Source organism: Paraburkholderia lycopersici, assembly GCF_900096975.1.
Lineage (GTDB): Bacteria > Pseudomonadota > Gammaproteobacteria > Burkholderiales > Burkholderiaceae > Paraburkholderia > Paraburkholderia lycopersici.
Map to the genome: position 1 here is coordinate 1 of NZ_FMYQ01000042.1, position 47,404 is coordinate 47,404.

At 67.3% G+C, this 47,404-nt stretch carries 47 protein-coding genes and 4 pseudogenes; 23 read left to right on the forward strand and 28 right to left on the reverse strand.

Translation table 11 applies throughout. The features are described 5' to 3' along the window. The first annotated feature begins 702 nt into the window (after positions 1–702). Together BLU17_RS29810 and BLU17_RS29815 are read left to right on the forward strand one after the other, a co-directional pair. The gene (locus BLU17_RS29810; protein ID WP_092005582.1) at positions 703–1,935 is read left to right on the forward strand and encodes an NAD(P)/FAD-dependent oxidoreductase; all 1,233 of its coding nucleotides are present in this window, start codon (positions 703–705) and stop codon (positions 1,933–1,935) included. A 282-nt stretch (positions 1,936–2,217) separates the two neighbouring features. Further along, the gene (locus tag BLU17_RS29815; protein ID WP_092005585.1) at positions 2,218–2,685 is read left to right on the forward strand and encodes a hypothetical protein; all 468 of its coding nucleotides are present in this window, start codon (positions 2,218–2,220) and stop codon (positions 2,683–2,685) included. A 77-nt stretch (positions 2,686–2,762) separates the two neighbouring features. Here the strand turns inward: BLU17_RS29815 and BLU17_RS29820 are convergent, their stop codons facing one another. The 6 genes and pseudogenes from BLU17_RS29820 to BLU17_RS29845 all read right to left on the reverse strand — a co-directional run bounded on the left by BLU17_RS29820 (position 2,763) and on the right by BLU17_RS29845 (position 8,352). Next, positions 2,763–3,068: a hypothetical protein gene (locus tag BLU17_RS29820; RefSeq protein WP_092005588.1), complete on the reverse strand. Its 306-nt coding sequence runs from the start codon at positions 3,066–3,068 to the stop codon at positions 2,763–2,765. 114 nt (positions 3,069–3,182) lie between these two features. Then, positions 3,183–5,309 carry a D-(-)-3-hydroxybutyrate oligomer hydrolase gene (locus BLU17_RS29825; RefSeq protein ID WP_092005591.1) on the reverse strand — a complete coding sequence of 709 codons (2,127 nt, stop codon included), beginning with the start codon at positions 5,307–5,309 and terminating at the stop codon, positions 3,183–3,185. A 214-nt stretch (positions 5,310–5,523) separates the two neighbouring features. After that, positions 5,524–5,921, reverse strand: a pseudogene (locus BLU17_RS29830) (ABC transporter substrate-binding protein); the annotation flags it as partial. Positions 5,922–6,065: 144 nt separating this feature from the next. Then, positions 6,066–6,452 (reverse strand): ester cyclase, encoded by a 387-nt coding sequence (locus tag BLU17_RS29835; protein ID WP_092005593.1) that lies wholly within the window; start codon positions 6,450–6,452, stop codon positions 6,066–6,068. Between the two features lie 126 nt (positions 6,453–6,578). Continuing rightward, on the reverse strand, positions 6,579–7,916 hold the full coding sequence (locus BLU17_RS29840; protein ID WP_092005596.1) for a PQQ-dependent sugar dehydrogenase: 1,338 nt from the start codon (positions 7,914–7,916) through the stop codon (positions 6,579–6,581). After that, entirely contained in the window at positions 7,909–8,352 is a 444-nt protein-coding gene (locus tag BLU17_RS29845; protein WP_092005598.1) for a DUF2231 domain-containing protein, read from the reverse strand. Before BLU17_RS29845 ends, BLU17_RS29840 begins: the two co-directional genes overlap by 8 nt. Positions 8,353–8,542: 190 nt before the next feature. On the opposite strand from BLU17_RS29845, the gene BLU17_RS29850 reads away from it, so the two are divergent. The 3 genes from BLU17_RS29850 to BLU17_RS29860 all read left to right on the forward strand — a co-directional run bounded on the left by BLU17_RS29850 (position 8,543) and on the right by BLU17_RS29860 (position 12,337). Next, a complete protein-coding gene (locus BLU17_RS29850; RefSeq protein ID WP_092005601.1) occupies positions 8,543–8,758 on the forward strand; it encodes a hypothetical protein in 216 nt (71 codons plus the stop codon). Between the two features lie 239 nt (positions 8,759–8,997). After that, positions 8,998–11,343, forward strand: coding sequence for an FdhF/YdeP family oxidoreductase (locus tag BLU17_RS29855; RefSeq protein ID WP_092005705.1), 2,346 nt, complete (start codon positions 8,998–9,000; stop codon positions 11,341–11,343). Positions 11,344–11,653: 310 nt separating this feature from the next. Next, positions 11,654–12,337, forward strand: coding sequence for a glycosyltransferase family 2 protein (locus BLU17_RS29860; protein ID WP_092005604.1), 684 nt, complete (start codon positions 11,654–11,656; stop codon positions 12,335–12,337). A gap of 12 nt (positions 12,338–12,349) precedes the next feature. Here BLU17_RS29860 and BLU17_RS29865 read toward each other — a convergent pair whose 3' ends face one another. The 3 genes from BLU17_RS29865 to BLU17_RS29875 all read right to left on the reverse strand — a co-directional run bounded on the left by BLU17_RS29865 (position 12,350) and on the right by BLU17_RS29875 (position 14,649). Continuing rightward, positions 12,350–12,967, reverse strand: coding sequence for an SAM-dependent methyltransferase (locus tag BLU17_RS29865; RefSeq protein WP_092005607.1), 618 nt, complete (start codon positions 12,965–12,967; stop codon positions 12,350–12,352). A gap of 24 nt (positions 12,968–12,991) precedes the next feature. After that, positions 12,992–14,047: an acyl-CoA dehydrogenase family protein gene (locus BLU17_RS29870; protein ID WP_245747077.1), complete on the reverse strand. Its 1,056-nt coding sequence runs from the start codon at positions 14,045–14,047 to the stop codon at positions 12,992–12,994. A gap of 149 nt (positions 14,048–14,196) precedes the next feature. Continuing rightward, positions 14,197–14,649, reverse strand: a complete 453-nt coding sequence (locus BLU17_RS29875; protein WP_342713882.1) for a PRC-barrel domain-containing protein — start codon at positions 14,647–14,649, stop codon at positions 14,197–14,199. 83 nt (positions 14,650–14,732) lie between these two features. Here BLU17_RS29875 and BLU17_RS29880 point away from each other — a divergent pair, with 83 nt between their 5' ends. Beyond that, entirely contained in the window at positions 14,733–15,317 is a 585-nt protein-coding gene (locus tag BLU17_RS29880; RefSeq protein WP_176929232.1) for a GNAT family N-acetyltransferase, read from the forward strand. A gap of 37 nt (positions 15,318–15,354) precedes the next feature. Here BLU17_RS29880 and BLU17_RS29885 read toward each other — a convergent pair whose 3' ends face one another. Both BLU17_RS29885 and BLU17_RS29890 read right to left on the reverse strand, forming a co-directional pair. Beyond that, on the reverse strand, positions 15,355–16,023 hold the full coding sequence (locus tag BLU17_RS29885; RefSeq protein WP_092005612.1) for a UdgX family uracil-DNA binding protein: 669 nt from the start codon (positions 16,021–16,023) through the stop codon (positions 15,355–15,357). Continuing rightward, positions 16,020–16,391: a BON domain-containing protein gene (locus BLU17_RS29890; protein WP_176929233.1), complete on the reverse strand. Its 372-nt coding sequence runs from the start codon at positions 16,389–16,391 to the stop codon at positions 16,020–16,022. The genes BLU17_RS29885 and BLU17_RS29890 overlap by 4 nt, the downstream gene beginning before the upstream one ends. 206 nt (positions 16,392–16,597) lie before the next feature. Between BLU17_RS29890 and BLU17_RS29895 the strand changes: the two genes are divergently transcribed. The 4 genes and pseudogenes from BLU17_RS29895 to BLU17_RS29910 all read left to right on the forward strand — a co-directional run bounded on the left by BLU17_RS29895 (position 16,598) and on the right by BLU17_RS29910 (position 19,761). Then, complete coding sequence (locus tag BLU17_RS29895) at positions 16,598–17,947, forward strand: cation:proton antiporter domain-containing protein (protein WP_092005617.1); 1,350 nt, start codon at positions 16,598–16,600, stop codon at positions 17,945–17,947. Between the two features lie 23 nt (positions 17,948–17,970). Next, positions 17,971–18,629: pseudogene (locus BLU17_RS29900) on the forward strand (flavodoxin family protein); the annotation flags it as partial. A 65-nt stretch (positions 18,630–18,694) separates the two neighbouring features. Continuing rightward, positions 18,695–19,486, forward strand: coding sequence for a PIG-L deacetylase family protein (locus tag BLU17_RS29905; RefSeq protein WP_092005620.1), 792 nt, complete (start codon positions 18,695–18,697; stop codon positions 19,484–19,486). A 38-nt stretch (positions 19,487–19,524) separates the two neighbouring features. Further along, entirely contained in the window at positions 19,525–19,761 is a 237-nt protein-coding gene (locus BLU17_RS29910; RefSeq protein ID WP_245747078.1) for a DUF1488 family protein, read from the forward strand. 4 nt (positions 19,762–19,765) lie between these two features. On the opposite strand, the gene tkt is transcribed toward BLU17_RS29910, so the two are convergent. Next, positions 19,766–21,883, reverse strand: coding sequence for a transketolase (gene tkt / locus BLU17_RS29915; protein WP_092005623.1), 2,118 nt, complete (start codon positions 21,881–21,883; stop codon positions 19,766–19,768). Positions 21,884–22,425: 542 nt separating this feature from the next. On the opposite strand from tkt, the pseudogene BLU17_RS34330 reads away from it, so the two are divergent. The 4 genes and pseudogenes from BLU17_RS34330 to BLU17_RS34685 form a co-directional block, all read left to right on the forward strand. Continuing rightward, positions 22,426–22,587, forward strand: a pseudogene (locus tag BLU17_RS34330) (SDR family oxidoreductase); the annotation flags it as partial. A gap of 104 nt (positions 22,588–22,691) precedes the next feature. Continuing rightward, on the forward strand, positions 22,692–23,000 hold the full coding sequence (locus BLU17_RS29925; RefSeq protein ID WP_092005626.1) for a chemotaxis protein: 309 nt from the start codon (positions 22,692–22,694) through the stop codon (positions 22,998–23,000). Positions 23,001–23,206: 206 nt separating this feature from the next. Next, positions 23,207–23,650 (forward strand): annotated as a pseudogene (locus tag BLU17_RS29930) (trehalase family glycosidase); the annotation flags it as partial. A gap of 35 nt (positions 23,651–23,685) precedes the next feature. Next, the gene (locus BLU17_RS34685) at positions 23,686–23,817 is read left to right on the forward strand and encodes a trehalase family glycosidase (RefSeq protein WP_425434159.1); all 132 of its coding nucleotides are present in this window, start codon (positions 23,686–23,688) and stop codon (positions 23,815–23,817) included. 298 nt (positions 23,818–24,115) lie between these two features. On the opposite strand, the gene BLU17_RS29935 is transcribed toward BLU17_RS34685, so the two are convergent. Beyond that, positions 24,116–25,048, reverse strand: a complete 933-nt coding sequence (locus BLU17_RS29935) for a LysR family transcriptional regulator (RefSeq protein ID WP_092005629.1) — start codon at positions 25,046–25,048, stop codon at positions 24,116–24,118. Positions 25,049–25,173: 125 nt separating this feature from the next. On the opposite strand from BLU17_RS29935, the gene BLU17_RS29940 reads away from it, so the two are divergent. The 4 genes from BLU17_RS29940 (at position 25,174) to BLU17_RS29955 (ending at position 30,159) form a co-directional block, all read left to right on the forward strand. Further along, on the forward strand, positions 25,174–26,085 hold the full coding sequence (locus BLU17_RS29940) for a DMT family transporter (protein ID WP_092005632.1): 912 nt from the start codon (positions 25,174–25,176) through the stop codon (positions 26,083–26,085). Positions 26,086–26,270: 185 nt separating this feature from the next. Beyond that, complete coding sequence (locus BLU17_RS29945) at positions 26,271–27,527, forward strand: SfnB family sulfur acquisition oxidoreductase (RefSeq protein WP_092005635.1); 1,257 nt, start codon at positions 26,271–26,273, stop codon at positions 27,525–27,527. Positions 27,528–27,532: 5 nt separating this feature from the next. After that, positions 27,533–28,786 (forward strand): SfnB family sulfur acquisition oxidoreductase, encoded by a 1,254-nt coding sequence (locus BLU17_RS29950; RefSeq protein WP_092005638.1) that lies wholly within the window; start codon positions 27,533–27,535, stop codon positions 28,784–28,786. Further along, entirely contained in the window at positions 28,786–30,159 is a 1,374-nt protein-coding gene (locus BLU17_RS29955; protein WP_092005640.1) for an LLM class flavin-dependent oxidoreductase, read from the forward strand. Before BLU17_RS29950 ends, BLU17_RS29955 begins: the two co-directional genes overlap by 1 nt. A 67-nt stretch (positions 30,160–30,226) precedes the next feature. Here BLU17_RS29955 and BLU17_RS29960 read toward each other — a convergent pair whose 3' ends face one another. Then, positions 30,227–31,021 (reverse strand): MetQ/NlpA family lipoprotein, encoded by a 795-nt coding sequence (locus BLU17_RS29960; protein ID WP_245747080.1) that lies wholly within the window; start codon positions 31,019–31,021, stop codon positions 30,227–30,229. Between the two features lie 188 nt (positions 31,022–31,209). On the opposite strand from BLU17_RS29960, the gene BLU17_RS29965 reads away from it, so the two are divergent. Then, positions 31,210–32,703 (forward strand): MFS transporter, encoded by a 1,494-nt coding sequence (locus BLU17_RS29965; protein ID WP_092005646.1) that lies wholly within the window; start codon positions 31,210–31,212, stop codon positions 32,701–32,703. Positions 32,704–32,747: 44 nt separating this feature from the next. Here the strand turns inward: BLU17_RS29965 and BLU17_RS29970 are convergent, their stop codons facing one another. After that, on the reverse strand, positions 32,748–33,572 hold the full coding sequence (locus BLU17_RS29970; protein ID WP_176929234.1) for a phosphate/phosphite/phosphonate ABC transporter substrate-binding protein: 825 nt from the start codon (positions 33,570–33,572) through the stop codon (positions 32,748–32,750). A gap of 166 nt (positions 33,573–33,738) precedes the next feature. On the opposite strand from BLU17_RS29970, the gene BLU17_RS29975 reads away from it, so the two are divergent. Beyond that, entirely contained in the window at positions 33,739–34,701 is a 963-nt protein-coding gene (locus BLU17_RS29975; RefSeq protein ID WP_092005652.1) for a fatty acid desaturase, read from the forward strand. Between the two features lie 13 nt (positions 34,702–34,714). Here BLU17_RS29975 and BLU17_RS29980 read toward each other — a convergent pair whose 3' ends face one another. From BLU17_RS29980 to BLU17_RS30005, 6 genes are all read right to left on the reverse strand, one after another. Then, positions 34,715–35,869, reverse strand: a complete 1,155-nt coding sequence (locus BLU17_RS29980; RefSeq protein WP_092005655.1) for an epoxide hydrolase family protein — start codon at positions 35,867–35,869, stop codon at positions 34,715–34,717. A 269-nt stretch (positions 35,870–36,138) separates the two neighbouring features. After that, positions 36,139–36,630, reverse strand: coding sequence for a lytic transglycosylase domain-containing protein (locus BLU17_RS29985; RefSeq protein WP_092005658.1), 492 nt, complete (start codon positions 36,628–36,630; stop codon positions 36,139–36,141). A 49-nt stretch (positions 36,631–36,679) separates the two neighbouring features. Continuing rightward, positions 36,680–37,030, reverse strand: a complete 351-nt coding sequence (locus tag BLU17_RS29990) for a hypothetical protein (RefSeq protein WP_092005662.1) — start codon at positions 37,028–37,030, stop codon at positions 36,680–36,682. Between the two features lie 4 nt (positions 37,031–37,034). Then, a complete protein-coding gene (locus tag BLU17_RS29995; RefSeq protein WP_092005665.1) occupies positions 37,035–37,409 on the reverse strand; it encodes a hypothetical protein in 375 nt (124 codons plus the stop codon). A gap of 276 nt (positions 37,410–37,685) precedes the next feature. Beyond that, positions 37,686–37,979, reverse strand: a complete 294-nt coding sequence (locus BLU17_RS30000; protein WP_092005668.1) for a GYD domain-containing protein — start codon at positions 37,977–37,979, stop codon at positions 37,686–37,688. A gap of 34 nt (positions 37,980–38,013) precedes the next feature. Continuing rightward, the gene (locus BLU17_RS30005; protein ID WP_092005671.1) at positions 38,014–39,420 is read right to left on the reverse strand and encodes an FAD-binding oxidoreductase; all 1,407 of its coding nucleotides are present in this window, start codon (positions 39,418–39,420) and stop codon (positions 38,014–38,016) included. Positions 39,421–39,837: 417 nt separating this feature from the next. Here BLU17_RS30005 and BLU17_RS30010 point away from each other — a divergent pair, with 417 nt between their 5' ends. After that, positions 39,838–40,050, forward strand: a complete 213-nt coding sequence (locus tag BLU17_RS30010; protein WP_092005674.1) for a DUF1059 domain-containing protein — start codon at positions 39,838–39,840, stop codon at positions 40,048–40,050. A gap of 123 nt (positions 40,051–40,173) precedes the next feature. Further along, complete coding sequence (locus tag BLU17_RS30015) at positions 40,174–41,196, forward strand: DNA-binding protein (RefSeq protein ID WP_092005678.1); 1,023 nt, start codon at positions 40,174–40,176, stop codon at positions 41,194–41,196. Positions 41,197–41,363: 167 nt separating this feature from the next. On the opposite strand, the gene BLU17_RS30020 is transcribed toward BLU17_RS30015, so the two are convergent. The 7 genes from BLU17_RS30020 to BLU17_RS30050 form a co-directional block, all read right to left on the reverse strand. Then, a complete protein-coding gene (locus BLU17_RS30020) occupies positions 41,364–41,588 on the reverse strand; it encodes a YXWGXW repeat-containing protein (protein ID WP_092005681.1) in 225 nt (74 codons plus the stop codon). Positions 41,589–41,673: 85 nt separating this feature from the next. Further along, positions 41,674–42,822: a DUF1501 domain-containing protein gene (locus BLU17_RS30025; protein ID WP_092005685.1), complete on the reverse strand. Its 1,149-nt coding sequence runs from the start codon at positions 42,820–42,822 to the stop codon at positions 41,674–41,676. Between the two features lie 4 nt (positions 42,823–42,826). Next, on the reverse strand, positions 42,827–44,278 hold the full coding sequence (locus BLU17_RS30030; RefSeq protein ID WP_092005688.1) for a DUF1800 domain-containing protein: 1,452 nt from the start codon (positions 44,276–44,278) through the stop codon (positions 42,827–42,829). 77 nt (positions 44,279–44,355) lie between these two features. Beyond that, positions 44,356–44,856: a periplasmic heavy metal sensor gene (locus tag BLU17_RS30035; RefSeq protein ID WP_092005691.1), complete on the reverse strand. Its 501-nt coding sequence runs from the start codon at positions 44,854–44,856 to the stop codon at positions 44,356–44,358. Continuing rightward, the gene (locus BLU17_RS30040; protein ID WP_092005694.1) at positions 44,853–45,305 is read right to left on the reverse strand and encodes a hypothetical protein; all 453 of its coding nucleotides are present in this window, start codon (positions 45,303–45,305) and stop codon (positions 44,853–44,855) included. The genes BLU17_RS30035 and BLU17_RS30040 overlap by 4 nt, the downstream gene beginning before the upstream one ends. Continuing rightward, positions 45,302–45,949, reverse strand: a complete 648-nt coding sequence (locus BLU17_RS30045) for an RNA polymerase sigma factor (RefSeq protein ID WP_092005697.1) — start codon at positions 45,947–45,949, stop codon at positions 45,302–45,304. Before BLU17_RS30045 ends, BLU17_RS30040 begins: the two co-directional genes overlap by 4 nt. Before the next feature lie 14 nt (positions 45,950–45,963). After that, positions 45,964–46,263 (reverse strand): YXWGXW repeat-containing protein, encoded by a 300-nt coding sequence (locus tag BLU17_RS30050; RefSeq protein WP_092005700.1) that lies wholly within the window; start codon positions 46,261–46,263, stop codon positions 45,964–45,966. A gap of 350 nt (positions 46,264–46,613) precedes the next feature. Here BLU17_RS30050 and phaP point away from each other — a divergent pair, with 350 nt between their 5' ends. Continuing rightward, positions 46,614–47,180, forward strand: coding sequence for a TIGR01841 family phasin (gene phaP, locus BLU17_RS30055; RefSeq protein ID WP_092005703.1), 567 nt, complete (start codon positions 46,614–46,616; stop codon positions 47,178–47,180). The last annotated feature ends 224 nt before the right edge of the window (positions 47,181–47,404 follow it).

The following is a 47,404-nucleotide window of genomic DNA, read 5'->3' on the forward strand; positions in this document are numbered from 1 at the left end:
CGGGGGTGATGCGTCACGCGGACGCCGGCTACGAGCTGGCGCAGCACACCGCGCGCGAGGCGGGCCTCAAGCTGCCGATGCTCGGCCGATGAACGTGCGACGCCGCCGTACGGATACGGCGGCGTCGCGAGCGTGTCCGCTTGCTCGAAGCGTTTCGGGAAGCCGGTGGGGGATCGTTGTTTGCGCAACGTAGCTACCCACGGCACGACCGAAGTTCGGGCTGTCGCCCAGCGACAGCCCGAAAACGGCGTCGTTCAAAAAGCGCGTAGTCCCTGTTTTCCGCGCGGCCAATGCGTTTCGCGGCTTCCTGCCGCGGTCTTTGCCATAGAATGACGGTTCCCGGTGGCGGGCTTCATCGTAGAGGAGAATTTACCTTTCTCCCGCGACGACCTGAATACGCCGACGAGTCGCCCGAGCCCCGATCTCGCGCGGCTCGCGCAACCGGATCCGGCGCTGACTTCCATCGTCACCGCGCCTCCATCGACAATCCGGCCGGCAGCGGCGCTTCCGGTCTTTCGGCGGTGTGAACATGAGCAAAGAGATTCAAGAACTGCGATGCGGCGTGCGCATGAGCCGGGTCGTGATCGCCAGTGGCGTTGCGTATCTCGCGGCTCGAATGCCCGATACGGCGGGCGCGCCGGTCAACGTCGAAGCGGCCTCACGGCGCTCGCCACGGCGTAATCTGGCGAGGGACATTGCGTGATGAAATACGATTCGGTCGTGCTTGGCGCGGGTATCGTCGGCGTATCGGTGGCTTTGCAGTTGCAGCGGCGCGGCTTGACGGTCGCGCTCGTCGACCGCAGGGCGCCCGGCATGGAAACTTCGCACGGCAACGGCGGGCTGATTCAGCGCGAGGGCGTCTACCCCTATGCCTTTCCGCGCGATCTTTCCACGCTCCTGCGCTACGCGGGCAATCGCTCGACGGACGTGCGCTATCACCCGGCGGCCATGCCAAAGCTGCTGCCGTTTCTTTATCGCTACTGGCACCATTCGCGCGCCGACCGGCACGCAGCCATCGCGCGCGATTATTCGACGCTCATCGAGCATTGTGTCGCCGAGCATCGCGCGCTGATCGAGGCGTCGGGGGCGCAGGCGCTGTTGCGCACCAACGGCTGGACGAAGGTGTTTCGCAGCGCTGCCGCCATGGATGCGGCCATTGCCGATGCGCAGCGCTGGCAGCGCGAGTACGGCGTGAGCCACGAAGCGCTGGACGTCGCGGCGCTGCGCGCCGCCGAGCCTGCGCTGAGTCATGCGCTGATCGGCGGCGTGCGCTATACCGATTCCGATTCGGTTAGCGATCCGAACGGACTCGTCGTGGCCTACGCGAAGCTGTTCGAGCAGCTCGGCGGACGCGTGCTGATCGGCGACGCTTCGACGCTCGAGCCGTCGTGGCGTGTCGCGACGCAGGACGGCCCCGTGCTGGCAAAATCGGCGGTCATTGCCATGGGGCCATGGTCAGGCGATCTCACGGCGAGGCTGGGCTACGACTTGCCGCTTGCGGTGAAGCGCGGCTATCACATGCACTATGCGGCGGCGAATGGTGCGCAGCTGAACCAGCCCGTTCTCGACGCGGAAGTCGGCTTCCTCATTACGCCGATGCTGCGCGGCATCCGCCTCACGACAGGCGTCGAACTGGGTTTGCGCGATACGGCCAAAACGCCCGTTCAACTCGAGGCCGTCGAGCCGCTCGCCCGCGGCATCTTTCCGCTTGGCGCGCGACTCGATGCCGAACCGTGGCTCGGCCGCCGTCCCTGCACGCCCGACATGATGCCGGTCATCGGTCCCGCGCCCAGGCACGACGACCTCTGGTTCGCATTCGGCCACGCGCATCATGGCCTCACGCTCGGGCCGGTCACGGGGCGGCTGATCGCGGAAATGATGACAGGCGCGCCGACGGTGGTGGACCCGCGGCCGTTTCGGGTCGAGCGGTTCTGACGCGGCGTGGCTGATCGGAGCCGGCGGTCGTGCGCCGCGAACGTCGCGGGTTTTCGTAAAGGGCATGAACATATTGCCGGCGATGCGGGGATAAGCCGAACCAGGTTTTTTTGGCGCCAGGTTGCTCACGTGCGACCCACGCGCTCAGGCGGCGATGGTTCGCCGTCGGCGGGCGAGGGAAACTCCTGATTGGTCATACCGGTGGTTGCTCTAGACTCCAGGTGCGGGCGCCGCACGCCATCCGTGCGCGGCCCCCGCTTCCCACTTGTCGATTTCGTTTCCATGAAGCATCCGATCAGCGGATGGCTCCTCGCCGTCTTTCTCCTGACGCTCGCCGGGGTTTCGTCGGGCGAGCCCGTCAAGGCGAAGCACACGCGGAAGGCCGCCCACAGTCACGCTGCCGCGGCCGTACCTGGGCAGTCCACGCCACCGCTCGCATTGCCTGCGATCTCGACGCGGTACGAATACCAGTCGCCGTTCGAAAAGGAGTACGGCGCGCATCTGGCGAAAACGACTGCCGCGACGCCAGGCACTCCAGATGAGACCGCCGACGCACACGAGGTCGCGCCTGGCGAGGCGCGAACGCCGGGCGCGCAAGGCAATGGTTCCGGCGTGCCGTATCAGGCCCTCCACCCGCAGATGCCTCCGCTCGTCACCGTTGGCGACTGGGACCTATCGGCCGATGCGCACCTTCCGTTGACGCATACGCACGACACGGGCGCGGCCATCAGCGCGAGGCACGGTTTTTAGGTCCGGTGCGATTTCGCGAGCCGTTGCTCCGGAACCGCACAACACCCGAGCGGACTCGACGGAAAGCGGTCCCCTGATCAATAGCCCCAGCGGTCGCGATCATGCCACTCGCGCTCGCGCCATTGATGCTCACGCCGCTCGTGTTCGCGCCATTCGTGTTCGCGCCACTGGCGTGCGCGCCAGTCATCGTCGTCGCGCCAGTCCGTCGCGACCAGAGCGGCCGCGTACGCAGCGGGCGGCGCAGCCGTGTAAGCCGGCTGAACCGGCGCGTAGCCCGGACCAGGCACATCGAAACCCATGGCTACGTCCACGTGCGCAGACGCCGCTGCCGACACCGCCAATGCCGCCACGCCCAATACGACGCCGGGAATCATCCTGTTCATCTCGCGACTCCTTCGCACCTTGCGTGCGTTTCCGGTGACTACGGTCCGGAGTGTAGGCGGCGAGCGCTGACACAGGTGCAACGGTGCTGCGACATTGGTAACAACGGGTTGGCGTCAATGCGGCACGTTCACGGTCCCGTCGTTCGCACGAATCGCATTGCTGCCGGGATTCGCGACGATGGCCGGCAGATTGGCCACGCTCAGCGGCGGCGCCGCGCCAGGGCTGCCGCCGCGCGGTATCGTGCGGATCACCTGCGACGGCGGCAGCGGCGTGCCGTCCTTCAGGTGACTCCACATCAGGTTGAGCGCCTGGAGGTTGTAGTAGTGCACGGGCACGAAGCGGGTATCGAAGCCTGGCACGCCGAGAAACGCATCGAAGTGCTGTCCGTTCATCACCTCGTAAAGCGACACCTGGCTGCGCGAGCGTTCTCTTTCGCTGTTTGCTGCCAGATACGCTCGCGACGCATGATTGATCGGCACGAGCGCATCGCTGCGGCCCTGAACGATGATCGTGGGCTTGCCATGCAGATTCGCATTCACGCTGATCGCCTGAACGCTCCTGCGCATGCGCGGGTCGCCGTTCGTCCAGAGCGCCCGCACGCATGCCGCGCCCGCGAAGCTGGCATCGGGTGTCGCGAGGCGGTGGTCGGCCCCGTTTTGCGGCGTAACGTTATAGACGAGATTGACACCATTGGTCGGCGGCACGCCGTTACCCAAACCGAAAACGGTCGGCATCGGCGAGACGGCGGGCGCCACGCCCGCTGCGCCCGTCGACGGATCTGTCGTGCCGAAGCTGAATCCGCACAGATTGTCGAGCACACTGGCGCGCGTGTATGCGTCGGCGTATGTCACCGCGACGGCCGGCACGGCCTGCGAGTCCCACATTGGCGCGTGCAGAAGATCGGAATCGGCTTCGTAGCCGGCGGCGTGAAGACGGGCGAGCGCGTCGTTCGCCTGCGCCTGCGTGTCGCTGCCGCGAATGTCCCCCGCTGCCGCCAGCGAGGCGCAACGGCCCTGGCGGATGGCCGTTGTCGCCGCAACGGGCAGCGCCGTGAGATAAGGCGCGCCGGCGGCGGCATCGGCGAGCGCGGCGCACGGCTGGAGCAGGTTGGCGAGCGTCATGTAGTCGGCGAGCGGTTTGCCGGCCGCCGCGATGCGCTGGCCGCCTTCCTTGACCTGCGCGTCGGCGGGCATTCGTACGTTGATTTGCGGCTCGCCGACCACCACCGCCGTGATCCACTTTCCCGTATCCTGCTCGGCCGCCGCGAGCGCCGCGCCGCCGCCGTTGCTCACGGACGCCGCGATCGTCGTGATGTCGCCCGGCGCGTAGCGTACGCCATGATTGGCCGCGTCGACGCGTCGCGCGAACTGCTGGTTCAGCACCCAGTACGCGAACTGGACGGCCTCGAGCGTGTCCTTGCCCCAGTCCGCTTCCGGGTTTTGCTGCGAATGCGCGTGCTTGAACGCATAGCGATCGGGGTACTTCTGGTTATACGCGGCCAGGGCGCCGGCCGGCACGTTCGCGGTGAACAGACTGGCGCGTCCGGCCGTTGCGGCGTCGGCGAGACGGCCGTCGATGAGCGTGACGAGGCCGGTCATCAGTTCGTGCGCCCCGTTGCCCGAGCCCTTGTCGGTATAGGCGACCGCGCAGCCGCGCTTGAGTCCCCATTCGCCGGCCGCCGAGATGGCGCCATAGACGCCGCGCGAGCCCGACGACGTTGCCGTCACGATGCATGGGTTCGCCGGATCGAAGCTCGCCGGCACCTGGACGAGAAGGCTGACGTTTTGCCGGCCGGCGCCGTCGTCGGCATACGCGAGATATTCGGCGCCCGCGATCTTCCCTTCGCCAAGCGTGTCGTTGCCGTAGAGATCGACGTTGGGCCCCCAGAAGCGGCCATAGCCGCCGTTCGCGGTGATATCGACGAGCGCGCGATAGTTCGACCAGATGGCAAGCCTGCGCAACTCGGATGCGGTTGGCGCCGCGGCGTTCGCGATGGCGGGCTGCGGTCCGGCGAGACCGGTTTTTCCGAGGCCGGCGGTCAGCAGATCGTCGTCGACGCCGTCGTAGCTCGTGGTTTGCAGGCTGCCCGGCACGACGAACGCCGGCAGTCCGTTCGGCTGCGCGTGGCCGCCGTTGTAATCGCCGGCACGTGCGCCAGGCACGAGCGCAACGCAGGCTATCGCCATCGCGGCGCTGAGCAGCGCCTGCTTGCGTCGGACTACGAAACGGGTATCTCTCATCGGTGTCTCCTGGATTGTTGTTCGGACAACACGCATGGCATCGGGAATACCGTTCTGACATGCCGGGTCGCGGCATCACTGGACATTAGGACATCCTGATCGCGGATACCAGGAAAGATTGACGACTGCACGATCGCGCCCTTTGCGGCGCAATCGTGCAGCGACGAGGGGCGCTACTGCGAAGTGGCCGCGCGGGACAAATGGCTCGCGGGCCGATGGGCTCCTCGCCGAAGCGCGCCTTGTAGCGCGCGGCGTAGCTGGAGAAGCCCGGCATCTTTTCCTTGGGCAGACCGCCCATGTAGACGATCGCACCTTCGGCCGCACCGCCGCCCACCTTCAGGAACGTGGGCGAGCGTGACATCTCGCCGGTCACGAACGCCGTCTTGATGCCGAGCTGGCGCATCTTGCGGATCATCGGTGACGATTGCGCATCGCCCCGTCGTAGAATGTCGCGTCTGGACGGAGGTCTTTCGGATTAGTGAGGATTGCGGAGAAATCGAGGGCATTGTCGTTCGTGTAGTCGCGCTTGACGACGGTGCCGCCAGCCGCTTCAACCGACTTCGCGAATTCGTCGGCAATGCCCCGAGCGTAAGCGGTGCGGTCGTCGATCAGGCGTTGCGCGGGGGGGCGGAAAATGCAGGTCAAGTCACTTCGAGGCGGGATCGCACGGCGCATGGTTCGGCTGGGCACCGTCCGGGATAGCTTGATCGCCGCTGCGTCAACATGCGGCGCTGCACCGATAGCAGTCCTTTGCAATCACAGTTGCGTCTCGATCATGGCCTTGTCGATGACGGACCACACCTGGACGATCTTCCCGCCTCGAAACGCATAGAAAACGTTCTCCCGAAACGATATCCGCTTGCCTCCGACATGCAGTCCGAGGAAGGTTTGCGAAGGCGTGCAGTCGAAACGCAGGCGACTGGCGAGGTAAGGCGGTTGTGCCACCAGAAGTTCGATATCGAAGCGCAGGTCCGGTATTTCGCGGACATCCTGTTCCAGCATGGCTCGATAACCCGCCAGTCCGATCAGCCGGCCGTTGTGAATGGCGTCGTCGGCGACGAACTGACCGAGCGACGCCCAATCGCGCCGATTCAGGCAGTCCAGGTAGTTCCGGTAAATGAGGCTAAGGTCCTGTTCGACCACGTTGGTCCCCTCGTCGCATGACAGTGCGATGCATGTCCGATGGTAGACCAGAGGGGTGCGCGAGGCGGACGTGCCCGCCTGTTCCGCCGGACGGATGCGCGAAGGGCGCTCGCTCCCTTCGCGGGCTTATTGCGCGGCGACCTGCGCGGTCGCGCCTGCGCCGCTCACGCGCCAGACGGCGTTGCCTACGTCGTCGGCGACGATCAATGCGCCGTCGCGATCCTGGGCGACGCCCACGGGCGCGCCGTACAACTGCTTTTCGTCAGCGGATGCAAAGCCCGTGACGACGGGCTTGGGCGCACCGACGGGTTGGCCGTTGCTGAATGCGACGTAGGCGACCATGTAGCCGCTCAGCGGCGAACGGTCCCAACTGCCATGTTCGCCGATGAATGCGCCGCCGCGGTACTGCGCCGGCAGGTTGCTGCCGGTATAGAAGAGCAGCCCGAGAGGCGCAACGTGCGAACCGATCGCATAGTCGGGCGCGATCGCCTTCGCCACGAGGTCAGGGCGCTGCGGCTGCGCGCGGCGATCGACATGTTGCCCGTAATAGCTGTACGGCCAGCCGTAGAAGGCGCCCTCGCGAACGGAAGTCAGGTAGTCGGGCACGAGGTCCGCGCCGATTTCGTCGCGTTCGTTGGCGATTGCCCAAAGCCGTCCCGTTTTAGGCTCCCATTGCAGTCCGGTCGGATTGCGTATTCCGGCGGCATAAATGCGGCTGCCCCCGGTCGCGATATCGACTTCGAGCACGTCCGCGCGCCGGTATTCGACTTCCAGGCCGTTCTCGCCCACGTTGCTGTTCGAGCCCACGCCGACATAGAGCTTCGTGCCGTCCGGGCTTGCGAGCAGCGCCTTGGTCCAGTGGTGATTGACCGTGTCGGGCAGGTCGGCGAGCTCGACCCCCGGCCCCGCGATATGCGTCGCGCCCTGCTGGTACGGAAACGTCAGGATCGCATCGGTATCGGCGACATAGAGCGTGTTGCCGATCAACTGCATGCCGAACGGCGAATGCAGGTCGTCGATGAAATCGCGCTTGTCCCATTGGCCGCTGCCGTCGCCGCGTTTGCGCAGCAGCGTGATGCGATTGGCGCCGTTTTCCTTCTTGCCCGAGCGTTCGGTAATCAAGCCGGCGATCAACTGCTTGGGTGTCGTCACGGCTTCTTCGTTCGGGCTGTTCGACTCGGCCACCAGAATGTCGCCGTTGGGAAGCGCATAGACTTGCCGCGGATGCGCGAGCCCCGAGGCGATTTTTTCGATCTTGAGGCCGTCGGCGACCTTGGGCGCCGCGCCGTCCCGCCATCCCACGAACTTCGGCACCTGCATCGGCGGGGCGAGAAAAGCGCGCGCGCCGGGCATCGGCGGATTCGTTCCCGCTTGCTGGGCGGGATCGTATTGCGCGTGGTCGTTGCATCCGCTCATGCCGGCAATCGCCGCGACGAGTACGCTGCGTATCAGCACGCTATTCATGGGCCGCCTCCCTGAAGCCGACCTTGTCGACCGCGCGGATCAAGTGTCCGCTACCCAGCAGCGCGACGGTGATGGCCGAGAGGATCACGTTCAGCGGCACCATGCCATAGGCATCGCGGCTGTGAACGAACGCGTTGAATATCGCCGCTGCGATGCCGAGCAGATTGAGCCAGAAGTCGGCTCGCTCGATCCGCGTGACCGGGTAGCGCGACGGAATCCACACGTGACACAGATTGATGAGGCGCGGAATGATGGCGAAGAACAGCCCGGTGGTGACGAGCCAGGCCGCGCCTTTGCCCCAGAACACATTGCGCGTCAGCGCATAGAGAATGTCGAAAACGAGCGTGCCGACGAAAAAGCCATATGGAATGGGATCGAGCAGATCGAATATGGCCGCGGCGAATCTTGATCGATATGTCGGGACGAGCAGCGTCATGAGAGGAATCCTTATCGGCGGCAAGGCAACGGGACGGCGCGTATTGCGTCGATGGCGTCGATGAAACGGGTTGCGCATGCCGCGTACCCGACGGTACGCGCGGGCGCGACGGAGAACGCGTCGATGCACGGGCACACGAACTGCGCCCGAAGGACCAGGCAGTACGCACGAAAGTGCCAGGAGCGGAAAAGTGAAACGGATCGCTTATGTCGTGTTTGCGGTGATGACGCTGGGATGCGGCGCCCCCGCATGCAAGAAAGCTCACGACGCCGGCAACGACAGCATGAAGGCGAGTCATGGCGCGGTCGTCGCGTCATCGGACGGGCAGGTCGCCACCGTGCGCGAAGCGCTCGCTTCGAGTGCGCCGCTGGCCGCGCGCGCCGCTTCGGCGGGAACCGGGCAATAGCGCGGGCGCGCCGCCGCAGCCGGCGGGAACGATTGGTGCGAGATTGGTGCGAGAGACGAGGCGTCCGGTCACCATCGAGCCCCTTCCATGCGCATAGCCCAGGTTGCGCCGCGCTACGCGCGTGCCAGTGGCGGGATATGGCGCAACGGAACGCATCGTCCACTATTTGACACGAAGCGCTTGTGGATCGCGGCCACGAGGTGACGCTGTCCGCCAGTGCACTGAAGCCGAGGCACGACATGGACAAGGCGCGACATCCCCCGCAAAGCGGGACCACCGAGGCCGGACGCAAGTCCGACGTCTATCCCTATGCTTCGGGTGGCTGGGGCTCGCTCAAGGCGGTAACGAAGATTCTGGTGAAGGAGAAAGCCGTCGTGCGCGACGCGGCGATCCTGCCGCATCAAAACAAGCCCGATGGCTTCATGTGCGTGAGCTGTTCGTGGGCGAAGCCCGCGCATCCGCACGCATTCGAATTCTGCGAAAGCGGCGCGAAAGCCACCGCCTGGGACACCACGGCCAAACGCGCCGACCGCGCCTTCTTCAAGCAGCACACGGTGAGCGAGCTGCTCGAATGGCACGATCACGATCTCGAAGACGCCGGACGCCTGACCGAGCCCATGCGCTACGACGCAGCGCGCGACCGCTACGTCCCTGTCTCGTGGGACGAGGCGTTCGAGGCGATCGGCGCGCGACTGCGCGAGCTCGATCCCGCCAGCGTGGTGTTCTACACCTCGGGGCGCGCCTCGCTCGAAACGTCCTATATGTTGCAGCTGTTCGCCCGCATGTACGGCACGAACAATCTGCCGGACAGCTCGAACATGTGCCACGAGAGCACGAGCGTGGGCTTGACACAGGCGATCGGCGTGGGTGTCGGCACGATCGGCCTCGACGATTTCGGGCAGACCGACCTCATGTTCTTCTTCGGCCAGAACGTCGGCACGAACAGTCCGCGCATGCTCCATCAACTGCAGGACGCGCGCAAGCGCGGGGTGCCGATCATCACGTTCAATCCGCTGCGCGAGCCCGGACTCGTCGCGTTCGCGAATCCGCAGTCGCCGCGCGACATGCTGATCCCTGGCGACACGCAGATCAGCACGCAATATCATCAGGTGCGTCCGGGCGGCGACAGCGCCGCGCTCGCGGGCCTGTGCAAGGCCGTGATCGCGGCTCACGACGAGGCGCTCGCGAACGGCACGTCCGACGTGCTCGACGTGGCGTTCATCAGTGAGCATACGGTGGGTTTCGAAGATTTCGCGGCTTACGTGCGCGCGACGCCATGGGACGAGATCGAGCGCGAGAGCGGCCTCGCGCGCGAGTCGATCGAGGCGGCGGCGCGAGCCTACATGCAGGCCAACGCCGTGATCGCGCACTACGGCATGGGTCTCACGCAGCATCGCCTGGGTGTGCAGAACGTCCGCATGCTCTGCAATCTGCTCTTTTTGCGCGGTAACGAGGGCAAGCCGGGCGCGGGGCCTTCGCCGGTGCGCGGACATTCGAACGTGCAGGGTCAGCGCACGGTGGGCATCACCGAAAACCCGGAGCTTGCGCCGCTCGATCAGCTTGCGCGCCAGTTCGGCTTCGAGCCGCCGCGCGAAAAGGGATTCAACACCATCGAAGCCTTCGAGGCGATGATCGAAGGCAAGGTGCGCGCCGTCATCAACCTGGGCGGCAATCTCGTGCGCTCCGTGCCCGACCGCCTGTGCACCGAACCGGCGTGGCGCAGCCTGCCGCTGACCGTCAACATCGCGACGAAGCTCAATCGCAGCCATCTCGCGCATGGGGAGAACGCCTACGTGCTGCCGTGCCTGAGCCGCATCGAGATCGACCGCAGCGGCGGGCGCGAGCAGGTCGTCTCGATGGAAGACAGCACGGCGCGCTTTCACGGCTCGCGCGGCGTGGCGGAACCGGCTTCGCCGCATCTGCGCTCGGAGCCGGCGATCCTGGCGGGGCTTGCGCGCGCGACGCTCGGCGAGCGTTCGACGGTCGACTGGAGTGCCTGGAGCGAGGATTACTCGCGCGTGCGCACGGAGATGGCGAAGACCTGGCCCGAGATGTTCCATGACATCGAAACGCGCATGTGGACGCCGGGCGGCTTCGTGCGGCCGCTGCCCGCGCGCGGGCGCAAATGGAAGACGAAGAGCGGCAAGGCGGAGTTCTGCGTGCCCGAATCGCTGGGCGAAGATCCCGACATGCGCGAAAGCGAACCCGACGCGCTGCGCCTCATGACGCTGCGCGCGGACGGCCAGTTCAACACGACGCTCTACAACCACGACGACCGCTTTCGCGGCGTGCGCGGCTCGCGCATGGTGCTGCTGATGAACCGCGACGACATGGCGGCGCGCGGCATCGACTCCGGCGACCACGTGACCTTGCGCACGGTCGCGCACGACGGCGTGCTGCGCGAAGTCGCCGGGCTTGCCGCCATGCCCTACGACGTGCCGCGCGGTTGCCTCGCCGGCTATTACCCGGAGTGCAATCCGCTGTTGCCGCTCTGGCATTACGCGAAGGAGAGCAAGGTGCCGGGCGCGAAATCGATACCGGTCCGCGTCGTGGAAATCGACAAGACGGGGCGCCACGGCGGCTGAGGGTAGTGCGATGCCTGCGCATGCGCGCTTGTCTTCTCCGCAGGTTGCGCTGCACGTTACCCAGTCGGCAGCGCGTCGCGCCGCCAGGGAGACGGCCGATGACCGGTTGCGGCTCGACATTGCCAGCCCGGGGAGTTGAGGCGCGCGGAAATGGTGGTTTCTCCGGGCATCCGGCATGCTCATCGAGATGAGTCAGACCGGCCGCGAGCACCGTTGGCACACGAGCGGATCGGTCTGCGCTTCGCCGCGTACGCCACGATCGGACTTCGGGTGGCATGACGCAATGTCAGGCCAATACCAGGGAGTTCGAATGATTGGGGTCGTCATTCCCGCACACAACGAAGCGCGGTTGATCGCCGCGTGTCTTGGCTCGGTGCGTTGCGCCGCGTCGCATCCGTCGCTGCGGGGCGAAGCCGTCACCGCGCTCGTGGTGCTCGACGCCTGCACCGACGCATCGCCGCTAATCGCCGCGGAACTCGGCTTCGGCCGCTTGTGCGTCGATGCGCGCAACGTCGGCGTGGCGCGCGCGGCCGGTGCTCAGGCGCTGCTCGCGCGCGGCGCCCGCTGGCTTGCCTTCACCGACGCGGACAGCCGCGTCGCGCCGGACTGGCTCGTCGCGCAGCTTTCAACCGGCGCCGACGCCGTGTGCGGGCCGGTAAGCGTGGACGACTGGCGTGCGCTCGCACCCGGCGCGCGCGCCACATGGGCGCGCCGGTACTGCGACGCGGACGGGCATCGCCACGTGCATGGCGCGAACCTCGGGGTGGCTGCGCACGCCTATTTGCGGGCGGGCGGTTTCCCGCCGCTCGCGTGCAGCGAAGACGTCGCGCTGGTCGATCTGCTGATCGCGACGGGTGCCACGCTCGCGTGGAGCGCCGCGCCGCGCGTGGTCACGAGCGGGCGTCTCGATCCTCGCGTGCGCGGCGGCTTCGGCGACACGCTCGCGGCCTGGGCGGACGGCGTGAGCGACAGCGAGCCGTCCGTCGCGCCGTGAGCGATCGGTCGTTCAGGCGTGTTCCCGATGCGCGACGCTCAATGCATCGCGGCTCCAGACGTCGAGCAGGAAATCCGCGTCCTCGATCTGGACCACGCCATGCAGCAAAGCATTGGCCGCAGCCTGCGCGAATATGCCGTGAACCTGAGCGCTTTCCAGCATCCATGTCTCTCCGCCATGACGCCAGTGGCAGCATGCGAGCGTGCCTCGGGTCTCTAGCGAGGATGCGGCAAGCGCGGCGAGCGCCGTGCAATCGGCGGCATTCAGGTAGTAGGCGAACTCGCTCACCACGATGAGATCGAAGCGGCCGGCGGGCCAGTCATGGGGCATCGCCAGTGTTTGCACGTCGGCATGCGGGAACGCGGCGAGCCGCGCTCGCGCGGTGGCGACCGCGCGCGGCGCCAGGTCCGCGCAGAGCAGATGTTCGCAGCGCCGCGCCAGCTCGGCCGACAAGGCCCCGATCGCGCAGCCCGGCTCGAACACGCCGCGATAACGCGCGCGCGGCAGCGCGGCGAGCAGCAGCGCGCGTTTGCGCGCTTCGTACCAGCTTTCCCGATATCGCCAGGGGTCGGCGTTGGCGGCGAATTTGTCGTCGAAGTAGCCGGCGAGCGAAACAGGTGGGCAATCCATCGTTATCCTCAAGATGCGGCGCGCTCATAGCCGCCAGTCTTCGCCGGATGCAAGAATCGCCGAGGCCAGGGTGGCGAGGTCGGCTTCCGCGTGGCTCTGGCGCACGAAGACCGGCAGGTCGGTAGCCATGCGCGCGAACCAGCGATCGCGGCACAACGGCGCCGCGCCCAGTGCGCGTGCGCAGGCGCGCAGCGTGCTGTCAACGGCGCTCTCCACCGCGCCGCGCGCGCGCAGCGCGAGCCGCTTTGCATCGGCATGCGGTGCGGCGTCGATCTCGTCGGCGCATTCTCGCAGGCACGCGCGAGCGGCGACGAGCGCCACGTCGGCAGCGCCGAGATGCGCGCGCAAATGCGGATCGTCGCGGCGTTCGGCGGCGTCGCGCAGGCGCACGGCGAGCGCCGCGGTGGCACCGTACCAGCAAGCCGCGATGCCCGCCGCGCCGTGCCAGAAACCGGGCCGGCATACATAGGCCCGAGGCGCGGCGACGAGGGTTGCGTGCGCATCGGCGAAATCGACTTCGACGCTTTGCGTGACCGCCATGCCGACCGCTTCCCACCCGCGCGCGCTGACCGTCACGCCCGGCTGGTCCATGGGCACGGCGGCGAGCCAGTCGAGGCCGTCCGCATCGACGCAGGTCACGAGCGCATGGGTGACGAAGTGCGCGCCCGAGCACCACGCCTTCGTGCCGCCGAGGCGCACATGCGTGCCGTCGCGCAACGCGAAGCGCACGTCGTTGCGCGGCGCGCGCGCCGCCCAGACGGCCCAGAGGGAAGGCGAAGACGGCGCTGGCGAAAGCGGCGAAGTGTTTTCCACGCGCCCGCTCGCGGACAAATCGGCGAGAATCGCGCACGCGTCGGCGTGCGCTTCATAAATCTTCACGAGCGCGAGATCGCGCGCGGCCACGCTGGCGAGAAACTGCCATCGCGCGAGCGTGTTGCCCGCGCCGGGCTGCGGGAGCGCCGGGAACACCGTCGATAGACGCCGCGCCGCGTGCGGGAGCGTCGTCGCGTCGAGAGGCAACGACTCGTTGGCGAGCAACGCGTCGAGTTCCGCCTGCCAGCGCCGGGGCCAATCGGACATGGTGGACTCCCGCCCTTTACGTGGATTGACGAAGATTCCGCAAGCCGCATACCTTCGGGCAGCCCCCGTCTGACTCGGGTCCGCTCGCGGCGGACCCGGTCGGCATCGATCAGGGCTTCATGCCCTCCGCCGGGAGTGGCGCACGCGGATCAAGGCTGCGGGCCGCCCGCAAGCGGGTCGTCCTCCCAATGCGCGTGCGTGCCGTAATACTCGTGCAACGTGGTGGCCCAGCCGATGTCGGCCATGGAAGGCCAGTGGTCCTTGTCGAAGCCCGGCGCATTCTTGACGCGTTCCGCATTCACGTTGAGCACGAAGCATTTGCGGGAGGTATCGAGCGTGAGCGCGGCCCAGGGCAACGCCAGCAGCTTGTCGCCAATGCCGAGAAAGCCGCCGCTCGACATGACCGCGTAGGCGATCCTTCCGCGCTCGACGTCCAGCATGATCTGCTTGACCTTGCCTAGTTCTTCGTTATCCGAACTGTATACGCGATCGCCTTCGAGCGTGCTCGACGCCATGATGTACGGGCCGGGGCCGGCGGCGGTCTCACTGCCTTTGCCGACAATACGCGCGCCGGTTTGCGGGGAATCGGGGTTCATCGCCATGATGGGCTCCTGAATGGGAAGAGTGTGTGACGCGGTTGCATCGACAGCGCGGCGACGAAGCGGCTGTCGGACGCGCGGCGGTGATGCATCGACTGCTCAGCAACGCGCGCGCCTGGGCTGCGCGGCGCGCCGGCACTCTCCTTGCGCACGACGTTGCAAACAAGATCGGGAGGACATGGGCAATGAAAGACATATCGACGATCGCCGTGGTGCGGCGAGAAAATGCTTGCACGCTGGACGCACGCGTTCTGCTCGACGAGATGAGCGCCACCCTGGCGCTCTACTGCGCACCCACTCCGTCATCGCTGTTCGACGCGGAAGATCTGTGCACGGTGCGCAGCGCCTTCGTCGTGGCACGCACGACGGACGGCTTCGCGATAGGCTGCGGCGCACTGTGCCGTTTCTCGTTCGAGGTGGCGGAGTTCCGCTGCCTCTACCGGCGGCCCGAATGGCCCGGAACCGGTGCGGCGATTCTTCAGTTCCTCGAAGCAATAGCCATCGGGGCCGGCTACCGGCGCGCCATACTGCAGGCCCGCGAGGCGAACCGGCGCGCCATCGCCTTTTGTCGGCGGCACGGTTACGAGCGGGCCGAGCCGTTCGCCGACTGTGCGGGCGCGAGCGACGTCCGGTGCTTCGTCAAGGCGCTGCCGCTCGTGGCCGGCCAATGAGGCGCCGCCGCGCGAGGTGCCGGGCGTTGCCGCGGCGCTAGCGGCTGGCCGCGAGCGAGTGCGCGTGGCGCAGCGCGTCGACCATCTGCGCGCGCGCCGCTTCGCGGGCTTCCGAACTCGACGCGCGCAACACGTATGACGGGTGCCACGTCGCCACCACCACAAGCTCGCCGATACGCGCGGGGTGCTCCATGTGCGCGTTCAGGCGTGCGCTCGGATCGTGCAGCACCGCGCGCAGCGCGGTCGCGCCGAGCGCGACGACGACCTTCGGCTTCACCTGCGCGAGTTCGCGGTCGAGCCAGTATGCACAGGCTTCCACTTCGCGCTGTCCGGGCGTCTTGTGCAAGCGGCGCTTCCCGCGCAGTTCCCATTTGAAGTGCTTGACCGCGTTGGTCACGTAGACGGTCTTGCGCGCCACGCCCGCCTCTTCGAGCACGGTATCGAGCAGCACGCCCGCAGGCCCGACGAAAGGCAGGCCCACGCGGTCCTCGCTGTCGCCGGGCTGCTCGCCGACGAGCATCAGCGTGGCGTGCGAACTGCCCGCGCCGGGCACCGCATGGGTGGCGTCGCGCCAGAGCGTGCAGCGCCGGCAGGCGTCGAGCGATTCGGGCTCCTGCTGCAGGTCGGCCTGCGTTCCGGCGGACGTACGCTTCGACGTACGCGATACGTCATGCCGCTGGCCCCGCTCGGGCGCGCGCGACGTCATTGGGGCGCCTCGTCCACGGCGAGCGCGTTGCGAACCGCCGCTACGCCGTCGATGCGCGCGGCGATGCGGCTCACCTCGTCCCGCTGCGCGCGCTGCGGCACGGCGCCGCTCAGCGTGACCGTGCCGTCCTGGGTGCTTACGCGAATGTCGCTCGAATCGACGTTCTTCGCGCTCGCGAGCGCGGCCTTGACCTTGGCCGTGACGACCGTATCGGCCGCTTTGCGGCCCAGCGTTTGCGGCGAGCCTGCGTCGCTCAGGCCGTCGGGGGTGACCGAAGCGCCGAGGGGCGGCCCCGGGGGTGTCTGGGCGCGCGCGCCCGTCGCGGCGAGCGCGGCGCATAGCGTGAAAACAAGGCAGCACGGCTTCATCGGGCCTCCCTGAGCGAACGGCATGCGGCGCACGCCGGTCTGTGTGGGGTCGTCCAGCGGTGCGCAACCGGCGTACCGCGCGTGCGGGGCAGGCGGTGCGGAGTGGCGCGAATCGGCGGCATGGATGTTGCGCAGCCGAGGTGTCATCCGCGCGCGGGCGGCGCCCGGCGCGCCGCCGCAACGATCGACAAGGGGGACGGTTTCCGATGCGGGAGGAAGCGCTGTGGTTTCTGCTGGTCGGCGTACTGCTGATGTTCGTGGCACTTGCGCGCGGTCCCATCGCGCGCCTGCCGCTCACGGGCGCGATGATCTACCTGGTCGTGGGAATCGTGGCGGGACCGGGCCTGCTCGGCCTCGTCCATACCGACCTCGCGAAGAACGTGCGCACGCTTTCCGTGGTGGCGGAGGCCGGACTCGTCATCTCGCTGTTTTCGGTGGGCATGCATTTGCGCGTGCGGCTGCGCGACCGGCTCTGGCGCCTGCCAGTGCGCCTCGGCGTGGTGGCGATGGTGGTCAGCGTCGCGCTGATGTTCGCGTTCGGCGTGGCGACGGGCGCGGCGAGCGGCGTGGCGCTGTTCCTTGCCGCCGCGCTGGCGCCGACCGATCCGGTGCTCGCCAACGAGCTGCGCGTGCACGAAGCGGGCGACGCCGAGCCCGTGCGGTTCGCGCTTTCGGGCGAGGGCGGGCTCAACGATGGCGCGGCCATGCCGTTCGCGCTGCTCGGCCTCGCGCTGCTCGGCGTGCGCACAGCCGGAACGCAAAGCGCCGCCGCATTTGCGTTGTCGGTTGCGTGGGGGATCGCGGGCGCGCTGCTGGTCGGCGTGATGTTCGGCACGCTCTGCGTACGGCTGGTACTTCATCTGCGCACGCGCTACGGCGAAGCGGTGGGGCTCGACGGCTTCATCGCGATCGGGCTCATGTCGGTGTCCTATGGCGTGGCGTTGCTGTTGCACGCCTACGCGTTCGTGGCGGTGTTCGCAGCGGGCGTGGCGTTGCGTCACGAGGAATTGCGCGCGACGGGCGAGCGCCGCCCCGCGCAAGCGCTGGAAGACGTGCAGTTGGGCGAGCGCACCGAGGTGGCAAAAGACCCCGAGCGTGCGCATGCCTGGCTCGCCGAAGGCATGACGGGGTTCACGCTGGAAATCGAGCGCTTCGCGGAATTCTCGGTATTACTGATTATTGGCTGCGTGATTTCCGCGCATTGGCGCGACATGCTCGACCTGCGCGCGATGCTGTGCGCGCTCGCACTGGTGTTCGTCGTGCGGCCGCTGGCCGTGTTTGCCGCGATGGCGGGCGCGAACGCGGATCGTTCGCAGCGCCTTCTCATGGCCTGGATGGGCATACGCGGCGTGGGCGCGTTCTATTACGCGGTATGGGGCCTCGACCAGGCTGGCGACGCGCTGCAGCCCGTGCTGCCCGCGGCCCTCGACGCGATCGTCGTTTCCGTCGTGCTGCACGGCGCGACGGCGCGCTACGTGCTCGAGCGCTATTACCGCCGCCAGGAAGCCGCCGCGGCATCGGAACGCGAATGGCAGGCGCGGCAAACGTTCGACTAGCCGTTTCGACGAGGCGCGCAGCATGCAAGGGCTGCGTTTCCACCGCGATGCCGCTGTGCCACTGGCCGTGCGGCGGCTACCCGAATCATTCGCTCAACCAGGTAAACGACTGGATGGGCGAGATCTACCACGCTTTGCGGCCTGCCACGGCGCGATCTTCGTGACGCCGGTCTACTGGTATCAGGTGAGCAGCCCGCTCAAGCTCATGATGGACCGGCTCGTGTGCGCGGACGGCGGCAATCCGGACCCGTCGTCCACGCGTGGCAAGCATGCGGACGAGGCGAAAGCGCTCGAACTGGCGGGGTGGAATTTCCCGAAGCATCTGGCGGGCCGCGCCTATGGCGCAGTCGTGCACGGCGACGTGGCGGGCATCGAGGACACGCGCCGCGCGCTCGCCGACTGGCTGGACTGGCTGGACTGGCTGGACTGGACGGGCGGGATCGACGCGGGCGCCTCGGCGCGCATCGACCGCATGGCGGGCTACTACGAGCCGTATGCGAACTCGCACGACACACTCGACGCCGACGGGCGTTTCCAGCAGGAAGTCGCAAACGTGGCGCGCGCGGTGACAAAGGCGGTGAGGGCGTTGCGCGCAGGCGCGCTGCATCGCGCCGACGAAGGCATCGTGCGCGCCGCGCGCCAGGTGATCCTGATCTGCACTGCGTATCGATCACGGTTGTAGAAGCTACACGCAAGCGCTGAACATGCTGAGCCGGCGCGCCGGCGAAAGCCTGCCAAGGAGATCGCATGCTGCATCCCTATCCTCATGCTCCGCGCGACGGAGCACTCGCCGAGCCGTGCCGCGCGCCGCGCCTGATCGTCGTCTCGCCCCATCTGGACGACGCGGTGCTCGGCTGCGGCGGCCTGCTGGCAATGTGCCCCGGTTCGGTCGTCTGCACGGTGTTCGCGGGCGAGCCGTCCGCGCCGGTCCAGGCGAAGTGGGACACGGCGAGCGGCTTCGCCGATTCGCACGAGGCCATACGCGCGCGCAGGCGCGAGGACGCGCGGGCGCTCGCGCTGTGCGGCGCCAGGCCGCTATGGCTGGACTTCCTCGATGCGCAGTACGCGCGGTACGGCGCGATGCCACGGGTCGAGGCCATTGCCGACGCGTTGGCCGAACAGTTCGCCCGCTTCGAGGGCTACTTGCCCGTGTGCCCGTTCGGCCTGTGGCATTCCGATCATGTGCTCGTCGGCGCGGCGTGCCGCTCGCTGCTGCGCACGCGGCGCCTCGCGCGCTATTTCGCCTATGAGGACGCCATTTACCGGGCGATTCCTCGCGTGCTCCACGAGAGTTTCGCGCGGCTGGAAGCGGACCGGCTGCGCGCGAGCGCGATGAGTGCGCAGGCGTTCGGCAGGCGCTCGGCGCGGCAGATCGGGGCGGTCAAGCGGCGCGCCATTCGCGCTTATCAAAGCCAGATGCGCGCGTTTGGGCATGTTCCGCCCGATGTCGAGCGGGCGGAGCACTATTGGCGGGTGGAGCGGTGGCCATCTTCGATGGAGCGCGAGGCCGCAACGCGTGCCCCCTCAGGGCTATTCTGAAGCCGAAGCCCGCGCCTCCTCCTTCTCTTCAGGCCGGTGTGCGCTCAGGATCGCCCGGTCTCGCTGCGTCGCCCGCCTGCGCCATCACCGCAGAGGCGCTCGAAGATCATTTCGGCGCCCGGTCCGCGCGCGAGCCGGATCTGCGGCGGGCGTTCCACCGCCATCGCCAGGCCATCGAGGCAGCCGCCGCCCGGCTCGTCGAAGAGACGGATGGCACGCCGGTCATCCTCCACAGCGGCTATTTGCGCATGTACGGCGCACGCGCACGCGACTGACGTCCTACTCGCCCGATCCCGCCTTGCAGCGCGCAATCTGCTTTTTCGCTTCCGCCACCACGCGCTCCGGCGTGAAGCCGAACCTGGTTTTGAGCGCCTTCAGCGGCGCGGAGGCGCCGAACGTGTGCATCACGATCTGTGCGCCGAAGCGGCCGACGTAGCGGTCCCAGCCGAGCGTCGCCGCCTGCTCCACGGCCACGCGCGCGTGGATGTCGGGCGGCAGCACCGCGTTGCGGTATGCCTCGTCCTCCAGTTCGAACACATCCCACGAGGGCATCGAGACCACGCGCGCCGCAATGCCTTCCCTGTTCAATGTTTCGTAAGCGTCGATGCATAGCGACACCTCGCTGCCCGTGGCGAGCAGCAGCACGTCGGGCCGTTTGCCTTCGGGCGCGTCGGCGAGCACGTAGGCGCCGCGGCGCACGCCTTGCGCGCTCGCGTATTTCGTGCGGTCGAGCGTCGGCAGCGGCTGGCGGGTCACGACCATGCACGCGGGTTCGCGCGGCCGCGAGAGCGCGAGGCGCCAGGCCTCGGCGACTTCGTTCGCATCGGCGGGACGCAGCGTGAGCAGGTTCGGCACGCCGCGCAGCGAGGCAAGCTGCTCGATCGGCTGGTGCGTCGGTCCGTCCTCGCCCACGCCGATCGAATCGTGCGTGAACACGTAGACCACGGGCAGTTCCATGATCGCGGCGAGGCGGATGGGCGGTTTCATGTAGTCGCTGAAAATCAGGAACGTCGACGCGAATGGCCGCAGCCGCGACAGCGCGAGTCCGTTGGTGACGGCGCCCATGCCGTGCTCGCGGACGCCGAAGTGCAGGTTGCGTCCGTCGTAGTGATCGCGCTCGAAGCTGCCGGCGCCTTCGAACTTGAGCGTGGTCCTGGTGGACGGCGCGAGATCGGCGGCGCCGCCGATCATCCATGGCACGCGCTGCGCGATCGCGTTGAGCACCTTGCCCGACGACTCGCGCGTGGCGAGACCTTTTGCGTCGGCTTCGAAAGCGGGAATGTCGGCGTCCCAGTCTTCGGGGAGCTTGCCGTCGAGCAGGAGGCCCAATTCCTTCGCGGGCTCGGGATAGCGCTTCGCATAGGCCTCGTAGAGCTGGTTCCATTCGTCGTGCGCTGCCGCGCCGCGCGCGCCCATGGACTGGGCGAACCGTTCGCGCACGCCGCCGGGCACGAGAAACTGCGCGTCTTCGGGCCAGCCGTAGGCGCGCTTGGCGAGCCGCACTTCTTCCTCGCCGAGCGCCTCGCCGTGCGCCGCCGCCGTGTTCTGCCGGTTCGGCGCGCCCCAGCCGATGATGCTTTTCACCACGATGAGCGTGGGCGTGTCGGTTACGGCCTGCGCTTTTTCGATGGCGGCTTCGATGGCTTTCGTGTCGTTGGCGTCGTCCACGTGCAGCGTGTGCCAGCGGTAGCCGCGAAAGCGTGCTTCGACGTCGTCGCTATAGGCGAGGTCCGTGTGGCCCTCGATGGTGATGCGATTGCTGTCGTAAATCCAGATCAGGTTCGAGAGCCCAAGGTGGCCCGCGAGCGACGCCGCTTCATGCGAGACGCCTTCCATCATGTCGCCGTCGCCGCAAAGTGCGTAGACGCGATAGTCGAAGAGCCTGGCGTCCGGCCGGTTGAAGTGCTGCGCGAGCCAGCGCCCGGCCATGGCCATGCCCACGCTGTTGCCGAGCCCCTGGCCGAGCGGCCCGGTCGTCGTTTCCACGCCCGTCGTCATGCGGAATTCGGGGTGGCCCGGCGTCACGCTGTCGATCTGGCGGAAGTGCCTGATATCGTCGATCGAGACCGCAGGCCTGCCCGTGGGCTTGCCTTCTTCATCCACGGCCTGCACGCCCGCGAGGTGCAGCAGCGAGTAGAGCAGCATCGAGGCGTGGCCGACCGAGAGCACGAAGCGGTCGCGGTTTGGCCACAACGGGGCGGCGGGGTCGTAACGCAGATGGTGTTGCCAGAGCTGATACGCGAGCGGCGCGAGCGCCATGGGCGTGCCGGGATGGCCGGAATTGGCCTTTTGCACGGCGTCGATCGACAACGTGCGGATCGTATCGATGGCGAGGCGGTCGATATCGGAAGGATCGGCTTGGGCGGGATTTGCATTCGGCGTTGGACGGGATGACATGGGCGCGGACTCCTCGGCTATACGCGCCGCAACCGGACGGCGGCACGCAGGGCATCTGCTGCGCAAATGCGGTGCCGGCATCCAGATGCCGGGCTTTCGGGCATGGCGGTTGCGAACCGGGGCGCATCTCCTGCCGTCACCCCGACACTGCGACGCAACGAGAACCGCGCCACAAGATCGCTGTCGTGGCCGGTGCGGGCGCCAGGGCGGGCCGCGTCGCAGCCGCAGCGTGCGCGCGCAGGCTATGACGTGGCGCTGCTCTCGCGTGGACCGCGGCGGCTGAAGACCGCCGCGCAAAAGGCGCTTCCGACCTCAAGGAGCATTACCGCATGGCGCAGGCTTTGGCGCAAAAGGTGGGGTCGCAGCCCTGAGCGCGCCTCGGCTACCGGCGCGAAGCGCAGCGTTGCGCGATGGCTGCCGCCGCAAAGCCCGCCGCAATTGCGCCGTACACGCATAGCAGCGAGCGCTTGCGCAAATGCGCTTCGAATCCAGCCGTGAGGAGGGAAGCGCAGGTGTGAATGGCGAAGCCCGTGAGCGTGATCGCGCGCTTGGCCGAAGTTCGCGCGGCGCCGCGCGCGGCCGAACCCGACGACATCGCGGGCGTGATCGCGTTTCTCGCGAGCGACGACGCGCGCTTCATTGCCGGCGCGAACATTCCCGTGGACGGCGGCCTCAGCGCGTCGAACGGGCAACCGCGCCAGGCGTGGGCGCCAAGGCACGTCATCTGCGCCGCTAGCCGAAGGGATGCGGCGCTGTCGGATCGGCGCGGCATCATCGACAACGCAGCGACAACGCAAAGGAGCTTGCCATGACCAGCACGCTAGATCCCGACAACGACAACGAGCCGGCGGAGTCCCTGCCCCCGGGCCACGACACCGGTTCGCTCGGCCCCGGCGATTCTTCCGATTCGGGCAGCGACACGCAAGGCGCGAAGCGTCACGAATTCGATCGCGACACCGAGCTCGACAATCACGCGCTCGAAGCGGGCGAAGACGAAGTGCGAAGCGACACCGATAGCTCCGGCACCGGCGAGCGCGCGTCGGCGGACGGCGACGAATCGCTGGAGCCCGACAGCGACGTTTTACCCGATCGTATCGACGGCCCGGACAGCGTTTGAAAAATGGCGTAAGCGCGATGATGCCGCGCTTGCGCCGTTTCAAAACGATAAGGAACCCTTATCTATCTAGTTCAATTGCCGAAAAAAAGGGGCTTCGTTCCCGGCGGGACGCCTGTGTGCGCCGGATGCCGAAGAGTCCGGCACCGCTCAGCCATAGCCGCCGCCGTATCCGCTGTAGTCGCCGTTCGCCGCTTCATGCACCTGCATCGCGCCCACGCGCGCCGTTCTATTCGTACATGGTCGAGCTGGCGGCGCAAAAGGAAGGCAACACGGTTTATCAGAAGTACCTGCCCGCGCTGCGCAAGAAGTACGCGTACTGGATGCAGGGCGCGGGCAGCACGCCGCGAGGACAGGCAACGCGCAACGTGGTCGTGCTGCCGGACGGCACCGTGCTGAACCGATACTGGAACGAACTCGATACACCGCGCGACGAGTCGTATATCGAAGACGTCCAGACGGCGCGGAAAGCGAGCGGCCGTCCCGCGAGCCAGGTCTATCGCGATCTGCGCGCGACCGCCGAAAGCGGCTGGGACTTCAGCTCGCGCTGGTTCGGCGACAATCAGAATCTCCGGACCGTGCGCACCACGTCGATCGTTCCCGTCGATCTGAACAGCCTGCTGTTCCCTCTCGAGACCACGATCGCGCGCGGCTGACGTCGAAAACGTTTACAGCACGCAGCAGAAGCTTGTCGAAAAGTCTGTCGTGGAGGGCGCGGGCGAAGGCGGCGGGGGCGGCGAATACCCGGCTGCAGGACGGTTTTGGCTGGACCAACGGCGTGACGTTGATGCTGCTCGACATGTACGGCGGCGGACAGTAGTGACGGCAGGCGTAACCCGCGCAACGGGTGACCGGTGCCGGGCGCGCGGCATCGAAGTTGCGCTCGGCAGTCGCGTGCCCGCTGTCGTCGCTCGCTGTCGTCGCTCGCTGTCGTCGCTCGCTGTCGTCGCTCGTTTTCGCGGCGGAGGGCGCCGCGCCGCGCGCCCGCCCGATGATCTGCGCCGCCAGGCGCTGTCGCACACTGTCGAAGGCGGCTTGCCGTTTCGGTGCGCGCGGCGCGGCCGGCGGTTCAGGCACGGCGGCGAATGCCGGCGCGGCTCGAGTTCATGCCCGTCGTCTCATGCGCCCGGCCCGGTCGACGCGGGCATTTGCTGCGCGAGCCAGTCGATCAAGGCGCGTACCTTGGGCGCGAGGAAGCGGTTGGGCGGATAGAGCATCCACACGGGGCCGCTATAGGCGCGCGGCTCCAGCGACCACTCGGGCAGCACGCGCACGAGCAGGCCTTCGCGCAGCGCGTCCGTCGCCGCGAATTCGGGCAGGCTCGCAATGCCCCAGGCCTGCAGCGCCGCATCGCGCCGCGCGCCCACGTCGTTGGCGATGTAGCGGCCCCTCACCTCGACGGTCTGCGTTTGCGCGCCGCGCCGGAACGCCCAGCGGTTGTCGTCGGGCGTTTCGCCGAGATAGATGCAGTCGTGCCGGGCGAGATCCTTCGGATGCTTCGGTGCTCCGCGTGCGAGCAGATAGGCCGGCGACGCGCATGGCATCCACCGCAGCGTGCCGAGCTGCCGTGCCGCAAGTCCGGGCGGCGGCGCGGGAGTGGGGCGAATCACGATATCGACGCTGTCGCGCACCGGGTCGACGTCGCGGTCGGTGAAGATGAGCTGCACCGCCACTTCCTCATAGGCGCGCAGGAAGCCCGCAATCAGCGGATGAATGACGCTCTGCGCGAAGGAAATTGGCGCGCTGATGCTCACGCGGCCATGCGGGCGGCCGGTGAGACGGCTGGCGGCTTCGGCCGCGCTCGCCGCGGCTTCGACCATTTGCGCGCAGTGCTGGTAGACCTCGGCGCCCGATTCCGTGAGCCGCAGGCTGCGTGTGGAGCGCTCCAGCAGGCGCGTGCCGAGCGCGCGTTCGAGCCGCTGCATCTGACGGCTCACGGTAGACGGCGTGCTGCCGAGCTGGCGCGCCGCGATCGAGAAGTTGCCGGCCTCGACCACGCGGGCGAAGGTGGCCAGGTCAGGCAGCAGGGGCAGGAGGTCGGTGGGGTTCACGGTGTGCGAGGCGAGTTCGTCTGTGCATCGGAAGCATAAATGATGTTCCGGTGCGGTAGATTATCTCCGCATACGCATTGATGGACAATGAGCCCGTCTCTCACTCCGTCATGCCCCGCTGCCCCATGAATGCCCTGACCCGCTCCTCCCGCACCGTGGATTTGCTGCTCGTCGCCGTCGCGCTCATCTGGGGCACGAGCTATGGCGTGGTGAAGGGCGCGCTGCTCACCTACCCGGTGCTGGGGCTGCTCGCGCTGCGCTTCGGCCTTACGTTCGTGCTGCTTTCGCCGGCGCTGCGCGAACTCGCTCGCGTACGCTGGCGCGACCGGTTCGGCATGGTCGGCGCGGGGCTGTTGCTGCTCGGGATCTTCCTGGCCGAGACATTTGGCGTCTCGCTTACGAACGCGTCGAACGCCGCGTTTCTCATCAGCCTGTGCGTGGTCCTCACGCCTGTCGCGGAGTGGGCGTGGCTCAGGCGCGCGCCGCGTCCCGTGGAATGGGCGGCCGCGGCCGTCTCGCTGCTCGGCGCGTTCCTGCTCACCGGCGGCCGCTTCACGGCGAGTCCCGGCGACCTGCTGGTCGTGCTGGCCGCGCTGCTGCGCGCGGTGACTAGCTGCGCAGTCAAACGCGTGATGAAGACGGGCACCGTGCCGCCGCTCACGATGACTGCGGTGCAGGCTGCCGTCGTGGCTTCCGGCTGCGCCGCGCTCGCGCTCACGGTCGCGCCCGGACAGTGGCAACCGCTGCCGCATTGGCACGGGCATGGCGCGTTCTGGGGCAGCGTGATCTATCTCGTCGCGGGCTGCACGCTCTTTGCGTTCTTCGTGCAGAACTACGCGGTGAGCCGCAGCAGCCCGACGCGCGTGGCGCTGCTCATGGGGAGCGAACCCGTATTCGGTGCGCTGTTCGCGTGCATGTGGCTCGGCGAGCGGCTTTCCCTCTCCGCGTGGACAGGCGGCATGCTGATCGTCGCGGCTTCGCTCCTTGCACTCAGGCGGGAGCCGCCGGTTGCCGTCGAGGCGGCTGCCAAGGCGTAGGCCGCGCCCACATCCGCAAAACTGATATGCAATTGCGAATTAACTAGTAGGGGATCGCGACTCAGGCTGTTCCAATTGGCAGCTGGACCCGTTCGACGCCGCAGCGACGGCCGCCGAGCCAAAGCAGAGCCGGACCTTGTCCGCGCGAACGAACGGGGGACGTAACTGGCCTGACCTGGAATGCCATGCCGATACCTGACTACCTTGCCGCCGCCGGCTCTGCGCCGTTGCCGCGGCTGCCGGACGCCGCGCGCGTGAGGCGGATTGCCGACGACGCACAGGCTCTTGCCGCCGCGCGCACGCTTGCCGATACCGTCGCGCGCGGCGCCTCGCAGCGCGATCGCGAGCGCGCGCTGCCCTGGGACGAACTCGACCTGTGGTCCGAAAGCGGCCTCGGCGCGATCACGGTGCCGCGCGAATACGGCGGCGCGGACGTCTCCTATGCGACGCTCGCCGAAGTCTTCGCGATCCTTTGCGCCGCCGATCCCGCCTTCGGGCAGATTCCGCAGAATCATTTCGGTCTGCTAGGCATCCTGCGCGAAACGGGCAGCGCCCGGCAGAAGGCGCGTTTCTACGGCGAAGTGCTGGCGGGCCACCGGCTTGGCAACGCGGGGCCGGAGCGCCGCTCGGCGGCGTCGTCGACCATTCTTCAAGGTACGACGCGGCTCGCCTCGACGCCGGATGGCCTGCGCCTGAGCGGCCAGCGATTCTATTCGACGGGTGCGCTTTTCGCGCACCGCGTGCCCGCACGCGCCATCGACGATGCGGGCCGTCCCGTCCAGGTATGGTCGCCCCGCGATGCGCCGGGCCTCACGGTAATCGACAACTGGAGTTCGTTTGGACAACGAACGACGGCGAGCGGCACGGTAATCTTCGACAACGTACCGGTCGAGCCCGAAGACGTGCTGCCGATCTGGCAACTGGCGGATCGCCCGGGGATCACCGGGCCCACATCCCAACTGATCCAGGCGGCGATCGATCTCGGCATCGGCGAGGCGGCGGTGGCGGAGGCCATCGCGTTCGTGCGCGCGCATGCGCGGCCGTGGCTCGACTCGGGCGTGGCGCGCGCGGCGGACGACCCTTACATCATCGCCGACGTGGGGCGGTTGCAGATCGATCTGCATGCCGCGCAGGAGGTGCTGCGCGAAGCGGGCCATGCGCTCGACGCGATCGCCGCGCGCACCGTGGACGCCGAAGCGAGCGCCCGCGCCTCGGTCGCCGTGGCGAACGCGAAGGTGCTGACCACGCGCCTCGCGCTGGAAGCGAGCGAGAAGCTCTTCGAGCTGGCCGGCTCCGCGTCCACGCGCGCCGCCCACAATCTCGACCGCCACTGGCGCAACGCGCGCACGCATACGCTGCACGATCCGCTGCGCTGGAAGCTGCATCTGCTTGGCAACTATCACCTGAATCACGTGCTGCCCGCGCGCCACGCCTGGAACTGAGCACCATGAGTACCGAACTTTCCATCACCGAATCCGCAGCGACAGCCGCGCAACGGCATGCCGCGCAGCCGGTCCGACCCGCAACGCTCGCCGACGACGAGGCCGCGCTCGCCGCCGCGCAGCGGCTCGCCGCTCAGTTCGCGCCCGAGGCCGCGCTGCGCGATCGCGAACGCCGCCTGCCGTGGGACGAACTCGACGTGTTCGTCGCGAGCGGCCTGTGGGCCATCACCGTGCCGCGCGAGTACGGCGGTCCCGGCGTGCGCAACGGCACGCTCGCCGAAGTGACCGCGACGATCGCCGCAGCCGACGGCTCGCTCGGCCAGATTCCGCAAAATCACTTCTATGCGCTCGAGGTGCTGCGCGTGGGCGGCAGCGCCGAACAGCAGCGTTTCTTTTACGGCCGCGTGCTCGCGGGCGAGCGCTTTGGCAACGCGCTCGCCGAGATCGGCCAGAAGGACTTCAAGCGCCGCACGCGGCTCACGCGCGATGCGCGCGGCTGGCGCATCGACGGCCGCAAGTTCTACTGCACGGGCGCGCTCTACGCGCACTGGATACCCACGCTCGTGGTCGCGGACGAAGCCGGCCAGGACGTGACGTACCTCGCATTCGTCCCGCGCAATTCGCCGGGCGTCACGATCACCGACGACTGGGACGGCTTCGGTCAACGGGTGACGGGCAGCGGTTCCGTACAGTTCGACGGCGTGCGCGTGGAGCCCGAATGGGTCGTGCCGTTTCAGCGTTCGTTCGAGCGCCCGACGACGATCGGCCCGCTTGCGCAGATCCTTCATGCCGCGATCGATCTCGGTCAGGCGCGCGGCGCATTCGAAGCCGCGCTGCAGTTCGTGCGCGAGCGCTCGCGTCCGTGGATCGACGCGAAGGTCGAGCGCGCGGCCGACGATCCGCTTGCCATTTGTCACTTCGGCGATCTCGCGGCGCGCCTCGCCGCAGCCGAAGCGCTCGTGCGCCGCGCGGGCCGCTTCGTGGATGCCGCCCAGGCCGCGCCCGACGAGCGCACGGTGGCCGAGGCTTCGATTGCCGTGGCCGAGGCGCGCGCGCTGACCACGACGATCTCGCTCGACGCCGGCACGCGCCTGTTCGAGCTGGCGGGCGCGGCCGCGACGCTGGACGGCCTGGGACTCGACCGCTTCTGGCGCAACGCGCGCACCCACACGCTGCACGATCCCGTGCGCTGGAAGTATCACGCGGTGGGCAACTTTTATCTCAACGACAAGCTGCCGCCGCGGCACGGAGCATTGTGATGGCGAAAACGAACAAACCGATTCTCCTCAACGCATTCAACATGAACTGCGTGGGGCATATCAATCACGGCCTGTGGACGCACCCGCGCGATCGATCGACCGATTACCGCACGCTCGACTACTGGACGAATCTCGCGCGCACACTGGAGCGCGGGCTTTTCGACGGGCTCTTTCTCGCCGACATCGTGGGCGTCTACGACGTCTACCAGCACAATGTGGACGTGACGCTGCGCGAGTCGATCCAGTTGCCCGTGAACGACCCCACGCTGCTCGTGCCGGCCATGGCGGCGGTGACCGAACACCTGGGCTTCGGCGTGACGGTGAATCTCACTTACGAGCAACCGTATCTGCTGGCGCGGCGTTTCTCCACGCTCGATCACCTCACGCAGGGCCGCGTCGGCTGGAATATCGTGACCGGCTACCTCGACAGCGCGGCGCGCGCGATGGGTCTCGATCAGCAACTGCCGCACGACGAACGCTACGATCGCGCCGACGAATACCTGGAAGTCCTCTACAAACTGTGGGAAGGCAGCTGGGAAGCCGGCGCCGTGCGTCGCGACAAGGCGGCGCGCGTGTTCGCGGACCCCGCGAAGGTGCATCGCGTGGAGCACGCGGGCCGGTACTACCGCGTGGACGGGTATCACCTCGCGGAGCCTTCCCCGCAGCGCACGCCGGTGCTGTTCCAGGCGGGCAGCTCGGGACGCGGCCAGCGCTTCGCCGCGCGTCACGCCGAGTGCGTATTCATTTCGCCGCCCAATCGCGCCGTCGCGCGCGAAACGGTGCGCGCGCTGCGCGAGCAACTGGTGCTCGCGGGGCGACGGCCCGACGACGTGAAGGTGTTCGTCGGCGCGGCCGTGGTGCCGGGCGCGACCGAGCGCGAGGCGCGCGAGAAATACGCCGATTATCTCCAGTATGCGAGCCGCGAGGCGGGTCTCGCGCACTTCGCTTCGAGCACGGGCATCGACTACGCGCAATACGACCTCGACGCGCCTGTGGACTATGCGCCCGGCAACGCGATCGAATCCGCTGCGAAAACCGCGAAGCAGCATGGCTGGACGCGGCGCAAGCTGCTGGAGATGTTCGAGCTGGGCGGACGCTATCCGGCGATCGTCGGCAGCGCGTCGCAGATCGCCGACGAGCTTCAGGCCTGGATCGACGAAGCGGACGTGGACGGCTTCAACCTGAGCCGCACCGTGGTGCCCGAAAGCTACGAGGACTTCGTGGATATCGTGGTGCCCGAACTGCAGGCGCGCGGGCGTTACAAGACGGCGTATGCGCCGGGCACACTGCGGGAAAAGCTCTTTGGCGAGGGCCCGCAACTGCCCGAGCGGCATGCGGGAGCGGGACTGCGGCGGGCGACGGAAGCGGCCTGAACGGCGGGGAATGAAAAAAGCCGGTGATTCGTTATCCGAATCACCGGCTTTTGTTGGCGCGCGGCTTTCACTGCTGCGGTGCATCCTTCCACGCCGGCAGCGTCGCACCGTGATAGACGGCGAGGATCTCCGAAGCCACGTTGGGCTGCTGGTAGCTTTCCACGAGTTCGCGCACCCACGGCGCATTGGCGTCCTTCTCGTTGACGGCGATGAAGTTGCGATACGGGTTGCCGGCCACTTTCTCCTGCGCGATGCGCTCCTGCGGAATCTTGATGCCCGACTTGACCGCCCAGTCCGTGTTGACGACGGCGGCGTCCACGTCGTCGATCGAGCGGCCGATGATGCCCGCGTCGAGTTCCTTGATGTGGATGTTCTTCGGATTCTTCGCGATGTCGCGAGCGGTGGGCAGAAGGCCGACGTCGGCGCGCAGCGTGATGAGCCCTTGCGCCTGCAGCAGCAGGAGCGAGCGGCCTTCGTTGCTCGGATCGTTCGGCACGCCGATGGTCGCGCCTTGCGGCAGGTCCGCCACCGACTTCACCTTGCGCGAATAGAGCCCGATGGGCTGCACGTAGGTGTAGCCCACCGGCACGATCTTGTAACCGCGCGCCTTGATCTGCGCATCGAGGTAGGGCTTGTGCTGGAACGAATTGGCGTCGAGGTCGTGGCCGGAAAGCGCTTCGTTGGGCTGCGTGTATTCGGAGAACGTCGTTACCTTGACCGTGATGCCATGCTTCGCGGCGTTGGCGGCCACTACGCGCCATACGTCCTCGTCTTCGCCCGACATGATGCCGACGCGCACGGTATGGTCCGCCGCCTGCGCCACGCCCCCGAGACTCACGCCCAGTGCGAGCGTGGCCAGCATGGTTCCCAGTAATGTTCTTTTCTTCATAGGTTTCATCGTTCGATGGGTGGTGGATGAGGCGATGCTAGAGAGTGCGCCGCAAGCGGACAACCAATTTCGGGAGGATTGCTTAGCTAAAAACGTCGTTTTGCGGCTCGCCACGGCGTGGCTAGGATGCAGCGATTGCAATCTTTCAGCCCGTTTCCGCCATGTCTACTCTCGCCATACCCGCCTCCGAATCGATCGAAGCCGCCGCGCCTGACGCCGCGGCTTCCCGGCACGCGGTCATCCGCTCTGCTCAGGATGTCGCGCGCCTCGTCAACGCCGGGGCGGCGCAAGGCAGCAACGCGCGCATCGTGATCGCCATCGCGCTAGGCGGCGTCTTTCTCGACGCCTACGATCTCACGTCGCTCGCGTTTGGCGTGAAGGACATTGCGCGCGAATTCGCGCTCTCGCCCGTGCAGGTCGGGCTCGTTTCCGCGGCCATTACGTTCGGCGCGATTCTCGGCGCGTTGTTCGGCGGCTATCTGACCGACCGCATCGGCCGCTACCGCGTATTCATGGCCGACATGCTGTTCTTCGTCGTCGCCGCGATCGCGGCCGGGCTCGCGCCCAACGCCTGGGTGCTCGGCGGCGCGCGCTTTCTCATGGGCTTCGGCGTGGGGCTCGATCTGCCTGTCGCCATGGCGTTTCTCGCCGAATTCTCGCGCGTGGCGGGCAAGGGCAACAAGGCGGCGAGCGTGGCCGCTTGGTGCCCCGCGTGGTACGCGGCCACGAGCACCTGCTATCTGCTGATACTCGGCCTCTATGCGATTTTGCCCGCGCATGAGCTCGGCTGGCTCTGGCGCATCACGCTCGCGTTCGGCGCGGTGCCGGCGCTCGCCATCATCGCGGTACGCAGCCGCTATATCAGCGAATCGCCTGTATGGGCCGCGAACCAGGGCGACCTGGAAGGGGCGGCGCGCATTCTCGAGCGTTCGTATGGCGTGCATGCGGTGGTCGAACGCGGCGACACCCCGCCCGCCCAGCCGCGCGCGGCTTCATGGCGCAATTACGGCGTGCTGTTCAACGCCACCTACCGGCGCCGCACGATCCTTGCCGCGACGATCGGCATGGCGTCTTCGTTCGGCTACAACGCGATCATCTTCGGTCTGCCCGTGATCATCGCCAGCTTTTTTCACCAGGGGCCGCTCACCACGATCGTCGCGTCGCTCACGCTGAACCTGGTGTTCGCATTCGTCGGCGGCCTGATCGGCGTGCGCACCGCGCCCACCGTCGGCGCATGGAAGATGACCACGCTCGGCCACGCCTTGCAGTTCGTCTCGCTGATCGGCCTCGCGCTGATCGGCCATCCTGGCAGCGGCTTGCTCGTCGCGCTCGCCATCCTGCTGCTGGGCGGCTATCTGTTCGGGCAGGGGTTCGGCCCCGGTTCGCACAGCATGACCTATGCGTCGCTCAGTTATCCGACCTCGCTGCGCGGGATCGGCGTGGGCTTTAACCAGACGCTCGTGCGCTCGGCCTCCACCGTGTCGCTGTTCCTCTTTCCCGTGCTTGCGGCGGCGCTCGGCACGAAGGTGTTCTGGGTGATCGCCATCGCGCCGCTGACTTCGCTGCTCGTGCTGCTTGCGATCCGCTGGGAGCCGTCGGGTTACGACATCGACGGAGAGGACTATGCAGTTGACGGCGCCGCTGTCGCGCCATAAACAATACCGGGCAGGCAGCGCCCTGATTGCGGCGCTGCTCAGCCTCAGCGCAGTTCGGGATAACCGAGCCGCGCGGCCGTGTTGGCCATTTCCTCGATTTCCGCGTAGGCCTCGCCCGTGAGCCTCGCGAATCCGCGCAGGCGCAGCTTGCCGGCGCGGGCGGGGTCTGCCGCGTGGGCGGCGTCGAGTGCCGCGCGCAGCGCTTCGGCTTGCTCGTCGCCGAGCGTGCGCGAGGCGATCAGCGGCAGGCCGGGGGCCGATGCCGTCATGCCGATGATCTGCACGCCGTCAAGCTGTTCGGGCTGCGCGTCGCGCAGCAAGGCGAGCGTCACGCAGTCGATTGCGCCGACGTCCGCCGCGCCCTTTGCGAGCGCGCGCAGCGTGGCGGCGTGCGAGCCCGTCCATAGCACCGAAGAGAAAAAGCGGCCGTCGCGCGCATGTGGCGCGACGGCGTGGCGAAACGCGTTCATGCCGCTATGCGAGTCCGCACTGTTGCTGGCGGCGCGCAGGCCGCGACAGGCAGCCAGCGTGGTCGCGCCACGCCGCCACGCGTTGGCTGAAACGACGAGAGCGCTGCAATAGCGTGGCCCTTCACAGGCGGGGGCGTCGAATCGCGGTGTCGCTATGACGCGGGCCTCGCTGTGCAGACCGAGCATGCGATAAGGCAAGCCGCAGGCCTGCGAGAGCAGCAGGTCTTTGCGGCGCCAGTGCGCCATCAGTTCGCCATCCTGCACTTCGATGGCCGTCACTTCTTCGCCGCCAGTCATGCGTGCATATGCGGCGAGGCAGTCGCCCAGCAGCGAGCGCCACTGCGTGGCGTGTTGCGGCGTCACGTTGTACATCGGCAGGGAGGCAATCCAGCGGCTCATGGGGGCATTCTACGCCGCTGGTTCCAGCGTGCCCCGGGTTCCTCGAACTAAGCAAATGGGAATTCATTGGTTTGCGATACGCCGCCCGTTCGTTATGGTAAGTGGCCCGAGATGCTTCGCTCTCCGTATGGAGTGGCAACATCCTTCATCGCCGGAGCAAGCGAACATGGCCGAGTACTTCGACGCAGACCACGCACGCGAAATCGCTTCGCTTGGGGCGGGATTCACCGCGCGCACGCAGTGGCCCACGTGGCTGGTGATCGTCGTGATCTACGGCGGATGGATCGCGGTCTTGTCGCTCGTGCGAGTCGGGGCGCTCTCGCTTGCGGCCGCCACGCCATGGCTTGTCGTGCTGTGCGCCTGGCATATGTCGCTGCAGCATGAACTGCTGCACGGCCATCCCACGCGGTTTGCCTGGTTGAACGCGGCGCTCGGCTGGCCGCCGCTCGCGGTGTGGTTCCCTTATGCGTTGTACCGCGAGAGCCACATGGCGCATCATCGTGACGAAGCGTTGACCGTGCCGGGCATCGATCCCGAAGCGAACTACGTGCTGCACGAGCGCTGGGCCCGTCTGCCGCACTGGCAGCGCTTGCTGTGGCATGCGCGCAAGAGCTTCGTGGGGCGCGTGGTGATCGGGCCGCCCATGAGCGTGGCCGCACTGCTGACGGGCGCGGCGAAAGCCCTGCGCAACGGCGACTGGCGCCACGCGCCCACGTGGGTCACGCACGTTGCAGGTGTCGTGCTGCTGCTGGCGTTGATCCAGCGCTACGCGGGCATGCCGTGGTGGTACTACCTTGCCGCGATCACCTGGCCGGCGCTCGGGCTCGCGATGATCCGCTCGCTATACGAGCATCGCGCGGCGTCGCATCCCAAGGCGCGCATTGCGATCAACGAGGCCGGGCTCGCCATGCGGCTTCTGTTCCTGAACAACAACTACCACCTCGTCCACCACGATTTGCCTGGACTGCCGTGGTTTCATCTGCCGCGCGCTTATCGCATGCGTCGCGAGGCGTACCGCATCAAATGCGGCGGCTTCGTGATCGACGGCTACGCCGCGCTGCTCAGGCGCTACGCATGGCGCGCGACCGACGCGCCCGCGCATCCGTTCGGCGACGGCGCCGCGCGGTGAGCGGCGGCCATGCTCACGGCCGGAACCGCTTGAAGAATCGGCGAATGTCGGCGGCCAGAAGACCGGGTTCTTCCATGGCGGCGAAATGGCCGCCGCGCGGCATGTCGGTCCATTGCGCGACATCGAACACGCGTTCGACCCATGACCGTGGCAGATGGTTGATCTCCCTGGGAAAGCGCGCGAAGGCGACCGGCGGCAGCACGCGTTGCCCTTGAGCAAAGCGAAAGGGTTGAAGGCGGTTTTCCCAATAGAGCTGTACCGACGAGCCGATGCTTTCAGTGAACCAGTAAAGCGAAAGGTTGGTCAGCAGGGTGTCTTTCGAGAACCGGCGCTCGATCTCGCCTTCGCAGTCGCTCCATGCACGGAACTTCTCGCCGATCCACGCGGCCAGTCCCGCCGGCGAGTCGTTGAGCGATGCGGCCAATGTCTGCGGCTTCGTGCTGTGCATATGCGCATAGCCGCCTTCCATCGCGGCCCATTGGGCCTTCTCTCGCAGATAGTCCTGTTCCGCCGCGGTGAGCGGCGCGGTCGCGGCATCGACGGCGGGCTCGTACGAGGTGGGCAGGAAGTTGAGGTGGATGCCTTGCACGGCGTCGTTGTGCCGCGAAGCCAGCGCGATCGACACGCCTGCGCCGAGGTCGCCGCCCTGCGCGCCGAAGCGTTCGTACCCGAGGCCGCGCATGAGCGCCGCCCACAGGTCGGCCACCTGGAACGCGGAGGTGCCGGGCGCTGCCGGTGCGGGCGAAAACGTAAAGCCCGGCAGCGAAGGCGCGACGACATCGAAGGCCTCGTCCGGATCTTCGCCGAATGCGGCCGGGTCACACAGACGGTCGAGCAACGCACGGAATTCGGCGAACGATCCCGGCCAGCCGTGCGTGATGACGAGCGGATATGGCTTCGCGCCCACCCCGCGCCGATGCACGAAGTGCACGCGCTGGCCATTCACGTTCGCGATGAATTGTGGCTGCTGGTTGAGCGCGCGTTCGGCGGTGCGCCAATCGAATTCGTTTGCCCAATACGCGACCAGCTCGCGCAGCCAGGCATTGTCCGTTCCCTGTTGCCACGCCGGCGATGGCGTGGCGCAAGCCCAGCGCGTGGCGCGCAAACGCCGGTGCAGGTCGTCTAGCGCCTGGTCGGCGACGCGAATTTCAAATGAGTCGATATCCATGGCAGATCATCCTGGAGGTGACGACCCATTATGGGCGAATTCGCCGGAGGGGATCGGCCACTGCCTGGCGGACCATCGAATTCCCGCGGTGGTTTGCCGGATGGTTATCGACGCATCGGTTTTGTTTATCGGAGTACTGGAATTTTCGCCGAGACGTCGCGGCCCGCTACGTTCCCCGGCATGATGCGGCGAGAGCGGGCGAGAAGGGTTGAGCTGGCCGCGCGGTTAAGGCTAGGCCGTTGCATTCACAACGATGCCGGGCACGCGCTTCATCGTCCCGGCTGCAACTGCCCCCAGCCCACGAGAATCGCCTGGATGCTGCGCGCATAGGCGTCGCGCTCGCGCGGCGATTCCGAGTGATACGCGCCGATCGCCCGCCACGTATTGCCGTATCGCACCATCTTCTGCTTGAGCAGCCATGCGGCCACGAAGATATTGACGCATGGGTCCGTGAGCGCGCGGTTGGGAATGCCCTCGCGCGTCAGTTCCGGGAAATGGATCGAGTTGATCTGCAACTGCCCCACGTCGATCGAGCCGTTGGCGTTGCGGTTGATGGCCGTCGCATCGCCTTTCGATTCGCGCCATGCCACGGCGCGCAGCACGAGCGGATTGACGCCCTGGTAGGCGCCGGCCTTCTCGAAGCATTCGTTGGCGGGCGGGGCGGCTTGCGCGGGCGAACTGCCGAGCGCGGCCAGCGCCGCCCAGGCGCAGAGGGTCCATGCTCGCAAGGCACGGAAGGCCAGGGGCTTATGCTGATGCATCGGTCGAGGCTCCAGGTTGAGCGTGGTTGCGCGGGCGACTGCGGCAACGTCACTGCGCAAGCGCGGAATCGAGTTGCCGCTCGATGTCCCTGAGATAGGCCCGCGACGCGTCGGAGACGACGAGGCGCGGCGTGGGCATTGCGCAGCGGCAGTCGTGCTGGCGCGTCTTCTTCTTGTGAGAGGACGAGCGCGGCGCGGGAAGCTCGTCGTCGTCGCCGCTCGAGGGCGGGAGCATGGCGAGCGTGGGCAGCGGCGGATAAACCTTGTCCGCCGCGGGCGTGATGGTCGCGGCGGCGGCCGTTGCATTGGCTGCATTGGCGGGCGCGCTGGCGGCGGGCTGGGCCGCCCACACGGCGGAACTGGACAGCAGGGCGGCCCCGGCGAAAACGATCAGGCGCATCGTGTCAACTCCCCGCGTGCAGCGGCTCGATCGAGACGCTGTACCTCTGGTTCGCGCCAGCGGTGAGGTTTTCGAGCGTGGGCTTGAGCCCCTGCGTGGGCACGCCCTTCCAGATCGCCTGGTTGATGTACTTGAGGTCCTGGCCGAGCGCCGTGACGCGGATCACCGTGGGCTGCTTCTGCGCGGCGGCGAGCGCGCCGGCCTTGGCGAGCACCGCGCTCAGTTGCGGATCGCGCGCGCCGAGCGCGTCGGCGGGAATGTCGAATTTCATGATTTCGTTCGACGCCGCGGGTTTTCCGGCTTGAGCCGTGTTGGGCGGCGGCAGTTGCGCGCAGCCTGTCACAATCAGTACGGCAAGTAAGAGTACGACGCGCGTCACGGCCGGGTCTCCAGGAAATTCGTGGCGATGCACGGGTTTTCGGCCTTGGCCGCGCCGACTTGATACCCGGGCGGCAAACGTTTGCGAAAAAGAAAGACTTCGCTCGCACTGTGCCGCTTCCCGGAAAGGCGCTGCGCGGCGACGCCGGGTTCGCGCAGAGATCTGCTTCCTCGTTTTTGCGTGAGATGCGCCGCACATGCGGATGCGCGCGATTCGGCACGCAAAGGTATGAATAAAGGCGCGGCACCGGCCCCAGTGCCGCGCGTTGTTTGTGCGTCAGGAAAGCTTGCCGAGAATCGCGGCGAATTCGCTCTTGTTCAAGGCACGCAGCGTTTGCGTGCGGACGTTGCCGAGAGAGCCGAGCGCCAGGCCGAACGCCATGAAGCTTTGTTCGTCCGGCGCCTCGACGATCGTGACGATGTCGTATTCACCGAGCGTCCAGTAGATTTCCTTCATTTCGCAGCCGAAAGTCCCGGCTATTTCCGCCGCCTGTCCCGCTCGCTGCGCACTGTTCCTGACGGTGCGGATACCCTGGTCGGTGAACTGCGCAAGCACCACATATGTCGACATGACGATTCTCCTTGCGATGACATCGAATTGCGGATCAGTTGCTCCCGCCTCGCGGCGTTTCAGGCCGGATGTTCTGGTTGTGACGGAAAAGATTCTGCGGGTCGTAGCGGGTTTTGACGGCGACGAGGCGATTCATGTTCGGCCCATAGGCCGCATCGACGCGTGCGCGCTCGTCCTCGGTCAGGAAGTTCACGTAGACGCTGCCCAGCGCATAAGGCGCCGAGGCTTCGAAAAAGCCGCGTGCCCAGGCAATGCAGCGGGCGTCGTCGGCGGGATCGGTCCAGCGCCCGTGCACGTTCATGACGAAGAGGGCGTCGCGATTCGGATAGGCCATCGCGTCGGGTGCGACGCGCTGTGTGGCCCCGCCGATTTGCCCGAAGAATATTTCGCACTGGGGCGAGGGCAGCGTGGCGATGGCGTCGGTCAGCGTGTCGATGAGTCCGTCGGGCAGCCCGGCGAGATTGTGGGACTTCCAGTAATTGCGCGCGCCCGGCGTGAGCAACGGATCGAATGCCTTCTGCCACGCGGCGTAGGGCAGAGGTCCGAGATGCTCGCCATACGGCTTGCCGAAGCGGCGCACGGCTTCCACCGCGTTCGGCCCGTTTTCAAGCGGGCCCGTATAGCAGATCGCGAATGCGATGATCGGCTTGCCATGTACCTCCGGCGCGAGGAACGGCAGCGGTGGCGCGAGCCGCGACACGCACCAGACGGTCAAATCCTCGGGCATCGTGCCGGCGGCCTCGCGATATTGCATCAACGCTTCTTTGGCGGCGCCGATCGGCAGCACCACGAGGCCGCCGTACACTTCCGGGCCCACCGGGTGGAGCGCGAACTCGAACATCGTGACCACGCCGAAGTTGCCGCCGCCGCCGCGGATCGCCCAGAACAGGTCGGCGTTTTCGCCGGCGCTTGCGCGCAGCAGATTGCCGTCGGCGGTCACGATGTCGGCCGCGACCAGGTTGTCGATGGACATGCCGAGGCGGCGGCTCAGCCAGCCGAATCCGCCGCCCAGCGTGAGGCCGGCCACGCCCGTCGTCGAATTGATGCCAAGCGGCGTGGCGAGCCCGAACGCCTGCGCTTCGTGATCGAAGTCGCCGAGCGTGGCGCCTGGTTCGACATAGGCGCGGCGCGCGGCGGGTTCGACTCTCACCGACTTCATCGGCGAGAGGTCGATCACGATGCCGCCGTCGCACAGCGCGCTGCCGGCGATATTGTGGCCGCCGCCACGCACGGCGAGGGGCAGCGCCGTCTCGCGTGCGAACGCCACGGCGCGCCGCACGTCGGCGCAGCCCTGGCAACGCACGATGAGCGCGGGGCGGCGCTCGATCATCGCATTCCAGATTTGCCGGGCTTCGTCATAGCCCGTATCGCCCGGTTGCAGCACCTCGCCGCGTAGCGCGCCTTTCAGTGTTTCGATTGAGTCGCTCGACAGGCTGGACATGGCACACCTCATATTCAACGGATCGGGAAAACGCGCGCAAAGCCGGCGACTGCTGCAATCGTCGAATCAATGCGGATTGCACGCGCATGGCGCAGTTCGATGGGGAAAGCGGGAAGGACGGGCTTTCGCAAAGGCGGCGGGAGCAGCCTGTAGCCAGGCGCGCAGGCCCGGCCGACGGGCGCTTCGCGACATGACCCGGCTCGTAGCCTGGCCGCCGCCGCGCCTCGGAGATTCATTAGCTAACCTAAATTACGCAGCCTGATAAATAAAATCGCGTGCGCAATTCATTCAGATTATTGCGACCTGTGGACTTGCTTTAATGGTTTAGCAAGCGGAATGCAGGGATTCTATAATTTTCACGCATGCGCGATCGCTCGCGCATGCGTACTCTTAACCCCTCTGACGAGGAGCCGCGCCATGGCCCGAAAGTACATTGACTGCAGGGAATTCCCGAGCGAGATGAACTGCACGGTTGCGATCTCGGCGGACTCGGACGCGGAGCTTCTCGAGGCCGCCGTGCAGCACGCGGTGAGTGTGCATCATCACGCGGATTCGCAGGAACTGCGCGCTCGACTGGGCAAGCTCTTTCACGATGGCTCGCCGCCTTTGGCATCGCCACGGGCGGCATGACGAAGAATAGATGGGGCCGGCATGCAACGTGCCGGCCTTCGAACTCCGCGCCCTGGAGCGATGCCGGTAGGAATCGTGCGCTCTACGTTGTAATATCGACAAATTCCGTACCTGCTTTTCTCCATGACCGACGTCGCTCCCGACGAAGTACGTCTTGCCGCCGAGGTCGAGCGGCTCAAGACCGAATTTCCCAAGACCCGCGAGCTGTATCGCGAAGTTTGCGCGCTTCTGTTTTTCCGTTTCGGCATCACGCCTACGGCCAATCGACTCTATCAGCTCGTGCGCCGCGGCAGCATGAGCACGCCTACTGCCGTGCTTCTGGAATTCTGGGCCGAATTGCGCGAGAAGAGCCGCGTGCGTGTCCAGCATGCCGATTTGCCTGAAGAGCTTCAAGGCGCGGCCGGGGAACTCCTTGCCGCGCTCTGGACGCGCGCGGCCGCGGCGGCGCAGGCGTCGCTCGAAGCGCTGCGTCTCGAGGTAGAGGACGTGCGCCACGCCGCCGAAGCAGCGCTTGCCGCCACGCGCGCCGACCTGGGGCGCACCGAGGCGGCGCTCGAACAGCGCACGGCTGCGCTGCTTACCGCGCAGGTGCGCATACAGGAACTTGAGCAGGCCCAGGCCGCGGCTGAAGCCACGCGCGGTGCGCTCCAGGACGAACTCGAACGTGCCCGGAAAGCGGGCCAGGAGCGCGACGTCGCGCTCGCCCAGGCGCGGACCGACTTCGCGGCCGAACTCGACAAGCTGCGTGCAAGCGCCGAACTCGCGCAAACGCGCTTGCAGGCAGCGGAAAAGCGCGCCTTGCTCGAAATCGAGCGCGAGCGCACGGCCAACGCGCGCCTGCAGCGCGATGCCGAAGCCGCTGCGCAGCGTGCGTCGCGCAGCGAGGAAAGCGCGCGCGCCGAGATTCAGGCATTGCAGACGCAACTGGGCGATTTGCGCCATAAGGCGGGCATGCTCGAAGGACAGCTCGACACGCTGCGTACGACCCATGAAGCGCAGGCGCGCGAACGCGAGGTCGAGCGGCAGAAGGGCGCTGCCGTTGCTGCTGCAGCCGCGCGGCGGCCGCCGCGTCGGGCGGGACGTCCCGCAGACGGCGCCGCCGCCAGGCCACTGCGCGCGGCGCGCAAGGCGGGGCAGAAGGCGTGAAGGCTGCGAGGCGCCTTGGGGTCGAGTGGTGGCCTCGTTCGCACCCACGCCCCGCTCGCGCAGACGGGCACCGTCACGCTGCGCACCATCGCGCGTGACCCGTATATTCAGCTAAGGGAAATGAGGGGGAAGCCTCGACGCCGCGCTACTGTTCAGTACCCCTGCACTCAATGCCCTGGCACCCACTCCCACTCGTTGCCCTCCCAGCGGTAATGTCCCTTGACCCAGGTATAGCCGTCTGCGGGTGGCGTGGGCGGCGCGGCTTCGACTTGCGGTGGAGGCGCGGGTGGACGCGGCGGGCCTGGAGGGCGCGCGGGTTCCACGATGCATGCAGAAAGCAGTGCGGCACCGGTGAGCAGCGTAACGGGGTGTAGTAGTCGCGTCTTTACGATGCATTTCCTCCACTGATTGAAGTTGTTTGGTTCTCCGAACGGCTGGCTGGCCTCCTCGCGTGATCGCGCTCACTTGCTTACGAATTCATGCCTTTGTCAATCCGCTTACCGCATGTTTCGTGCCCGCTTCGGCAAAGAGCTTCGACGCGGTTCGCTGCGGATCGAGTCCCAGGCTTTCCGCCGCGGCGCCCGCGATCAGCGCGTCGAGCGAGGCGGTGGGCCTGAGATCGCGCGATTCGTAGAGATCCGCCGTGCGAAGCCCCGGCCAGTCGGCTTGCACGCGGCCACCCGCCACGGCGCCGCCAACGAGCATCGCCACCGAGGCCTGGCCATGATCGGTGCCGCCTGTGCCATTTGCCGCCGCCGTGCGGCCGAATTCGGTTGCGACGAGCACGGTCGTCTTGTCCCACGCAGGACCGAGGCTGTCGCGCAGCGAGGCGAGCATGGTATCGAGCGCTTTTAGCTGACTGGCGAGCCGCGCGTTTTGCGCGCTGTGGGTGTCCCATCCTCCTGTCTCGATCATGGCGATGCGGGGGCCATCGGGGCGCGAGAGGAAGCTCGCGGCAAGCTTGCCTACGCTCGCCGGGTCCTGGCGAGCGCTTGCCTCGCCGGCGAGCCCGCGTGCGTTCATCGCCGAAGTCCAGAGCGGGCGCAATTGCGGATCGCCTTCATAGAGCGCAGAGACGCGCGCCAGCAGATCGTCGGAGGCAGTGGGCAGCGCCGAGGGGGCGTATGAACTCACCTGCACCGCGCCGCGCAGCGCGAGCGGCACGGTGGGCGCGAGTGCGATCGCGTTTTCGCGCGAGGCCGGCAGCATGGCGACGAGCCGGTTGAGCCAGCCGTCCTTCACCTGGTAGGGCGCGCGGCCGCCCGTCTCTAGTACGTTCTGTCCGTCGAAATGCGAGCGGTCGCGATACGGCGAGGCGATCGCGTGCACGAAGAGCGCCTGCCCCGCGCGATACATCTGCGCCATCTGCACGAGCGAGGGATGCAGCGCGAAGGTGCCGTCGAGTTTCGCCGCCTTGTCGATGTCGATGGCGAGCGGGCCGCGCAGCGTCGCATAGGCGGGCTCCGCATAGGGCACGACGATGTTCAGCCCGTCGGCCGCGCCGCGCTGGATCACGAACACGAAGCGGCGGTCGGTCTCGACGCTGGCGAACACGATTTGCGGCGAGACGAGCATCGCGCCCGCGCCAGCGGCGGCGACGCGCAGGAAACGGCGGCGGGAAACCATGGCGTTATCTCCTCAGGAAATCGGGCGAGACGAGCAGCAAGGCGATGGCCGTCGAGGCGCTTTCCGCGTGCGCGACGGCCGTGGCCGTGCGCGCGCTGAGCGTGGCGCCCATGAGCGCGTTGCCGAGCGTGCGCGGGTCGAGCCGGTCGCCCACGCGTGCGGAGAAGCGCTGCGCGACTTCCACGCGGCGCACGAGCGCATCGGGCGCGGCCCAGCTCGCGGCGATGTCGTCGTAGCCGGCGGGCGAGCCGGGCCGCCATACGGGCTGACCGAGCTGCGCGAGCAGCGGCGCCGCGTTCAGGTCGCCTGGCTCGCGCCAGCCGAGGCCGCGCATCGAAGAGACCGTCCATTCCCACGGCGTCTTGAACTTCGCATCGACAGGCGCCCATGCTTGCGGGGCTTCGACGAGCGCGCGATACACGGACGGCAGATCGCCGCCGCTTTGCTCGAAGGCGAGTGAGAGGCGTTCGGTGAGCTCGGGCGGCGGGTTGTCGGCGACGAAATGGCGCGCGAGCTGGAACGCGATATGGCGGCTCGTGGCGCTCGCGCGCGCGAGGTCCTGAAGGATGGCGAGCGCCTGCTGTTCGCCGGGTTGGTCGTAGCGCTTACCCATGACCCTGCGCTCGCCGGGCTCGTGCAGCGCGGGGCGGAACACGAACGCGCCGGGGGCGGCGTTTCCGGGCTGCGGGCCGCGCGCGCCAGCCACGCTCCATCCCGTGAGCGCGCGCGCGAACTCGGTCACGTCGTCTTGCGTGTACCCCGTGCGCACGCCGAGCGTGTGCAGTTCCATGATCTCGCGCGCGAGATTTTCGTTGAGGCCGCGCTTGTGCGCAGGGTCGCGCTGATCGGCGCGCAAGGCGGCGCGGCTGTCGGGGCCGACCGAACGCGTCTGGTCGAGAAAGAGCTGCATGGCCGGGTGCTGCTCGACGGCGACCAGCATGTCCGCGAAATTGCCGAGCACGTGCGGGCGGATCGCTTCCATTTCGAACGCGCCCGCAATGCCCGCAATCAGCGCCTTGTCGATCGAAACAGCGAAGTGATTCGACCAGAAATGCACGAGGCGTTCGACGAAAGGCGAGTCGGTCTGCAAGGCGCTCGTGAGGCGAGCATTGACCGCGCTGCGGTAGATGCCGATGCTCTCGCGGCGAATCGCCTGGTTGACGGCGCGGCGTGCGGCTTGTTGCGCGTTGGCGTCGGCGGGCGTGCTCGCAGCGGTGTCGCTCGCGGCGTTTGCCGTATCGACGGCCATGCCTTGCTCTCGCTCCGCACCGAAGCGCGCCGCGAGCGCCATCGCGCCCGGCTCGTCGCGCCATGCGGCGGGCAGCGGTTCGTAAGCGGCGAACTGGCTGAGCAGCCAGCCCCGCGGATTGGCGGGCGGCGTTTCGTCGGCGCGCGCGCCAAGGCCGAAGCGGTTCATGGCGATTGCGCCGGCGCGGGGATTCGAAAGGCTTTCCATGCGCGGTCCTTGTGGCGTTGCGTCTTTCCGTTAAACGGCCATCGCGCGCGTCATCCGTCGCTGCATCGCCGGTTTATTTATTGCGCGCCGCTTGCCTCGCTCAGGGGCTTTTGCTGTTGGGACGGTAGCCGCCACTGTCCGCGCTTTTCCAGCCCCTCGACAAACTTCGTGCGCTCCTCGGGTGTGAGCGTGGCCGCGAAATCGACCACGCCGTTCTCGACTTGCGCGCGCAGCGCGCTGTCGGCGGCGCGTGTGCGGGCGAGCGCCGCGTCGATGGCGTGGCGGTCGAGTTGCGGGGCGGCGAGCAGTGCGAGTATTTCGCGCCGGCCTTCGTGTCCGTCGCGTGCGTACTGGCGGCCTTCGCGGCGCGAGGCCTTGAGCGTGTCGGCGAACTGCTGCTGACGTTGCGGCGAAAGGGTCTCGGTGGCGAAGCGCAGGGCGACGCGCTGCCCGGGACGCGCCTGCGGTTCGCCATGCACGGCGACCCAGCGCCATGCGCCGCCCGCGATGGCGCCAAGCAGAAAGACATTCAGGAGTACGGAACCCAGCAGCAGCGTCTTCCATGAGCGGCCGTTCATTCGTCGCTCCAGTCCGAGGCCGGGTTCGTGCTCGATTCACTCCAGTCGGCGCCCGATTCACCGAAGCTCGTGCTCAGATAGCTGCTGTCGTGCGGCGCAGGCGCCGCGCCGCCGGGCATGAGCAACGACATGGTCAGGGCGCCGGCGAGCGCGCCGGCGAGGCCCACCCCTGCGAATGCCGCGCCGGACCACCAGTAGCGGTGGTGCTTCGCTGTGGCGACGGATACCGGCGCCCCCGCGACGATCTGCTCGACGAGCTCGTGCGTGGGCGGCGCGATCCTGTTGCAGGCGAGCCAGCCGTCGAGCCGGAAGGCTTCGTCGAGCGCGGCGTCGGCTTCGGCGCGGTGCGTGCGCGCCCATTCGAGCGCATCGTTGCGCTCGTGCGGCGGCCAACGCCGCGCGTCGGCGCCATAGGCCGCCACGAGAGTGTGGAAACGTTCGGGTGTCATATGGAATCCTTACCGGATGCGTCGCCGGCCAGTTGTGCGCGCAACGTGCGCCGTGCGCGCGCCAGCAGGCTTTCGAGCGCGTCGACCGAGATGCCCATCAGGCCGGCCGCCTCGAGGTTCGAAAGCTCTTGATAGTAGGTGAGCACGAGCGCCTCGCGCTGTCGCACGGGCAACGCAGCCAGCGCCGCCCGCACGCGTGCGTCGCGCGTGCGCGCTTCGAACTGCTGGTCGGGCGCGGCCGCGGGATCGGGCGCCGGTTCGGCCACGGCGTGCAGATCGTCGGCCGTTGCTTCGCGGCGCGCGCGCAACCGGTCGTAGCACAGATTGAGCGCGACGCGATGCAGCCACGTATCGAATTTCGCTTCGCCGGTACGCCAGTTCGGCGCCTGTTTCCAGATTCGCATGAAGGCCTCCTGCGCAACGTCCTCGGCTTCCGCGCGATCTCCCAGCATGCGGGCGGCCAGCGCGACGAGGCGCGGCAGCTTGCTCGCGACGAGCGCGCGCACCGCGAGCGGATCGCGTGCGCCGACGCGCGCGATGAGGTCCGCGTCCGGGTCGCGTTCGTGCGAGGCCTTCAAGGCGCGATACGCCGGAGAGTTCGCTGCCGCGCCATCATCGTCGTCGTTCAGCTCGAAGCCGGGCATTCACGCTTTGCGCCTCATGCCCAATGTCCCGGAACCCAGCGCCAGTTCGGACCGCGCGCCACCCAATGCCCAGGCAGCCAGCGATAGCCTGTGCGGACCGGCTGCCAGTGGCCGGGCGCCCAAATATATGCGCCGCGATCCCAGCGCCAGTGGCCGGGGTCCCACACGTAGCCGGCGCGCGGCGGCGGCACCGTTTCGACGCGCGCTGGCGGCGGCGCGTGCGGCGCGACGATCACGACCTGCGCGAACGCAACCGAGGCGGTCATGGCAAGCAGAATGGCGACAGGAATAGTGCGCAGCGGTTTGCGGATCATGAAGTTTCTCCCTTGATGCGGGGCACAGCCGTCCCTATAGGCTTGAACGGAACTGCGGGGGAAATCCGTCGCGAGTCATGCATGGGCTGCGGAAATGATGCGCGTGAGGCCAGGATTACCGAGCCGAACGCATGTTGCCTGACAACTGCAAATTCCGAACCCGAAATAGTTACGCTAGGGGTTTTCACCTAATGCCCGGTCCACAAAATTGTTAAATTTCTGTCTTAGAATGGGTCCTCTAAATCGACTGCGGCGATGCAGCATAAGTTTTCAAACATGAAACTCAGCCGCGAGTCAGGCTATCGGGGGTTGGCGCTTTATTTAGTATGACTAACCAAGGAGCATAGCTGATGTCCGTTTCCGCACCCGAACAATTCCGCGCGAACTATCAAGCCGGTGTCGCGGCCTTCTTTGCGCTGGCAAAGCCCATTGTCGAGGGCATGCAGGCCGTGACCGATCTCAACGTGCAGGCCGGCAAGGCCGCCTTGGCGGAAAGCGAAGCCACGCTCAAGGGTGCCCTGCAAAGCAGCAATCCTGTCGAGTTTTTCGCGCAGCAAATCGGTGCGTCGCAGCAGGCCGCCGCGAAGGCCATGTCCTATGGCCGCCATCTCGTCGATATTGCGACGACTACCCAAAACGAATGGATGCAGGTCGCCCAAGCTAATTCGGGCGAGCAGGAGCAGCGCTTCAAGGCCTTTTCCGAAGGCTTCACGCAGCATGCGCCTATCGGGTCGGAGGCCTTCATCGCGGCCATGAACTCGACCTTCGCCGCCGTCAATAACGCCGCCGAGACGATGCGCGGCGTCACTCGCCAGGCCATCGAAACCGCCCAAAGCGGCTTCCAGAATGTCGCCGCTTCCGCGCAAGGCGCCGCGCAACCCGCGGCCGCGAAGGCGGCCGGCACGGCCAAAGCCTGACCACGTTTCTGCGAGACCAGGCGTCGCGCGCCTTCGCTGTCGTCGATCAACGACGCAGGGCGCGCGGGTCCCGGTTCAGCGTTCAAGACACATCGGTTTTCCAGCGTAACTGCAGAGCGGGAGTTCAACATGACTGACATTGTGATCGTATCGGCCGCCCGTACGGCGGTGGGCAAATTCGGCGGCTCGCTGGCGAAGGTGGCGGCGCCCGAGCTGGGGGCGCT

Bases quoted from the DNA above. Each gene is read 5' to 3' on its own strand.
- BLU17_RS29810 (WP_092005582.1), top strand. From the start codon at position 703: ATGAAATACGATTCGGTCGTGCTTGGCGCGGGTATCGTCGGCGTATCG.
- BLU17_RS29815 (WP_092005585.1), top strand. From the start codon at position 2,218: ATGAAGCATCCGATCAGCGGATGGCTCCTCGCCGTCTTTCTCCTGACG.
- BLU17_RS29820 (WP_092005588.1), bottom strand. From the start codon at position 3,068: ATGAACAGGATGATTCCCGGCGTCGTATTGGGCGTGGCGGCATTGGCG.
- BLU17_RS29825 (WP_092005591.1), bottom strand. From the start codon at position 5,309: ATGAGAGATACCCGTTTCGTAGTCCGACGCAAGCAGGCGCTGCTCAGC.
- BLU17_RS29840 (WP_092005596.1), bottom strand. From the start codon at position 7,916: ATGAATAGCGTGCTGATACGCAGCGTACTCGTCGCGGCGATTGCCGGC.
- BLU17_RS29845 (WP_092005598.1), bottom strand. From the start codon at position 8,352: ATGACGCTGCTCGTCCCGACATATCGATCAAGATTCGCCGCGGCCATA.
- BLU17_RS29855 (WP_092005705.1), top strand. From the start codon at position 8,998: ATGGACAAGGCGCGACATCCCCCGCAAAGCGGGACCACCGAGGCCGGA.
- BLU17_RS29860 (WP_092005604.1), top strand. From the start codon at position 11,654: ATGATTGGGGTCGTCATTCCCGCACACAACGAAGCGCGGTTGATCGCC.
- BLU17_RS29865 (WP_092005607.1), bottom strand. From the start codon at position 12,967: ATGGATTGCCCACCTGTTTCGCTCGCCGGCTACTTCGACGACAAATTC.
- BLU17_RS29870 (WP_245747077.1), bottom strand. From the start codon at position 14,047: ATGTCCGATTGGCCCCGGCGCTGGCAGGCGGAACTCGACGCGTTGCTC.
- BLU17_RS29875 (WP_342713882.1), bottom strand. From the start codon at position 14,649: ATGGCGATGAACCCCGATTCCCCGCAAACCGGCGCGCGTATTGTCGGC.
- BLU17_RS29880 (WP_176929232.1), top strand. From the start codon at position 14,733: ATGCATCGACTGCTCAGCAACGCGCGCGCCTGGGCTGCGCGGCGCGCC.
- BLU17_RS29885 (WP_092005612.1), bottom strand. From the start codon at position 16,023: ATGACGTCGCGCGCGCCCGAGCGGGGCCAGCGGCATGACGTATCGCGT.
- BLU17_RS29890 (WP_176929233.1), bottom strand. From the start codon at position 16,391: ATGAAGCCGTGCTGCCTTGTTTTCACGCTATGCGCCGCGCTCGCCGCG.
- BLU17_RS29895 (WP_092005617.1), top strand. From the start codon at position 16,598: ATGCGGGAGGAAGCGCTGTGGTTTCTGCTGGTCGGCGTACTGCTGATG.
- BLU17_RS29905 (WP_092005620.1), top strand. From the start codon at position 18,695: ATGCTGCATCCCTATCCTCATGCTCCGCGCGACGGAGCACTCGCCGAG.
- tkt (WP_092005623.1), bottom strand. From the start codon at position 21,883: ATGTCATCCCGTCCAACGCCGAATGCAAATCCCGCCCAAGCCGATCCT.
- BLU17_RS29925 (WP_092005626.1), top strand. From the start codon at position 22,692: ATGACCAGCACGCTAGATCCCGACAACGACAACGAGCCGGCGGAGTCC.
- BLU17_RS29940 (WP_092005632.1), top strand. From the start codon at position 25,174: ATGAATGCCCTGACCCGCTCCTCCCGCACCGTGGATTTGCTGCTCGTC.
- BLU17_RS29945 (WP_092005635.1), top strand. From the start codon at position 26,271: ATGCCGATACCTGACTACCTTGCCGCCGCCGGCTCTGCGCCGTTGCCG.
- BLU17_RS29950 (WP_092005638.1), top strand. From the start codon at position 27,533: ATGAGTACCGAACTTTCCATCACCGAATCCGCAGCGACAGCCGCGCAA.
- BLU17_RS29955 (WP_092005640.1), top strand. From the start codon at position 28,786: ATGGCGAAAACGAACAAACCGATTCTCCTCAACGCATTCAACATGAAC.
- BLU17_RS29960 (WP_245747080.1), bottom strand. From the start codon at position 31,021: ATGCTGGCCACGCTCGCACTGGGCGTGAGTCTCGGGGGCGTGGCGCAG.
- BLU17_RS29965 (WP_092005646.1), top strand. From the start codon at position 31,210: ATGTCTACTCTCGCCATACCCGCCTCCGAATCGATCGAAGCCGCCGCG.
- BLU17_RS29970 (WP_176929234.1), bottom strand. From the start codon at position 33,572: ATGAGCCGCTGGATTGCCTCCCTGCCGATGTACAACGTGACGCCGCAA.
- BLU17_RS29975 (WP_092005652.1), top strand. From the start codon at position 33,739: ATGGCCGAGTACTTCGACGCAGACCACGCACGCGAAATCGCTTCGCTT.
- BLU17_RS29980 (WP_092005655.1), bottom strand. From the start codon at position 35,869: ATGGATATCGACTCATTTGAAATTCGCGTCGCCGACCAGGCGCTAGAC.
- BLU17_RS29985 (WP_092005658.1), bottom strand. From the start codon at position 36,630: ATGCATCAGCATAAGCCCCTGGCCTTCCGTGCCTTGCGAGCATGGACC.
- BLU17_RS29990 (WP_092005662.1), bottom strand. From the start codon at position 37,030: ATGCGCCTGATCGTTTTCGCCGGGGCCGCCCTGCTGTCCAGTTCCGCC.
- BLU17_RS30000 (WP_092005668.1), bottom strand. From the start codon at position 37,979: ATGTCGACATATGTGGTGCTTGCGCAGTTCACCGACCAGGGTATCCGC.
- BLU17_RS30005 (WP_092005671.1), bottom strand. From the start codon at position 39,420: ATGTCCAGCCTGTCGAGCGACTCAATCGAAACACTGAAAGGCGCGCTA.
- BLU17_RS30010 (WP_092005674.1), top strand. From the start codon at position 39,838: ATGGCCCGAAAGTACATTGACTGCAGGGAATTCCCGAGCGAGATGAAC.
- BLU17_RS30015 (WP_092005678.1), top strand. From the start codon at position 40,174: ATGACCGACGTCGCTCCCGACGAAGTACGTCTTGCCGCCGAGGTCGAG.
- BLU17_RS30025 (WP_092005685.1), bottom strand. From the start codon at position 42,822: ATGGTTTCCCGCCGCCGTTTCCTGCGCGTCGCCGCCGCTGGCGCGGGC.
- BLU17_RS30030 (WP_092005688.1), bottom strand. From the start codon at position 44,278: ATGGAAAGCCTTTCGAATCCCCGCGCCGGCGCAATCGCCATGAACCGC.
- BLU17_RS30035 (WP_092005691.1), bottom strand. From the start codon at position 44,856: ATGAACGGCCGCTCATGGAAGACGCTGCTGCTGGGTTCCGTACTCCTG.
- BLU17_RS30040 (WP_092005694.1), bottom strand. From the start codon at position 45,305: ATGACACCCGAACGTTTCCACACTCTCGTGGCGGCCTATGGCGCCGAC.
- BLU17_RS30045 (WP_092005697.1), bottom strand. From the start codon at position 45,949: ATGCCCGGCTTCGAGCTGAACGACGACGATGATGGCGCGGCAGCGAAC.
- BLU17_RS30050 (WP_092005700.1), bottom strand. From the start codon at position 46,263: ATGATCCGCAAACCGCTGCGCACTATTCCTGTCGCCATTCTGCTTGCC.
- phaP (WP_092005703.1), top strand. From the start codon at position 46,614: ATGTCCGTTTCCGCACCCGAACAATTCCGCGCGAACTATCAAGCCGGT.